Below are 57671 nucleotides of genomic sequence, written 5' to 3'. Positions count from 1 at the left end.
TGCCCACCACCAAGATCCTGCAGACCGCTCGCGACGAGAAGGTCGATATCATCGGCCTATCCGGCCTCATCACCCCGTCGCTCGACGAGATGGTGCATGTCGCCGCCGAAATGGAACGCGAGGGCTTTGACATTCCCTTGCTGATCGGGGGCGCCACCACCAGCCGCGTTCACACGGCCGTCAAAATCCATCCGCGCTACGAACGCGGCCAGGCCGTCCATGTCAACGATGCCAGCCGCGCCGTTGGTGTCGTCGGCAATCTGCTGTCGGCGGACAACAAGGTGTCGTTCATCGCCGATATCCGCGCCGAATACGCCAAGGCCGCCGCCGCCCATGAACGTGCGGAATCGGAGAAGCAGCGCTTGTCGCTGGAAAAAGCCCGGGCCAACCGTTTCGCGCCGGATTGGTCGAGCTACACCCCGCCGGTTCCCGCCTTCCTTGGCACCCGCATCTTTGCCGATTGGGACCTGGCCGAGCTCGCCCGATATATTGATTGGACCCCGTTCTTCCAGACCTGGGAACTCAAGGGCCGCTATCCCGCGATCCTCCAGGATGAGCGCCAAGGGGAAGCGGCGCGCCAGCTTTGGGATGATGCCCAAAAAATGCTGGCCCAGATCATCGATGAAAAGTGGTTCAAGCCCAAGGCCGTGGTCGGCTTCTGGCCCGCAGCTTCCGTCGGCGACGATATCCGCTTGTGGAGCGACGAGAACCGCAGCGAGGAACTCGCCACGCTTTTCACCCTGCGCCAGCAGCTGACCAAGCGCGACGGCAAGCCCAACATGGCGCTCGCCGATTTCGTAGCGCCGGTCGACAGCGGCAAGCCCGATTACATCGGCGCCTTCGTGGTCACGGCCGGGCTCGAGGAAGTGTCGATCGCCCAGCGCTTCGAGCAGCAGAACGATGATTACTCGGCCATTCTGGTCAAGGCGCTGGCCGACCGCTTCGCCGAAGCCATGGCCGAAGCCATGCATGAACGGGTGCGAAAGGAGTTCTGGGGCTATGGCGCGAACGAAACCTACGCCCCCGAAGAGCTGATCGCCGAGCCCTATCGCGGCATCCGCCCGGCCCCTGGTTATCCCGCCCAGCCCGACCATACGGAAAAAACCACGCTGTTCCGCCTGCTCGATGCGGAAAACGCGGCCGGCGTCACCCTCACCGAAAGCTATGCCATGTGGCCGGGCTCATCGGTTTCGGGCGTGTATTTCAGCCATCCCGACGCCTACTATTTCGGCGTAGCCAAGGTGGAACGCGACCAGGTGCTGGATTACTCCAGGCGCAAGAATATGAGCGTGGCGGAAGTGGAGCGCTGGCTCGGCCCGATCCTCAACTACATCCCCGGCCCGGCCATCGTGGCCGCCGAGTGATGCTGAACCCGCGTGCCCCAGCTGGGGCACGCCTCCTTTATTCCGTCCCACCTTCGGCCAGCCGGCCGGGGCCAGCGGCGAGGTCAGCGATGCCCCATAATCGCATTCCGGTGACACTGGTGAGCGCCCCTCGCTTTCTTGCGGCCCTCGACCCGGAAACCGCCCTGCTCCGTCTCCCCGCCAATACCGGGCACGGTCACGCCGATGGTGAGCAGTGCCCCGCCTGCGCCGCCCAGCTCGACATTCGTGCCCAGCTCTTCAATTTGCTGGAAGAAGCCCGCCAGGGCCTGCGCCCGCCCTTTTCCAAGGTCGTCGTGGATGCCAGTGCCGTCCAGGATCAGGCCCGGCTGGTGGCCGCGCTCCAGGGCAAGCTCCCGGCCCAGGCCCTGCGCGACCACGCCGTAGCCCGCGCCTTCTACCTCGCCAGCGAGGCCTGACGCTGAGGCGACTGAAAGCCGGGAGGGCACATCCATGCTATCGGCAGCCGCAGCGACTTCCGGCAGCCGCAAAAACGCTAAAAGAACCGCACCAGTGGCGTATCGAGTCGCAAATACAGCGGATGCTTGGGCGAGCCATCGGCGTTGACCCCAAAGCACCACAACTCCACGCCGTCGGCGCGGAGCGCCTCCACCAGTTCCCGCCCGGCCGGTGCCAGTGCCTTGTTGAGCTTGCCGTGGCAAAGCACCACCCGGTCAGCCCCGGCCGCTGCAGCGCGCAGCGAGGGCAAATTGGCCGGCGAGGACACCACAACGCCCGGCACCAGCAGCGCCTTGGGGTCGGTGGCGCGATAATCGCCCACATTGCCCTTGGCCATGGCCGTGTAGCCCTCGCGGCGGGCGAAAGTCCATTCGCGCGCGCAGGTGGGATCGTTGACAGTGGCATCGGCCGTCGAAGGGTTCATGCCGATGAACATGATGTACTGTTCGGGGAAGCTGTCGCCCAGCCAGCGCCGCATCAGTTGGCGATGTTCATGGTCGCTGAACTGCGCATCCCCGCGTACGCCCGGCGGCAAGGCCAGGCGTACCCGACCGCCCGGATCATGGTCGTCTCCAATCATGCGGTCAGATCGCTTGGGGGCACCAGCCCATTGATCAGCGACGCTGTTGTCACCGTATTGGCCAGCAGGCACGCAATGGTCATTGGCCCGACCCCTCCCGGCACTGGCGTGATGGCGCCTGCAACCTCCGCTGCCGAAGCGAAGTCCACATCGCCCAGCAGCCGTGATTTGCCGGGGCCGCGCTCGGGTGCATCAACCCGGTTGATACCGACATCGATCACGGTCGCGCCGGGCTTGATCCAATCGCCCTTGATCATCTCGGGACGTCCCACGGCGGCAATCACGATATCGGCTTGGCCAACAACACGCGGCAGGTCGCGGGTGCGCGAATGGGCCATGGTGACCGTGCAGTTTTCCCGCAGCAGCAGTTGCGCCATCGGCTTGCCCACCAGATTGGAGCGGCCAACCACCACGGCATGCAGGCCCGAAAGGTCCCCCAGCGTGTCGCGCAGCAGCATGAGGCAGCCCAGCGGCGTGCAGGAAACCGGTCCGGGCAGGCCGATCACGAGCTTGCCGACGCTTTCGGGCGTGAAGCAGTCCACGTCCTTGGCGGGTGAAATGGTTTCGATCACCTTCTTGGCGTCGATCTGGCCAGGCAGTGGCAGTTGCACCAGGATGCCGTGGATGGCCGGATCGGCGTTGAGCCGCTCGACCAGCGCCAGCACCTCGGCTTCATCAGTGGTTTCCGGCAGTTCGTATTTTTCGGAGTGCATGCCCACTTCAACCGTCTGCCGCGCCTTTTGGGCGACATAGACCTGGCTGCCCGGATCACTGCCGACGATGATCACGGCCAATCCGGGCGTGATGCCGTGCTCGGCCTTGAGGCGCGCGACATGAGCGGCAATGCGCCCGCGCAGACCTTCGGCAAAGCCTTTTCCGTCGATTATCCTGGCAGTCATTGGGCACTCTCCTTGACCAAAGCCGATGGGGTTCCCTTAAGCCAAGGATAGCGCCGCCGTCCACTGCGGCACGCCTAAAAAGGCGAGGGCCGCAACAGCGTCAGCCATTGCAGCCCTCGGGGGACCAGCCCCACCGCACTGTTGAGGGCTTGGGGACAAGCAGCGGAACATGGTCCCGATTCACCAGCTGCATGGGTCGCTTGCCTTGCCAGTGAACAGCGACCAAGATGAAGGGCAATTGCGGCGCAAAATCAGCAGCACACGGCCTTGTGAAACCAAGCCGCGTCACCGATGTTTTGTTGGCGTCGCAAGGCTGCCACGACTTGATGGTAGCTGTGCCTCAGCCCGCTCCCCACCGCGCCGGTCAACGAGAAAAACAATGACGACGATCAGCCCGCCTCACATCGCCACCAGGTCCTTCACCGATCCACAGGAAGCCTGGGAGTTTCTGGCCGAGATCTACCACCGCAACACCAGCTTCATCCGCGAGCATCTGGATGGGCTAGCGCATGGGGTGATCCCGGGCGGAAGGGTGCGGGCCTGCTATCCGCAGGTCGAGGTGCGCTCAACCAGCTTCGGGCGCGGGCGCTCCACCCTGCCCTATGGCTATCTGCATACGCCCGGCCTTTACCGCACCACCGTGACCGCGCCGGACCTGTTCCGCACCTATTTCCAGGAACAGTTCTCCGTCATCCTCAACAATCACGGCGGCACTATCGATATCGGGGAATCCGATACCCCGATCCCGCTGCATTTCGCCATGCCGCCCAATTCACGAGTGGATGGTGAAGCGCTCAACGCGCTCGATATTCCGCTGCGTGATGTGTTCGACGCGCCCGATCTGGCCAATGCCGATGACGAAATCGCCAATGGCACCTTCATCCCGCCCAAGGGCGGACCCTACCCCCTCGCCGCGTTTACCGCGCCGCGTGTCGACTATTCGCTGTTCCGCCTCAGCCACTACACCGGCACCGATGCACAGCATTTCCAGAACTTCGTGATTTTCACCAATTACCAGTTCTACATTGATGAGTTTTGCAGGGTCGCCAAGGAGTATATGTCCTCCGGGCATGCCCAATATGATAGCTTCATCGAGCCGGGCAATTTCATCACCAACAATGTCCGGCTGGGTGGGGAAGTCTCAGGCACCCCGGTCGCCCGCGCCCCCCAAATGCCGGCTTATCACCTGACCACCGGCAGCAGCCGGGGCATCACCATGGTCAATATCGGCGTTGGCCCCTCCAACGCCAAAACCATCACCGACCATATCGCGGTGCTGCGCCCCCATGCCTGGATCATGCTCGGGCACTGCGCCGGCCTGCGCAACTCCCAGGAACTGGGCGACTATGTGCTCGCCCATGCCTATGTGCGCGAGGACCACGTCCTTGACGCCGATCTGCCGCTCTCAGTCCCCATTCCGGCCCTTGCCGAAGTGCAGGTGGCGCTCGAACAGGCAGTTGAGGAAATCACGCAGCTCGAGGGCCTCGAAACCAAGCGCATCATGCGCACCGGCACCGTCGCCACCTTTGATAACCGCAATTGGGAATTGCGCGACCAGGCCGAGATCACCCAGCGCCTCAGCCAGTCGCGCGCGGTGGCGCTCGACATGGAATCGGCCACCATCGCTGCCAACGGCTTTCGCTTCCGCGTCCCCTATGGCACGCTGCTTTGCGTGTCCGACAAGCCACTCCATGGCGAGCTGAAACTGCCTGGCATGGCTTCGGACTTCTACCGCACCCAGGTCAACCGCCACCTGCTGATCGGCCTGCGCGCCATGGAAATCCTGCGCGACCAGCCCGCCGAGCGCCTCCACTCCCGCAAACTGCGCAGCTTCGTGGAAACGGCGTTTCAGTAGAAGGACTCTTGCGCCACCAGTGAACACCAGATGCGGGCTTGCGCCTCTCTCCCCCTTGAGGGGAGGGACCGAGGGAGGGGGTCCCCGTGGAACCCACCTGCCCCCCAAAAGCCCGATTGTCACCCCGGCCCTGAGCCGGGGCCCACCTCAGGATGACCCCCGGCTCAACACCGGGGTGACACCTGTGGTAGGACGAGATTCACATTGAACCACCACAACTCGCCCCATCGCCTCCCTCCCCCTTGAGGGGAGGGATCGAGGGTGGGGGTGCAGGCGGTTCCGCAATCGCATAGCGCGGAAGACGCCCGAAACCCTACTGCTTGCCCGTGCCCGGCTCGGCCATCTGCCGGTGCCGTTCGGCCAGCGCACCCTGGGGCAGCACATTGCTCATCAGCGCCTGCATCTTGTTGGCAAAGCCCGACACTTCATGCCCGTCGCCGCGCATCATCGCGTCATAGCCAGCCTTGGCCACCATTGCCGGATCGTCCTTCTTGTCGGTGGCGACCTTGGTGTCCAGCATGTCGGCCACTTCAAAGAAGTTGGTGTCGGTCGGCCCCGGCATCAGGAGGGTGATCGTGACATCGGTGTCCTTGAGTTCGTTGCGCAGCGCATAGGCAAACGAATCCACATAGGCCTTAGTCGCGTTGTACACCGCCTGGAAGCTGCCGGGCAGCAAACCCCCGATCGAGCCGGTGATCAGCACTTTCCCCGCATTGCGGTCGCGCATGTCGCGCACGAACTTGTGCAGCAGATAGGTCGTGCCGATGACATTGACGTCGATCACCTGCTGGATGTCGGCGAAGTCCTGGTCAAGGAATGCCTTGCCGAGCCCCCGGCCGGCATTGGCCATCAGCACATCAACCGGTCGCCCGAGCGCGGCCACAGCGGCATAGAGCTCATCGACCCCTTCATAGGTCGAAAGGTCCGCCTGCACCCCCTCGACGCTGCCACCGAACTGGCGCAGCGTTTCGGCGGCGTCGTCGATGTCGGATCCGTCTGCGGCGATCACAAGATTATAGCCCTGCTCGGCGCAGTGCTTGGCGAGTTCGAAACCGATGCCAGAAGAGGCGCCGGTGACGACGGCGAGTTTGTCAAATTCGGCCATGTTGAACTCCGGTGTTGTTTCGGGGATCAACGATGGCCGAACTCGGCTGTTCCGCATTCTTAACGTTGCGTCAGGACCCGTTCAGGATCCGTTCATCATTGTGGCGATTAGCGGCCCTTGACCACCGAGAAGCCGGCATATTTGGCCGAAGTGCCCAGCTGCTCTTCGATGCGGATCAGCTGGTTGTACTTGGCCAGACGGTCCGAGCGCGACAGCGATCCCGTCTTGATCTGCCCGCAATTGAGCGCCACGGCAAGATCCGCAATAGTCGAATCCTCGGTCTCGCCCGAGCGGTGCGACATCACCGAAGTATAACCCGCGCGATGAGCAGTATCGACCGCGTTGAGCGTCTCGGACAGCGAGCCGATCTGGTTGACCTTGACCAGGATGGAATTGGCCACACCCATCTTGATGCCCGAAACCAGGCGCTCAGTATTGGTGACGAACAGATCATCGCCCACCAGCTGCACCTTCTTGCCGATGGCTTCGGTCAGCGCCTTCCAGCCATCCCAGTCATCCTCGGCCATGCCGTCTTCGATGGAAATGATCGGATAGCGATTGGCCAGATCCTCAAGGAAACGGACATTCTCCTCCGAAGACAAAGTGCGACCTTCGCCTTCCATCGCATATTGACCGTTCTTGAAATACTCGGTGGCAGCGCAATCGAGGCCAAGGAATACATCCTCACCGGGCTTGTAACCCGCCTTTTCGATGGACTTCATAATAAAGCCCAGCGCTTCATCTGCCGATTTGAGGTTCGGCGCGAACCCGCCCTCGTCGCCAACCGCCGTGTTGTGACCCTCGGCCGACAGACCCTTCTTGAGGGTATGGAAGATCTCCGCCCCGATGCGAACGGCATCGGACAGGCTCTCGGCACCCACCGGCAGGATCATGAATTCCTGCATATCGATAGGATTGTCAGCATGTTGGCCGCCATTGATGATGTTCATCATCGGCACTGGCAGCACATGCGCGTTCGGCCCACCAATATAGCGGTAGAACGGAAGCTCGCTCGACTCCGCCGCCGCCTTGGCGACTGCCAGCGACACACCCAGAATGGCATTGGCGCCGAGTCGGCCCTTGTTGTGGGTACCATCCAGCTCGATCATCGCCTGATCAACCGCGATCTGGTCGAGCGCATCCATGCCCTGGATCTCGTCAAAGATCGCGGTGTTGACGTTCTCCACCGCCTGCGTCACGCCCTTGCCCAAGTAGAGCTGCCCGCCGTCGCGCAGCTCGACTGCCTCATGAGCGCCCGTCGAAGCGCCCGAGGGTACCGCTGCACGGCCAAAGGAGCCGTCATCAAGCACCACATCGACCTCTACCGTGGGATTGCCACGGCTATCATAGATCTGGCGGCCGGTTACGTGGATGATCGAAGACATGGAAAGCCCTTCCCTCGGCGGTTTTACTTGCTGGCCCTGTTCCTAGACGTCGGGTGTGACAAGGAAAAGGGCTCAGCGCAAAAAAAGCCGCTAGGCGGTGGCGCTAGGCCGACTTAGCCGGCCCCGCCACATGTTCGGTGCGGTCGCGCTCGGTGGTCGCTGCCATATCCAACACCTTCTGCAGATTGGCCGCGTGGCGGAAGGATGGCTCCTGGTTGGCACCATCGCGCACCGCTTCGGCGAACCGCCTATAGTTGGTGGGTACCGGGTCAACCTCGATCTCGCGCCAGGTGGCGGTTTCGGCGTCGTCACCCAAGCAAGCCATCAGCTTGGGATGGTGATTGAGGTCGGAGATATCGAGCCCACCCTTGTCGCCATAGATGCGCAGCCGCAGATCATTGAGGTGGCCGGTAGCCCAGCGCGTGGCGTGGATCACGCCCATGGCGCCGTCCTGCATTTCAGCCGTCATGACAAAGGTGTCGTTGGCATCGAGCACATATTCGCCGATCTGGTTGTCCTTGGCCTTGCCAAACGTTTGCAGGCGGAAAAACACGTCAGCGAAATCGCTGCCGACGACAAAGCTCGCAAAATCAAGGATGTGGATCCCGATGTCGCCAAGAACGCCGTTGGAGCCGTGCCTGCTTGACAGGCGCCACAGCCAGGTCGGCGAAGTCCGCCAGTCGCCCCAAGCTTTGGACACGAGCCAACTCTGTAGATAGCTCGCTTCAAAGTGCTTGACCTGGCCGATGGCACCGGCCGCCACCATCCGCTGCGCCGCTTGGATCTGGGGTACGTTGCGATAGGTAAGATTGACCATGTTGACGAGGCCCAGCCGCTCGGCTGTCTCCGTCATCTCAAGGGCCTTGGCATAGTTGGTGGACAGCGGCTTTTCGCAGAACACATGCTTGCCCGCGTTCAGCGCCGCCATGGTCGTCGGGTAGTGCACGCTGTCGGGCGTGATATTGGAGATTGCGTCGAACTCGCCCCATTCAAGCGCCGCGTCGAGCGAAGCAAAGCCCCGCGGAATATCGTGCGTTTCCCTGAATGCCTGCAGCCGGTTCGGGTCGGTATCGACCGCGCCTACCAGATCTACCCCCTCGACCTCGCGAAAGCCTTTGACGTGGAGCCTGGCCATGCCGCCGGTTCCGAGAAGCAATAGACGCATGGAAACACCTTTGTTGTGCGCAGATTGTTGCCTTGCCCCAACCCTTCGGCGCCCCGAAGGGTTGCGATCAAACGCAAGCTCAAGGGACGACAACAGCCCGCGCCGGTCAACTGGGTGGAATGACCTTCTCTGCGGCATTTTACGTTTTTGTACCGGGCTCACCGCCCTTGATTTGCCGCGCTTTGGATGAAGGCTCCACCCATGATCCGAACCATGCTTTTTGCGGCCTTTGCCGCCTTCAGTTTTCCCGCGGCGGCGCAGGAATATCTTGCCCAGATACTCACCACGGCCGAGCAGCTGGAACCGCTCGAAACCGTGATCGTCGCCCAGCATGGCGAGGTTCTTGCCGAGCGTGGCTATCGTGGCCACAGCGTGACGGATCCGACCAACATCAAGTCGGCGTCAAAGACGATCCTCGCGACGCTGGTCGGCATTGCCATTGAGCGTGGCGTGCTGGAGGGCGTTGATCAGCCCATCGCCACCATCCTCGATGAAGAGCTGCCCGACGATCCAGATCCTCGCCTCGAGCGGGTCACGATCGGCAATCTGCTGTCCATGCAGGCGGGGCTGCAACCCACATCGGGGCCGAACTACGGTCGCTGGATCGCGAGCCGCAACTGGGTGCGCGCAGCGCTTGATCAACCTTTTGCCGACGAGCCCGGCGGCCGCATGCTCTACTCCACCGGCTCGAGCCATCTTCTATCAGCGGCGCTAACCGAGGCCACGGGAGAAACGACACTCGCGCTGGCCCGCGACTGGCTCGGCGGGATCGAGGGTTTCTCGATCGCCGGGTGGGAACGTGACCCGCAAGGCATCTATCTCGGCGGCAATGAGATGGCGATGAGCCCGCGCTCCTTGCTGGCCTTTGGCGAAATGTTCCGCTCTGGGGGGCTGGCCGCCAATGGCGAGCGCGTACTACCACAGAGCTGGATCGATCAGTCCTGGACCCGGCGCACCACGTCTCGGTTCAATGCGGATGGCTATGGCTATGGCTGGTTCCTCACCAGCATCGGCGGCGAGGAGGTGCGCTATGCCTGGGGCTATGGCGGGCAGATGCTTTATCTGGTGCCGGCGCTGGACCTCACCGTGGTCATGACCTCGGATGCGAGCCTGCCTGCCGCGAGCACCGGGCACCGGGATGATCTCAAAGCGCTGCTAGCCCAGATTATCGCCGCCGTACGCCCGGCTTCGCCAGGCACGCCCTAGTCCTCGAGCTTGTGACCTTCGAGGCGCCGGGCGGCGAGTTCCGCTTCGGCCTTGCTCTGGTTCTTTTCGGCCTTGGTGCGGCCGAAAAGAATTCGGTTCTGCTCAGCCTTGACGGCCTCATCCTCGCGCGCCTTGCGTTTGCGGGCGGTACGAAGATTGACGATCTCGGCCATCCGCTAGGCTCCTAAACCAGCCGGCTTTGATCGATGGCTGCCGCGATGAAGCTGGCGAACAGCGGGTGAGGCTCGAAGGGCTTGCTCTTGAGCTCGGGGTGGAACTGCACGCCGATAAACCAGGGGTGATCGGTGCGCTCCACGATTTCTGGCAGCTTGCCATCGGGCGATACGCCCGAGAACAAGAGGCCGTTCTTTTCCAGCAGCTTGCGGTAGTCCATGTTCACTTCATAACGGTGACGGTGCCGCTCGGAAATGTGCGTGGTGCCATAGATATCGGCAACGCGGCTGCCGCGGGTCAGCTGCGCGGGATAGGCACCCAGCCGCATCGTGCCGCCCAAGTCGGTGTCGCTGCCGCGCACTTCCTTGTTATTCTCGCGCGTCCATTCGGTCATCATCCCAACGATCGGCTCCTTGGTCGGGCCGAATTCGGTCGAGGACGCATTCTTGATGCCGGCGGTGTTGCGCGCCGCCTCGACGCAGGCCATCTGCATGCCAAAGCAGATGCCGAAATAGGGCACATCCTTGACCCGGGCAAAGCGGGCCGCCTCGATCTTGCCGGCCGAGCCGCGCTCACCAAAGCCACCCGGCACCAAGATGCCGTGGACATGCTCAAGATAGGGCGCCGGATCGTCGCGCTCGAACACTTCCGAATCGATCCACTGCAGGTTGACCTTGACCCGGTTGGCGATGCCGCCATGGTTGAGGGCTTCGGACAGCGACTTATAGGCGTCCTTGAGGCCAGTATATTTGCCCACAATGGCGATGTTGACCTCGCCTTCAGGATTGTGGAGGCGCTTGGAAACCTCTTCCCAGGCTTTGAGGTCCGGCGCGGGCGCATCGGCGATGCCGAAGGCAGCGAGCACTTCGCGGTCCAGACCCTCGTGATGATAGGCCAGCGGCACATCATAGATCGAGCCAACGTCCAAGCCCTGGATCACCGCCGATTCGCGAACATTGCAGAACAGCGCGAGCTTGCGCTTGTCGCTATCCGGAATCGGCCGGTCGCAGCGCACCAGGAGCACATCGGGCATGATGCCGATGGAGCGCAGTTCGGCCACCGAGTGCTGGGTCGGTTTGGTTTTGAGCTCTCCCGCCGAGGGGATATAGGGCATCAAGGTCAGGTGCAGATAGCAGGTATCGCCCCGTGGCAGGTCGTTGCCGAGCTGGCGGATCGCCTCGAAGAATGGCAGCCCCTCGATATCGCCCACGGTGCCGCCGATCTCGACGAGGACGAAGTCGAAGTCCTCATTGCCATCGAGGACGAATTCCTTGATGGCGTCGGTAACATGGGGGATGACCTGGACGGTGGCGCCCAGGTAATCGCCGCGCCGCTCCTTGGCCAGAATGTCCGAATAAATCCGGCCGGTGGTGATGTTGTCGCGCTTGTTGGCCGAACGGCCAGTGAAGCGCTCATAGTGCCCCAGATCGAGGTCGGTTTCCGCCCCGTCATCGGTCACGAACACTTCGCCATGCTGGGTGGGCGACATCGTGCCCGGGTCCACATTGAGGTAAGGGTCGAGCTTGCGCAGCCGCACCTTGTAGCCACGCGCCTGCAGCACAGCGCCCAAAGCCGCTGATGCCAGACCTTTACCCAAAGAGGAGACCACGCCTCCGGTGATGAATACGTACCGAGCCATGGGCGTTCACCTTACTCAAACAGCGATTCGAATCAAAGAGCGCCTTTGCGCTCTCCACAAAAGAAGAAGGGGATGTTGCCATCCCCTTTTCGGTTCTGCCTTGCGGCTTAGTTGGCGGGCGGCGCCGCGGGTGCTGTTGCCGGTGCCTCGGGCACTGGCAGGTCAGTCGCGGGGGCCGCCGGGGCCGAATTGTTCTGGGGCGCTGCCGGAGCGGGCGCGGTGGGCTCGGTCACCGGATCGGAGCCAGCCGGCGCAACCGGATCGGCTGCAGGTGCTGCGGGCACGGGCAGGTCGGATGGGGTCGAGCTTTGCAGGGAATTGAGCGCATCCAGCACGCTGGTGGGCGCGGTGCCCTCCGGAGTCTGCGCCGCACGCTCGAGAATGCCCGAGCTGCCGCGATCCACTTCGTTGAGAATGGTCAGGCCAATGGCGGTGGCGAAAAACAGTGCGGCGAGAATCGCCGTGGTGCGGGTCAGCAGATTGGCCGAGCCGCGGGCCGTCATGAAGCCGCCGCCACTGCCCCCGCCGATTCCGAGCGCGCCCCCCTCGGAGCGCTGCAGCAGGATCACCGCAATAAGCGCCAGCACGATCAGGAGGTAAGCAACAATGAGGACGTTCGCCATCGATCTCAGTTTCGGTCAAGCAAAAGATGGGGCGTTCTACACGCCCCCTCGCGCAAATGCCAGACGCTTGCGCCGCTTTTCAGCGCAGCATCCGGATCGGCTCATACCGCCGAGATAATGGTGTAGAAGTCCTTTGCCAAGAGGCTCGCGCCACCGACCAGCCCTCCATTCACATTCTCGATGGCCAAAATCTCGCGCGCATTCTGCGGCTTCATCGATCCACCATAGAGAATCCGGACGGTCTGGCCGTCTTCACCGAACCTCTCCACCAGCAGTTGGCGAATGCGGTTGTGCATGGCAGCGATCTCTTCATTGCGCGGTGTGCGGCCCGTCCCGATGGCCCAGACCGGCTCATAGGCGATAACCACGCCGTGCTCTGCGCCAGCATCGGGCACCGAGGCGGCCAGCTGCGCTGCAACCACACTTTCGGCCTCGCCGCTGTCGCGCTGGGCTTCGGTCTCGCCGACACAGATGATGGGCTTGAGGCCCGCCGCGATCGCCGCCTCGGCCTTGGCGCGAACCAGGTCGTCGCTTTCCCCGTGATCGGCCCGCCGCTCGGAATGCCCAACAATCACATATTGCGCGCCGGCATCGGCGAGCATCGCGGCCGACAAATCCCCCGTATGCGCGCCCGACGCGGCCTGGTGGCAATCCTGCCCGCCGGCCATGATGCCGCTGGTCGCGCCCCGGTTGGCAACGGCGTGAAGAATGGTCGCAGGCGGGCAAATCACCACCATGGCACGGGGGGCATCGCCCGAGGTCATCAGACTGGCCAGCTCTCCCAACTGGTCGATCGCGGAGCGAAGCCCGTTCATTTTCCAGTTGCCGGCGATCAGGGGGGTGATGGTGCGGGTCACTCTTGTATACTCCTGCCTCTTGCACCGGAGCGGGCTTTGCCCTAACCCCGGCAGTCACTAACTCTAGTAGTACCCCGCCTTGCCAGCGGTAAAGCCCTGTATCTCGTGTAGCGGAACGCCCCACATGCTCGATAGTTTGCGTTTGTTTGCAAAATCCTGGATGGGCAAGATCCTGGGGGCCTTCCTCCTGGTGGGGCTTGCGGGCTTTGGCATCAACAATGTCATCACCGACCTGGGCGGCAGCACCGTTGCTCGCGTTGGCGATGAAGAGGTCAGCTCGCGCGACTTCCTGCGAGCTTATCGCGGCCAGCTTAACCAGATCGCCCAGCAGATCGGCTCCATGCCCACACTCGAACAAGCCGAGAGCTTCGGCGTTCCGAGCCTGGTGCTGCAGTCCCTTGCGCAAGAGGCGGCCCTTGATGGTCTTGCCCACCGCATGGGGCTTGGTGTTTCCGAGCAGAAGCTGAGCGAATTCTTGCGGGAAGACCCCAATTTCAGCGGCACGCTGGGCACCTTCGATCCCGCGGTCTTCCAGCAGGTGCTGCAGCAAAATGGCATGTCGGAGTCCGAGTATTTCGAGGACCAGGCCGATTCTGCGCGCCGCCAGCAGCTGGCGCTGTCGCTATTCGGCGACACCAGCCTGCCCCCGACCGCCGCCCAGATGCTCAACCGCTACATTGCCGATCAGCGCACCGTCGATTTCTTCGTGATCAGCGACACCAATGTTCCAATGCCCCCGGTGCCAACCGAGGAAGAATTGGCCGCCTATCTCGCCGAACACCAGGCCGAGTACCGCACCGTTGAAACGCGCCAGGTGCAGCTCCTTGCGCTGTCGCCTGCCTCGCTCGCCGCAACCAAGACGATTTCAGACGAGGCGGTTGCCGCTGAATATGAGCGCACCAAGGATAGCCTGACCACGATCGAGCGCCGCAACATTCAGCAGGCCGTTCTGGCTTCGCCCGAACAAGCCGCGCTGTTTGAAGCGGGTGCCGCCTCGGGCCGCCCCTTTGCCGATGTGGTGGCGGAAGCCGGCCTCACCGTCACCGATCTTGGCACTCGAGGGCAGGCCGAAATCACTGACGCCACGCTGGCCGAAGCCGCCTTTAGCCTGCCGGCCGGCGGTTACCGAGTGATCAGTGGCGTGGCGGGCCCGCGTGTCGTGCATGTGCAGACCATCGAAGCGGGCGGTCAGACCAGCCTGGAAGAAGCACGTGAACAGATTCGCGAGAATCTCGCCCTGGCCGAAGCACGCAAGGAAATCGCCGAAGTGCTCGACCAGGTCGAGGAACTGCGCGCCGCCTTCCGGCCGCTCAGCGAAATCGCCGAGCGCTTTGGTCTTGAGCTCTATGAGGTAGGCGTTACCCAAAGCGGGGCAGAACTCGCCGTTATCGCGAGCTTGCCCGAAAGCGAGCGTCCGCGCGTGGTCCAGTCGATCTTTGCCGCCCAGGAAGGCAATCTCACGCCGGCCATCTCGCTGGGCGCCAACAACAATATATGGTTCGACCTGGAAGCCATCGAGCCAGCGCGCGACCAGACCCTTGATGAAGTGCGCGATGCGGTCGTCGCCGCGATCACCGCCGAGCGGATCAACGCGGCGATCGCCACCGAAGCCCAGGCTGCGGTTGATCGCCTCAAGGCCGGCGAGCCCCTGGCCGATGTTGCCGCTTCGCTCTCCGTGTTCCCGCAGTTGAGCCCGCCCTTTAACCGCGGTGGCGCCGAGGGCACGTCCGTGGATGGCCTCGTTGCGGCGGCCGCCTTTGACGGCGGCCCCGATCATCATGGCATGGCCATCAATCAGGCTGGTGAGACCGTGGTGTTCCAGGTGGTTGAAGCAGTTCCTGCCGAAGGCCCGCTCAATCCGCAAACCAGCGCCAGCCTCGAGAACGAAGTGCGCGTCGGCTTGTTCGGTGATTTCGTCTCCGCCGTGCGAGATGAAGCGGGGCTGCGGGTCAATGAGCAGGCGCTCCAGCAGGCGCTGACCCTCTCCACGGCGCAGTAAGCTCTTTCGGGAAACACGATAGTGGCCAGCGACTTCACCCAGCAGTTTGCAGATCGCTATGACGGGGGTGAGTCCCAGATCGTCTGGCGCCGCATCGTGGCCGATCTCGAAACGCCGATCGGCACCTATCTCAAGCTGGCGCAGGATCGCCGCAATACGTTCCTGCTGGAATCGGTGCAGGATGGTTCGACCCGGGGTCGTTATTCCATCATCGGCCTGCTGCCCGATGTGATCCTCAAGGTTGAACAAGGCACCGCCTCGATCAACCGGCAGGCCCAGCTTGACGCCACAGCCTTCGAGCCCCTGCCCGACCAGCCGCTCGACGCCCTGCGGCACCTCGTGGCCGACTCCCAGATCTCGGTGCCCGAAGGCCTGCCACCCCAGTCGGCCGGCATCTATGGCTTTCTGGGCTATGAGATGGTCCGCTATATGGAAGTGCTGCCCGACAGCAACCCGGACGAACTGCAACTGCCCGAAGCCATGCTGATGCGCCCTTCTCTGTTGGCCGTGTTCGACACGGTCAAGGACGAGCTCTATCTCACCGCGCCCGTTTACGTCCGCCAGGGGGTGACGGCCCGCCAGGCGCATGAAGCCGCGACGGCCCGTATCGATGACGCCATCGCCCGCCTGGGGCGCGCCCTGCCAACGACCCCGGCCGTACCCGACCTGCAGCACATCGCCGTCCAGAGCAACACCACGCGCGACGAGTATTTCGCCATGGTCGCCCGGGCGCAGGACTACATCGCCGCGGGCGACATCTTCCAGGTCGTGCTCAGCCAGCGCTTCGAGGCCGAGTTCACCCTGCCCCCGACCGCCTTGTATCGGGCGCTGCGTCGCACCAATCCCAGCCCCTATATGTATTTCCTCGATTTCGGGGATTTCGCCGTGGCGGGCTCGAGCCCCGAGATCCTGGTGCGCGTCCGCGAAGGCGAGGTCACCATCCGGCCCATCGCCGGCACCCGCAAGCGCGGTTCGACCCCCACCCGCGACCAGGAACTGGCGGCCGAACTACTGGCCGACCCCAAGGAGCGCTCCGAGCATCTGATGCTGCTCGACCTCGGGCGCAACGATGTGGGCCGTGTCGCCAAGACCGGGACTGTGCGCGTCACCGACAAGTTCTTTCTGGAATACTACAGCCACGTCATGCACATCGTCTCCAATGTGGTTGGCGTGCTCGATCCGCAATACGACTTTGTCGATGCGCTCGCCGCCGGCTTTCCGGCCGGGACGGTCTCAGGTGCCCCAAAGGTGCGCGCCATGGAGATCATCGACGAGCTCGAAAAGTCGCGCCGCGGCATCTATGGCGGCTGCGTCGGCTATTTCGGAGCCGATGGCACCATGGACACCTGCATTGTCTTGCGCACCGCCGTGCACAAGGACGGCAAGCTTTATGTGCAGTCCGGCGCCGGCATTGTGGCCGATAGCCAGCCCGCGCTCGAGCAGATGGAATGCGAAAACAAGGCACGCGCCCTTTTCAGCGCTGCCGAGGAAGCGCTACGCTATGCCGGCGAGGCGAGGATCGGGCAATGAGCGGCAGCAAGACCAGCGTGGACCTCACGATGAGGTCGAACAATTATCGATGGCGGGGCTGGTTCTGATCTCTGAACCCTCATTCCCTATAGCTGCGCTGGAGCAGACCCATGACCCGCACGCTCGTTATCGATAACTACGACAGCTTCACCTACAACCTCGTCCACTATCTGGGCGAACTTGGCGCCGAACTCACCGTGGTGCGCAACGACAAGATCACCCCCGACGAGATCGAAACCATGGCCCCCCAGGCTATCGTCCTGTCTCCCGGGCCCTGCACCCCCAACGAAGCCGGCGTGTGCCTGGCGGTAATCGACCGCTTCAAGGCGCAGATCCCCATCCTGGGCGTATGCCTTGGTCATCAGGCCATCGGGCAGGCCATGGGCGGCGACGTCGTGCGTGCGCCCGAACTGGTGCATGGCAAGACCAGCGCCATCAACCACACCGGCGAAGGCCTCTTCCGCGGTCTCAACTCGCGCTTTGAAGCCACGCGCTACCACTCGCTGGTGGTTGAACCGACCACCCTGCCCGCTACCCTCAAGGTCACCGCCACCACCGATGATGGTCTGATCATGGGCATGCAGCACGAAAGCCTGCCGGTACACGGCGTGCAGTTTCACCCGGAAAGCATCGCCTCCGAGAACGGGCACGCGCTGTTGCAGAACTTCCTCAACCTCGCTCGCGACTTCAACGGAAAGACCGCCTGATGGACATCAAGCAGGCACTGGCCAAGATTGCTGATCGCCGCAATCTCACTGGCGAGGAAATGCGCTCGGTGATGCGCACCATCATGGCCGGCGAAGCCACGCCCTCTCAACTCGGCGCTTTCCTCATGGGCATGCGCCTCAAGGGCGAGTCGGTGGGTGAGATCGCCGCCGCCGTGTCGATCCTGCGCGAGCAGATGGTGACGGTCGACGCCCCCGAACACGCCATCGACATTGTCGGCACCGGCGGTGATGGTGTTGGCACGCTCAACATCTCGACAGCCAGCGCCATCGTTGTTGCCGCCGCCGGCGTTCCCGTCGCCAAGCACGGCAACCGCGCATTGTCTTCCAAATCGGGCTCCTCCCAGGCCCTTGAAGCCCTTGGGGTCAAGCTCGACCTCACCCCCGCCGAAATTTCGCGCTGCATCAACGAGGCCGGGATCGGCTTCATGTTCGCGCCGGCCCATCATCCAGCCATGCGCCATGTCGGCCCTTCGCGCGCCGAAATGGGCGTGCGCACCATGTTCAACCTGCTCGGGCCCCAATCCAATCCTGCCGGGGTGCGCCGCTATATGCTCGGCGTTTATTCCCCCGAATGGGTGGAGCCGGTCGCTGCAGCGCTCCTTGCCAACCGCGCCATCAAGGCCTGGGTGGTCCATGGCAGCGACGGGCTCGATGAGATCACCGTCACCGGGCCCTCCTATGTCGCCGAGATCGCGAACGGCAATCTGCGCAGCTTCGAGATTACCCCCGAAGACGCCGGCCTGTCGCGCCATGATCCCAATGACCTCCTGGGTGGCGAGCCCGAATATAATGCCCTCGCCATCCACGCGCTCTTTGACGGCGCGCCCGGCGCCTATCGCGACATCGTTCTCCTCAATGCCGCCGCCTCGCTGATCGTGGCCGATGTGGTGAGTGACCTGCGCAGCGGCGCCGCCATGGCCGCCGAAATGATCGACAGCGGCAAGGCCCGGGAAACCCTCGAGCGCCTTGTCGCCATCTCCAATGGAACACCCCCATGAGCGATATTCTCAAGCAGATCGAAGCCTATAAGCGCGAGGAAATCGCCGCGGCCAAGGCCCTGCGCCCTTGGGACGAAGTGGTTGCTGCCGCCCATGACCAGCCCCCGCCACGCGGCTTTCTCGCCGCCATCAAGGCCAAGCGCGCCCGCGGCGAATACGCCTTGATCGCCGAGGTCAAGAAAGCCAGCCCCTCCAAGGGCCTGATCAGGCCCGATTTCAACCCGGCAGAGATCGCCCGCGCCTATGAAGAGGCCGGCGCGACGTGCCTTTCGGTCCTCACCGATCAGCCCTCGTTCCAGGGCTCGCCGGCGTTCTTGCGCGAGGCGCGCGACGCCACCGCCTTGCCGGTCCTGCGCAAGGATTTCCTCTTCGAAACCTACCAGGTCGCCGAAGCGCGCGCTTGGGGCGCCGATTGCATCCTCATTATCCTCGCCGCTGTCGGTGACGACGTCGCGCGCTACCTGCTCGATTCCGCCCGCGAATGGGGCATGGATGCCCTGGTCGAGGTGCATGACCAGCTCGAGCTCGACCGGGCGCTGGCGCTCGATGCCGAGTTCATTGGCATCAACAACCGCAATCTGCGCACCTTCGAAACCCGGCTCGATACCTCGGTCAACCTCGCGGGCGGCGTTCCAGCCGGCAAGGTGCTGGTCAGCGAAAGCGGCATCAACGGCCATGAACACCTGCAGCATCTCGACCGCACAGCCGGCATCGGCACCTTCCTTGTCGGCGAATCGCTGATGCGCCAGGCCGATGTGGTCGCCGCCACCCGCGCCCTCCTGCAGGGTGTGCGCCAGGCCGCCCATCCATGAGCGAGCCGCAGCTGACCCATCTCAACGAGCGCGGGGAGGCCCGGATCGTTGATATCGGCGACAAGGCAGTCACCCGCCGCCGCGCCCTCGCCCAGGCGGTGATCAGCGGTCGGCCCGAAACCATTGCCGCCATCATGGGTGGCGCCCTCAAGAAGGGCGACGCCCTGGCCGTCGCGCGCGTCGCGGGCATCATGGCAGCCAAAAAGACCGCCGAGCTCATCCCTCTTTGCCACCCCATCCCGCTCACCAAGGTCAGCGTCGAGCTGGAGGCGCGCGAGCCCGGCGCCATCACCATTCTTGCGACTGCCGAAACCACCGGCCAGACCGGGGTGGAAATGGAAGCCCTCGTGGCGGCTTCCACCGCCGCCCTTACGCTTTACGACATGGCCAAGGGCATCGACCGCGAGATGGTTATCTCCGCGATCTGTCTGCTCGAAAAATCGGGCGGCAAGTCCGGCGATTTCCAGCGCGCGCCATGAGCCTGCTCCCGGTTGAAGACGCCCTCGCGGCCATTTTCGCCCGCGTGCCCCCCGCCCGCACCGAGTCGGTGCCGCTGGAAGCTGCCGCCGGCCGGGTGTTGACCGAGCCCCTGCTCGCCCGTCATGACCAGCCGCCTTTCCCCGCCAGCGCCATGGATGGCTATGCCGTGCGCGCCGCCGATATCGTGCCAGGCGCGAGCCTTGAAGTCGTGGGCACCGCACAGGCCGGCGCCGGCTTTGGCGCGGATATCGCCCCGGGCACCTGCGTGCGCATCTTCACCGGCGCGCCCGTGCCCCCCGGCGCGGATGCCGTGATCATGCAGGAGGAAGCGACCCGCACCGGCGATCGCGTCAGCTTTGCCGCCCAGCCTCCCGTGGGGCGCAGCATTCGCCCGCTTGGCCACGACTTCCGGCAGGGACAGGAGCTGATTCCGAGAGGCTCTCGCCTCACCCCCATGCAACTGGCCGTCGCAGCCGCCGCCAATTGCCCGACGCTGCCCGTTGCCGTGCAGCCGCGCATCGCGCTCCTTGCCACCGGGGACGAACTGGTGCTGCCCGGCACCGCTCTCGGACCGGGCCAGATCGTTGCCTCCAACAGCTTCGGCTTGCGGCCGCTCCTTGCGCCTTACGCCGCAGAGATCCGCGACTACGGGATCGCTCCCGACAACCGGGCGGCGCTTGCCGAGCGCCTTGCCGGCATCTTTGCCGAAGCGCCCGACTTCGTCATCACCACGGGCGGCGCGAGTGTTGGCGACCATGATATCGTGCAGGAAATCCTGCTGAGTCTCGGCGTGCAGCTTGATTTCTGGCGCATCAATATGCGCCCGGGCAAGCCACTGATGTTCGGCACTCTGGGCAAAACCCTGGTGTTTGGCCTGCCTGGCAATCCGGTTTCGGCCATGGTGACCGCCGCCGTCTTCATCAAGCCGGCGCTGCGGCGCTGGCTCGGCGTCGCCGAACCCGCCCCCTGGCACCTGCCGCTCCTTGCGCCCACGCCGCCCAATACCGCCCGGCGCCACTTCATGCGTGCCCAAAGCGTGCATTCAAGCCGAGGTGCGGGCGTGCTCCCCATCAGCGAAACCGATAGCGGTCATACCTCCTCGCTGGCCCGCGCCGATATGCTGCTGGTGCAGCCTGAATACGATCCCGGCCAGCCGGCTGGCGCTCTCGTTCCAGCCATTCCGCTGGACGGGTTCTAGGCAGAGCCAAAGAATTTTCGCCTCCACCCATGAGCGTTATTGCAGAACATAACTGGAACACCTATGCTCGTTCAGTCTTTGTTCCGATTCTGCGATTGAAGGGCTCCGATGCTGACGCGAAAGCAACATGAACTGCTGATGTTCATCCATGAGCGGATGAAGGAAAGCGGCATTCCCCCTTCGTTTGACGAAATGAAGGACGCGTTGGATCTGGCCTCCAAGTCGGGCATTCACCGCCTGATCACGGCGCTTGAGGAGCGCGGCTTCATCCGCCGCCTCCCCAATCGCGCGCGGGCGCTGGAAGTGCTCAAACTCCCCGATTCGATGAACCCCGCGCTCGGCGGCCGCAAGGCCCGCTTCGAGCCCAGCGTCATCGAAGGCAATCTGGGCCGTGTTGCCGCTCCGCCGCCGCGCTCGGGCTGGAGCGATGATTATGTGCGCCCCGTGGCCGTGCCGGTCATGGGTCGGATCGCCGCCGGTACGCCCATCGAGGCCATCCAGAGCCACTCCCACACCATCTCGGTGCCACCCGAAATGCTTGGCCCGGGCGAGCACTATGCGCTGGAAGTGCGCGGCGATTCGATGATCGATGCGGGCATTTTCGATGGCGACACCGTGCTGATCCGTCGCCAGGATGTTGCCGGGACCGGCGAGATCATCGTTGCCCTGGTGGATGACGAGGAAGCCACCCTCAAGCGGCTGCGTCGCAAGGGCAACACCATCGCGCTTGAAGCGGCCAATCCCGCCTACGAAACCCGCATCTTCCCGCCCGACCGCGTCAAGGTTCAGGGCCGCCTGGTGGGCCTGCTGCGTAAATATTGACGCCCAGGGTCGAAAAACTCTGTCCTGTCCTGCTGCGAGTGGTGGCGCAAGAACGCCAGTGCTTGGCGTTCAGGCATCCTTTGGCTGGCTTTCAGCTGGTGAAAGGAACACGGGAAGGCCCCGAGCCGATTGAAATCGGTGCCCTGCGTGAACTCGCAGAGGAGTCTGGCCTGCAGGCAGAAGTTTCGCGCACCCTGCCTTCCAGTAGTGCCATTGCAGATAAACAGCTTTGGCACTTTGTTGTGGTGATCGCCTTGGCTCCCCTGGCCGAACACTGGCGCCACTTCACCCATGATGATGGCGGTCATTGGTTCGAGTTCTTCTGGTGGCCACTCGAGCGCCAACCGGGCCCCGAATGGCACCCCATGTTCCAGCGGGCCCTCGCCCACATCGCTCGCCACGCCTAAAGCCGGAATCGGCCAAGAAACAATCTCTTCGACGGAACTCGATTGCCGCCCTAGGGTCCTCATCAGCCGCACCAGACCAGCGCCTGTGTGCCCCCTCCTTCACCCTCCCCCTTGAGGGGAGGACCGGGGTGGGGGTTTAGTCCCCTCCTCCGCGAGTGACGTTAGACCCAGCTGGCCACCTCCAGCGCGCAATCCGCTCAAGCCCCATACCCCCCGACAATAACTTATCCCCGCCCGCGCCGATCACCCGCATAGTCTCCTCATCCGCGCACCCAAGCGAGATCATGACGAGTGGTTGGTGCGCGGAGGCTGGGGGATCGTGGGTCGCCGCGATCCGGCCGGTGTCCGCAAGAGCCGTGGACCTCTATCGTCCGGTGGTCTTGGGTGAAGAATCGCGATGGCAGCTGCACTGGCCATCGGAACCCTGATGTGGCGCAGGCAGCGGTGCCCGCCAGGGTTTAGTTCGACATCCGCGGAATCTGGCATGCGCCGCAGGAGGGCGCGGGCGTCGGCACCCAGTCGCTGTTGGCGGGGCGGAGCTTCCGTTTTGCGCAACGTTTTTTGAGGCAATGCCTCGCCAACGCCGCTCCCAACCGGAGGCCTCGCGCCGACCGGAGTTTCGCCGTGCCTTGGAAACAGAAATCCCCGCCGAAGCGGGGATTTCGAAGTCGTTGGGCCTTATGCCCTAGTGGTTGTCGCGCGGCACGCCATAGGTCTGGGCAATGCGCTGGTAAGCCACTGCTGGCTTGAGTACGGCGCCATTGCCGAGCTGGTCGACCAGCCCGCGCTGGATCTCCTGCCAGGGCGTCTGGTGCGCGGGGTACTTGTAGCCGCCCGCTTCCGCCAGTTCCTGCCGGCGCGTCGCGATCTCGGCGTCCGAAATCAGGATATCGGCGGTGCCATTGTTGAGGTCGATCCGCACCCGGTCACCCGTGCGCAGGATGGCAAGGTTGCCGCCCGCTGCCGCTTCGGGCGAGGCGTTGAGGATCGAGGGCGAGCCCGACGTGCCGGATTGGCGCCCGTCGCCAATACAGGCCAGCGCGTGGATACCCTTCTTGATGAGGTAGGCAGGGGGCCGCATATTGACGACTTCGGCCGCCCCCGGGTAGCCGATCGGGCCCGCGCCGCGCATGAACAGCAGCGTGTGCTCGTCGATATCGAGCGAGGGATCATCGATCCGGTGATGATAGTCCTCCGGACCATCGAACACCACGGCCTTGCCCTCGAACATGCCGGGATGCTCGGGATTGGCAAGGTAGCGCTCGCGGAACTCGGGCGAGATCACGCTGGTCTTCATGATCGCGTTATCGAAGAGATTGCCGCGCAGCACCAGGAACCCGGCTTCTTCCTTGAGCGGCTGCTCGAAGGGGCGGATCACCTTCTCGTCCTGGATGGGGGTGTTGCGGCAGTTCTCGCCGATGGTCTTGCCGTTGACGGTGGGTGCATTCTCACGGATCAGCCCCTGCTTCATCAGCTCGTTGACCACCGCCGGCACGCCGCCCGCATGGTAGTAATCCTCGCCGAGATATTCGCCGGCCGGCTGCAGGTTCACCAGCAGCGGCACCTTGTGCCCATAGGTCTGGAAGTCCTGCAGGTCGAGCTCGACACCGATATGCTTGGCGATCGCCTGGATGTGGATCGGGGCGTTGGTCGACCCGCCAATCGCGGAATTGACCACGATGGTGTTGATGAAATTGTCCTTGGTCATGATGTCGGAGGGCTTGAGGTCCTCATGCACCATGTCGACGATGCGCTTGCCCGTGCGATAGGCCATTTCCTGGCGATCGCGATAAGGCGCGGGAATTGCCGCCGAACCCGGCAGCTGCATGCCCAGCGACTCAGCCAGCGAGTTCATCGTGGTTGCCGTGCCCATCGTGTTGCAGAAGCCGGTGGACGGCGCCGAAGACGCCACCAGCTCGATGAACTGCGCATAATCGATCTCGCCGGCCGCCATCATCTGGCGCGCCTTCCACACAATGGTGCCCGAGCCGGTGCGCTCGCCCTTGTGCCAGCCATTGAGCATCGGCCCGACCGAGAGCGCAATCGCCGGGATGTTGACCGTGGCCGCACCCATCAGCATGGCCGGGGTGGTCTTGTCGCAGCCAATGGTCAGCACCACGCCATCGAGCGGATAGCCATAAAGCACTTCCACGAGCCCAAGATAGGCCAGGTTCCGGTCGAGGCCGGCGGTGGGGCGCTTGCCGGTTTCCTGGATCGGATGCACGGGAAATTCGATGGCAATGCCACCGGCTTCCCGGATGCCTTCGCGCACGCGCTCGGCCAGCACGATATGGTGGCGGTTGCAGGGGCTGAGGTCCGAGCCAGTCTGGGCGATGCCGATGATGGGCTTGTTGCCCTGCAATTCCTCGCGCGATACGCCGAAATTCATGTAGCGCTCAAGATAAAGCGCGGTCATGTCCGGGTTCTCGGGATTGTCGAACCAGGCGCGCGAGCGCAGCTTCTTGGGCGCGCTGCCCTGCCCATTGGGGGAAGAGAAGCTGTTGTCTGCCGTCATTACCTTATTCCTCAATAGTTCCGCCGAGGCGAATACAGGCTGCTGTTTGCTACAGTTCTAGCATGTTAGTTGCAGGAGTGAACGCCAATCCTGTTGGATTTCGTCGCCCCTTGCGCTCGCAGGGCAACCGGGCGGCGTCGAATCGGCTAGGCGCAGGCCAGCGCAGCGACTAGGTTTGCCCGAAAGTGCGGGGCGGACTGCAAGAGGGGCAAGCATGAGTGAATTTGTTGATTGGGTCGGGGTTGATTGGGGCACCTCCAACCTGCGGGCTTGGGGCCTGAGTGCCGATGGCACGGTGATCGTTTCGCGCAAATCCGACCAAGGCATGGGCAAGCTGACGCGCGACCAGTATCCGGGCGTCCTCGAAACCTTGCTCGATGGTCTAGTCGGCAGCAACGGTGGCGCGCTCGACGTATTGATCTGCGGCATGGCCGGCGCGCGCCAGGGCTGGTTCGAAGCGCCTTATTTGGAAGCACCAACCGATTTGCGCGGCCTGCTTGACGGCGCAGTGCGCCCGCCCATGCCCAACAATCACCTGGCCCCGGCAATTCTGCCCGGTGTGTGCCAGAAGGCCGGCGGCGACAATGTGATGCGCGGCGAGGAAACCCAGCTACTGGGCCTCGCGACCCTGCGCCCCAATGCCCATGGCGTGGTATGCATGCCCGGCACCCATTCCAAATGGGTCAGCATGAATGGCACCCGCATTGAGCATTTCTCCACCGCAATGACGGGCGAGCTCTTCGATCTGCTGCGCCATCATTCGGTGCTGCGCTATTCGCTGACTGAAGACAGCAATGGGCCCGAGCGCGCCGAAGGCTTTGCCGCGGGTGCAGAGGTCGGCCTCGAGCGGCCCGAACAGCTCACCAGCGAGCTCTTTGCGGTCCGCGCCAGTTCGCTCCTGTCCGGCCGTCAGCCCGGTTGGTGCACCGGCTATCTTTCGGGCCTCCTGATCGGCACCGAAATTGGCAGCCGCCGTGCGCTGATCGGCGAACAAACCGTTCCCTTGATCGGCGCCCCCGCGCTCTGCGCCCTTTATGCCGAGGTGCTCGGCATGATCGGGGCACAAGGCGAAGCCGTGGATGGAACCGAAGTGGTGCTCGCCGGCCTTAAAGCTGCACGTGCCTTTATCGTCTGATTGGAGACCCCATGACCCACCGCCACCTGATCGCGATTCTGCGCGGCATTACCCCGCCCGAAACGCTTGATGTGTGCCACGCCCTTGTTGCGGCCGGCATTACCATGATCGAAGTGCCGCTCAATTCCCCCGATGCCCTGGCCAGCATTGCGCTGGCGGCCGAGGCGCTCGGGGATGACGTGATGGTGGGCGCGGGCACCGTTCTGAACAAAAAGCAGGTTTGGGCCGTCGCCGATGCCGGCGGCACCTTTATTGTATCCCCGGATACCAACCGGTCGGTTATAGAAGAAACGGTGCGCATTCAGCTGGGCTCCTATCCCGGCGTGTTCACTCCCAGTGATGCGTTCAAGGCGATCAAGGCGGGCGCCACCGGGCTCAAGTTTTTCCCCGCTGAAGTTCTGGGCCCGCGCGGCATCAAGGCGATGAAGGCGGTCTTGCCGCCCGAGCTGCCGCTTTACGCGGTGGGCGGCGCCAAGCCGGACAACTTCGGCGAATATTTCGCCGCCGGTTGCAGCGGTTTTGGCCTGGGCACCTTTTTATACAAGCCCGGCAGCACCCCCGCCGAAGTCGGCCAGCGCGCCGCCGAGGCGGTATTGGCTTATGATGGAAGGACTACAGCGTGACGCAAACGGCGAGCCTGCTGATCGACAGCAAATGCGCATTGGGCGAGGGCCCATTCTGGCACCCGGACCGCCAGCAGCTGTTTTTCCTTGATATCAATAATCAAAAGCTCTTCGCCACCTCAGCTCGGGGCAATGTCGAAGTGAGCTGGAGCTTTGACGAGAACGTCGCCGCGGCTGGCATCATCGATGCCGACAATCTGGCACTGGTCACCGAAACCGGGCTCAAGCGCTTCAATCTACAGACGGATGAGCAAAGCCTCATTATCCCGCTCGAAGCAGACGATCCGCTGACGCGCGGCAATGACAGTCGGGTGCATCCCTCGGGCGCCTTCTGGATTGGCACCATGCGCAAGGAGGAAGAAGCGCCGGGCGGCAAGCTCTATCATTACCGCGCCGGTCAACTGAGCGTGCTGCGGTCCAACGCCTCGATCCCCAACGCCACCTGCTTCACGGCCGATGGGCGCACCGCTTACTGGACCGATACCCCCACCAAAAAGATTCTCAGGGTACAGACCGATCCGGCCACCGGCATGCCGGTCGGGGAATGGTCGCTCTTCGCCGATGTCTCGGACGGCCGCGGCTTCCCCGACGGCGCGGTGGTTGATAGCGAAGGCTATCTGTGGAATGCGAAATGGGGCGGCGGCTGCGTCGTGCGGCATGCGCCGGATGGCTCGATCGACCGGATCATCGAAGTGCCGGTCTCGCAGGTCACCTGTCCTGCCTTCGGCGGCCCCGATCTCAAGACCCTCTTCATCACCACCGCCGCCAAGAATCTAAGCGCTGAACAGCTGGCTGCCGAAAAGGTGGCCGGCGGGGTCTTCTCGATCCAGGTGGATGTGCCCGGCATCCCGGAGGCGCGCATCGTCCTCTAGCCTGCCCCTTATTGTGACCTCACGCGCCAGGGGCGCGTGAGGTTGGGCACGGCAGTCCGCACGACAAAGCGCTGCTCTCCATCCTGCCATTTGAACCAGTGCACGCCGCCCCTTGCGAGATCGTCGCGGTCAATCACCTGGGCCTGCGCCCGGCAGGCAATCGGCGCCCGCAACCGCGTCACCACCAGATCGTGGCGGGCGCAATCTTCGGCGAAGGCGCCGACATCACGCACCACCGCCACCCCAAATTGCTCCGTCGCGACCACGCAACCGAGGCTGTCGCAGCGAGCCGCGTCGATGACGGGCGCAATTTCTTCCTGGTAATGTTGACCCCAGACGTCAACGGCAAAGCTGCCTGCCCGGCCGGTAAGCAGCCCCAGCCCGGTCTCGCTGCGCACCGCGACGGCTTGGGTCGTATCGGCAACCAGCACATCGGGGCGCTGATCGAGACCAAACAGCAAGATTAATGGGATCGCCGCCACCGGAGCAAGGAAGCGCCACCGGCTGGGAAAGAACGCAAACCAGGCGAGCGCCGCTAGCCCCAGCAGCAAGGCGGTTGAGGTCAGCAGCGGATTGCCGGTGAGCCCCTCGCTCCAACCCGCCACGAGGACCGCGCCGTGCACCATCCGATCGATGCCCCAGCCCATCACCGCAACAAACGGTGCTTCCAGCCCGAGCGGCATCAGCAATACCGAGAGGACGCCAAAGGGCATGATGACGAGGCTGACCACTGGCAACACCAGCACATTGCCGATCACCCCCAGGGGTGCGGTCTGCTGGAAATGATAGGCAGAGAACAGCAAGGTGGCGGTGCCGGCGATGAAGCTGGTCAGGGCGGCGGTCCCCACCGAGACGATGAGACGGGCAATACCCGCCCGGTGCACCGAGGGGGTTCTTCGGGGCAACTCATAAATGCCGATCAGCGCCACCACGGCTGCAAAGGACAGCTGGAAACTGGCCCGAAACACACTGGCGGGATCGAGCAGGATCACCACCAGCGCCGCAATGGCAACATTGCGCATGGTCAACGCCCGCCGCCCCGCCAGCACCGCGCCAAAGATCAGGGCCAGCATGATAGTCGAGCGGAGTGCCGGCACATTGGCCAGCCCGCCCGCCAGCAGCAAATAGCTGAAAGCCGCAGCAATTCCGGCCACCGCCGCGAGCTTCTTGACCGGCCAGCGCACGGCCAAACCGGGAAGGCTCGCCAGCAACAGCCGCACCAACCAGAACACGCCGCCCGCGACGATCGACAGGTGCAGCCCGGAAATCGAATAGATATGCGCAAGGCCCGAAGCTGCCATCACGTCACGCGTTTCGTCGGTAATGGCGCTCTGATCCCCCACCACCATAGCGCGGGCAATGGCGGCCGAGGCGCCTTCCATCTGTTCGTCCAGCCGGGCGCCGATCGCACGTCGCAGATCCTCGACCGAACGGCCCAGATTGAAGTCCGTCGCCTCAGCGACACGCGTAATCGCACCAGTTGCATTGCCATAGGCGCCGATCCCCGCAAAATAGGCGTGAAACTGCCCGTCAAATGCGCCGGGCAGCACTGGCCCCGGCACTGGCGCCAACCGCAACTGCCCCCGAACGGTGTCACCCGGTTGCAGCGGCGGCTCGGCCGGGATCAGCAATCGCGCCTTGTTGATCGGCGCCGATGGCGCTTCTCCCAACGGCCGCAAGGCTGAAACCACGACGCGGCGATCCTCTTGCGTCGCCGAAAGGATCTCGTCGATGACTGCCTCGTATTGCCCGTAAAGCGGGAACGGCAGCATGCCTGTTCCCCACAGCGCGCCATGAACCGGGAGAAGGCAAAAACCGCCCCAGAAGGCCGCAAACAACACCGCCAGCCGCAAGGCCGCCAGATTGCGCAGCGCCAGGCACGCCCCTAGGCAAACGGCCGCGCCGACCGCCCCGAGTGCCGAGCCCGCCGGTTCAAACGGCAGGCCCGCATAGCTGACCAGCCCGGCAATGGCAGCAAAAGGCAGGAGCACAAACACCCGTCGACCCGCCAGGGCCGCCTCCAGGGCGCGGACAAATAACAGACGTTTGGTTGCTACGACGGCGGGCAATAGCTTGGGCGAGGGAAGGATCGGGCCAGCCTGCACCGGCACCGGCGCAAGCTCCCGCGTCTGCTCCAGCGCCCCCGTGCCCTGCACCGCGGCGTCCCCTCTACTTGCGCTCGTGCTACCCTATGCTACACACGCTACCAAACCTCGTCCAACCGTTCCGGTATTCATGTCTAAAGTCGTTACCCGCTTCGCGCCTTCCCCCACGGGCTTCCTCCATATTGGCGGTGCGCGCACGGCGCTGTTCAACTGGGCCTATGCCCGCAAGCACGGCGGCACCATGCTGCTGCGCATCGAGGACACCGACCGCGAACGCTCCACCCAGGCCGCCGTCGAGGCGATCAAGGATGGGCTGTCCTGGCTTGGGCTGCACTGGGATGGCGAAGCCATTTCCCAGTTCGAGCGCGCTGGCCGCCACGCCGAGATCGCTCATGAGCTGATCGCCAAGGGTCATGCCTATAAGTGCTATTGCTCCCCCGCCGAACTTGACCAGATGCGCGAGGAAGCCCGCGCTGCCGGCAAGCCGCCGCGCTATAACGGCTATTGGCGCGACCGGGACCCGAGCGAAGCCCCTGAAGGCATTGCCCCCGTGGTGCGCATCAAGGCGCCGCTCTCGGGCGACATCGTGGTCAATGACCATGTGCAGGGCAAGGTCGTGTTCAAGACCGAGAACCTCGATGACTTCATCATCCTGCGCTCGGATGGCACGCCGACCTATATGCATGCCGTGGTGGTGGACGATCACGACATGGGCGTCACCCACATCATCCGTGGCGACGATCACCTCACCAATGCCGCCCGCCAGATCATCATCTACAATGCGATGGGCTGGACCGTGCCGGAGATGGCCCACATCCCGCTGATCCACGGCCCGGATGGGGCCAAGCTCAGCAAGCGCCATGGCGCCCTCGGCGTCGACGCCTATCGGCAGCTGGGCTACCTACCCGAAGCTTTGCGCAACTATCTCGCTCGCCTCGGCTGGAGCCATGAGGACGACGAGATCTTCTCGACCGAGCAGATGATCGAGTGGTTCAGCCTTGAAGGGCTCAACAAGGGCGCCGCGCGCTTTGACTTCGTCAAACTCGAAAACATCAACGGCCACTATATTCGCGAGGCCGCGCCCGACTATCTTTATGATGTCATGATCGCCACGGCCAAGGAAGTTGGTCGCACCGTCGACCTTGAGGGCCTCACCGCTAACAAGGACACGGTGCTCGCCGCACTGCCCGAACTGCAGCCGCGCGCCAAGACGGTCCTTGAGCTGATCGACCTGGCGCAGTTCATCTATGCCACCCGCCCGCTCGCCATCGACGCTGCAGCTTCGGCGCTGCTCACCCCCGACTCACGTGCGGTGCTGGCCGATATGGCGAGCACGCTCGAAGGTCTTGATGACTGGTCGGTGCCGGCCATCGACGCCGCCATGCGTGCTCTGGCTGAAACAAAGGGGCTCAAGCTCGGCAAGCTCGCGCAGCCCTTGCGCGCAGCGCTCACCGGCCGCACAGTTTCCCCGGGAATCTTCGAGGTGATGGTGCTGATCGGGCGCGAAGAAACCATGGCGCGGCTGGGCGACCAGGCTGCTCAAAGATAACAAACCAATCGGGTAAGTACTGCTTACCCTTAGTTGCGGCGACCGGGGCGAACTGCTACCCCACACTACAACTGAACAGGCAATAGCCGGCCCCCTCTGCGGTGTTTTCTGCACTCCAGGCCGCGGGCCATCGAGGAGAGTTAAATGACCGATCCAGTCGCCAAGCTCACTATCGGGGACCAGACTTTCGAGTTCCCGGTACTGTCAGGAACCGTCGGCCCCGATGTGATCGATATCCGGTCGCTGTATTCCAAGACGGGCATGTTCACCTACGATCCCGGCTTCACCTCCACGGCCGCCTGTGACAGCGCCATCACCTATATCGATGGCGACAAGGGCCAGTTGCTCTATCGCGGCTACCCGATCGACCAGCTTGCCGAAGGCAGCAACTATCTCGAGGTCTGCTACCTCCTGCTCTACGGCGAACTGCCGAGCAAGACCGAACTCAAGGACTTCGAAACGCTGGTGACCCGCCACACCATGGTGCATGAGCAGATGCACTATTTCTATCGCGGCTTCCGCCGCGATGCCCACCCGATGGCGATCATGACCGGCGTCGTTGGCGCCATGGCGGCGTTCTATCACGACTCGACCGACATCAATGATCCGCAGCAGCGCGAGATCGCCTCGATCCGCATGATTGCCAAGATGCCGACCATTGCGGCCATGGCCTACAAGTATTCGGTCGGCCAGCCCTTCGTTTATCCGCGCAACGATCTCGATTACGCGTCCAACTTCCTGCATATGTGCTTCTCCGTGCCGGCCGAGGAATACAAGGTCGATCCCGAGATCGCCCGCGCCATGGACCTGATCTTCACGCTCCATGCCGACCACGAGCAGAACGCCTCGACCTCGACCGTGCGCCTGTCGGGTTCGTCAGACGCCAATCCATTCGCCTGTATCGCTGCCGGCGTTGCTTGCCTTTGGGGCCCCGCTCACGGCGGCGCCAATGAAGCGGCGCTCAACATGCTGCGCGAAATCGGCACCGTCGACCGCATCCCGGAATATATCGCGCGCGCCAAGGACAAGAGCGATCCGTTCCGCCTGATGGGCTTTGGCCATCGCGTCTACAAGAACTTCGATCCGCGCGCCACCGTGATGCAGGAAACTGCCAAGCGCGTGCTCGCCATCCTCGGAGTCGAGAATAACCCGACCTTGCAGGTCGCCCAGGAGCTGGAGCGCATTGCGCTCGAGGACCCCTATTTCGTTGATCGCAAGCTCTACCCCAATGTCGACTTCTACTCGGGCGTAATCCTCGACGCGATCGGCTTCCCCACCTCCATGTTCACCGTGCTCTTTGCCGTGGCTCGCACCGTCGGCTGGATTGCGCAGTGGAAGGAAATGATCGGCGATCCGCAGAAAAAGATCGGCCGTCCACGCCAGCTCTATGATGGCGCCCCTATGCGGGACTATGTCTCGATCGAAGGCCGCTAACCGGCGCTGAGATGAGCCAGGATCCGGTCAGCTGGATCCTGGCGCGCTATGCCGGGGACGCCCTGGGTCATCAGCTTGCGAAGCTCGCCGAAAGCCACTTGCTGGGCCTGGCGGGCTTCTTTGCTGTCGAGCAGCGCTGTGGCGTGATTTACCAGCATTTGGGGTGATGGTTCGGTCATCACCAGCTCGTCGAGCACCGCACGCCCAAGGATGATATTGGGCAGCGAGATCATTGGTCGGCCCAGCTTGCCGAACACCCGCGACTGATGCTTGTCCATCACATAGGTAACGACCATGGGCACGTTCGAGAGCGCCAGCTCCAGCGTCGCCGTACCCGCCACCGACAGCGCCAGCACCGAGCGGCCATAAAGCTCCACCCGCTCCGCCCGGTCGCTCGTCACCGTTACCGGCACCGGCCAGTCGGCGACTTCATCAACGAGGCGCGGCTTGAGCGTAGCCAGCGTAGGAATTGTTATCCCCGTCACCGCCGGATGCTGCGATAATTGCTCCACTGCCGTTTTGAACAAGGGCAAGTGCCGGCGCAGTTCACCCTCGCGGCTACCGGGCAGCAGGATAAGTTCGCCGCGCTCCGCAGGAGCGCTAACCGGCCGACCTTCGGCCAGTGCGGGGTGCCCCACATAAGCGGTAGGTGGGCCACCGAGCCGCGCCATCACTTCGGGCTCGAAGGGCAGAACCGCCAGCACTTCATCGAACAAGGGCTTGAGCTTGGCGGCGCGATGCGGCGCGCGGGCCCAGACCGAGGGGGCAACATAAAGGATCAGCGGTTTGCCATACCCCATTGCGCGCAGCCGCCGCGCCACAAGAGCCGAAAAGTCCTGCGCGTCCACCAGAACAGTCACATCAGGCGCCGCAGCCCGAATGGCCCGCGCTGTCTGCTCCACCCGCCACAGCAGCAGCGGCAGCCGCTTGAGCACATCGGTAATGCCCATCACCGCCAGATCGCTCATCGGGAACAGCGAGCGCAACCCAAGCGCCGTCAGTTCGTCGCCCCCGACGCCACTGAGGTCGAGCGGCCCGCGAGCCTGCAGCCGCCGCACCAGATCGGCGGCAATGCGGTCTCCTGAAGGCTCGCCGGCCAGCATGAAGAGCTTGAGCGGCTTACGCATCGGCCAGCTTGATGCCGATAACGCTGACCCCGTGGCGCGCCGCCGCCTCGACAAGCGCCGCCCGCTGCAGGACAAGACTGCGGCCCGCTTCCACGGCAATCACCGAGATGCCCGCCGCTGCACAATTGGTCACCGTATCGGGCCCGATTGCCGGCAGATCGGCAAAGGCCGGCTGCTGCGGCTTCATCGCCTTGGCCAGCACCATGGGCGTGCTGCCGTCCCCCGCCAGCCCAGTGCGCCGCAGTTCGCCAATTCGAGCGATAAGCGCATCGGTGCCGCCGATATCCTCTACCGCAATAACCCGACGCCCCGAGGCCACGGCCGCTTGCCCGATATCGAGGCCGCCGATCGCGCGTGCGACGCCCAGCGTGTAACTTGCGGCCAGAACGGCCTCATCTGCAATCCCTGGCCCGGCAATACTGCCTTCCGGGGCCAACAGGTCGGGGGCCAGTTCATGCACACCGATCAAATCGGCACCTGTCATCTTCTTGAGTACGGATCCAATCGCCGCCAGTTCGGCGTCGCCGACCGGCCCCGCCTCACCACTTGGCGAGGGCGCACCATTGCCATTGGCAAAGCGGATCAGGCCTTCCCGTGCCTTGTCGGGCAAGTGAAGCCCGCCGGCAAAGGCGATATGGGTCGTACGAAATACCTTGAGCGACCAGATGATGCCAAGGGGATTGTCGAGCTTGGCCTCGACCATCTTGATCTTGGCCAGATCCGGCCGCGGCGTCAGCGCCAGCAGCTGCACCTTGTATCCGACCTCAAGTGCGGCCTGCACGACATGGGGCACCAGATCTCCGGAACCCGCAAAGATCGACAATCGCCGAGCCGAACGCCACATCACTCGGCCGAGTGGCCGTTCCGCGGCATCAGGATCGGCCGATCCGAGGCTGCGCCGATAAAGGTCACGACGTCCTGCACCAGCTTGTCGTCCTTGAACAACTCGGCGGCGTCCTCGACGCGCTCGCGCAACGTACCCTCGTTGGAAAAGATCATGCGGTAAGCCGCGCGCAAGCGGTGGATCGCCTCCCGATCGAACTTGCGGCGCTTCAGGCCCACGAGGTTGAGCCCCGCCAGCGAAGCGCGGTTGCCGACCGCCATGCCATAGGGGATCACATCACCATCGATCATCGACTGGGCGCCGATAAAGGCATGGTTGCCGATGCGGGTGAACTGATGCACCACGCAGATGCCACCAAAGATCACATTGTCTCCGACATGGCAGTGCCCGGCGATACCGACATAGTTGGCCATGATGACATTGTTGCCGATGATGCAGTCATGCGCGACATGGGCATTGGCCATGATCAGGCAGTCATTGCCGATCTGTGTCAGCATGCCGCCATTCTCGGTGCCCGGGTTCAGCGTCACGGCCTCGCGGATGGTGCAGCGCTCGCCGATGACGAGGCGCGATGCCTCGCCGTGATATTTCAGATCCTGGGGCACGTGCCCCACGGAAGCGAAGGGGAAAATGCGCGTGGCCGCACCGATCTCGGTATGGCCGTCTACGGACACATGGGAAATCAGCTCGACACCGTCGTGCAGCACCGCGTGTTCGCCCACGATGCAGTAGGGACCGATCTTGACCCCCTGCCCCAGTTGCGCGCCGGGTGCGACGATGGCGGTGGGATGCACAAAGGCTTGAGTCACGAAGTGGCCTCGACAATCATTGCAGTAATCTCGGCTTCGGCGATGACCGTGCCATCGACAATCGCCCGCGCCTCGTAGCGGCCGACATTGCGGCGGCGCTGGATCTTGGCGATGTGAAACTCGATCTTGTCGCCTGGAATCGCCGGCTTGCGGAACTTGGCCTTGTCCACGCCCAGCATCAGCACGATGTTCTTCCGGCCCGTGCCGGAGTCATGCTTGATCACGATGGCGCCGGCGGTCTGCGCCATGCCTTCGATGATGAGCACGCCCGGGAAAATCGGGTTCTCAGGAAAATGACCCTGGAAGATGGGCTCGTTGAAGGTGACGTTCTTGATGCCGACAGCCGTTTCGTCGCCGTCGATGTCGATGATCCGGTCGATCATCAGCATGGGGTAGCGATGCGGCAGGCTCTTGAGGATTTCAGCCAAGCTCATGGCCCCGAGCTCGGTTGCAGTAGTCACGTCCTCAGTCATGCCGTCTGTCCCCCTTGGTCAATTTACGCATGGTGGCGATCTCGCGCCAAAAGTCTCGAATGTCCTGCGCCGGTGCCCCGGCGAGCTTGGAGCCTGCGGGCCAGTCCTTGGTGACCGCAGCGCGGCCATGTACGACCGAGCCGGCGCCAATGGTCAAGTGACCCGAAGTGCCTACCCCGCCGCCCATCAGCACGCCATCCTCGACAATGGTCGAGCCGGACAGGCCCGACATTGCCGCGATCAAGCAGTTGCGGCCGATCCGGCAGTTATGGCCAATCTGCACCAAATTATCGATCTTGGTGCCCTCGCCTAGGCAGGTGTCGCCCAGCGCGCCACGGTCGACGGTGGAATTGGCGCCGACCTCGACGCGATCCTGGATCAGCACGCGCCCGAGTTGTGGCAATTTGCGGTTCGTCTGGCCGAAGTCAAGCCAGCCAAAACCTTCGGTGCCGATGCGTACGCCCGAATGCAGCACCACCTCATTGCCGATATGGGCGCAATCAATAGTGCAGTTGGCCGCGATGGCACAATTGCGCCCGATCGTCACCCCGGCCCCGATAACGGTGTTGGCACCAATCGTCGTGCCCCGCCCGATCTCGACCCCGTAGCCGATTACGACATTGGAGCCAATCGACACCTCGAGCTCGAACACCGGCGCCCCCAGATCGGCCCGTTCCGCGGCCATCACGCCCCGTGTGCTTGCGGGATAGAGGTAATCCAGGAAATCGGCAAAGAGGTGGTGCGGCTTGGGGGCCGTTATCGCTATGAGCCCCTCCGGTACGGCGTCACGCAGTTCGGCCGAAACAATGACCGCCCCGGCGCTAGTGCCGCGTAGCTGCTCCAGATACGAGCTGTGCGCCGCCAGTGCAACATCCCCGGGGCCGGCGAGCTCCAGCTCGCTTGCACCGGTTACGATATGACCGGCGGCGTCTTCGGATAGACCGGCAAGCAGGTCGGTTCGGCCAAGGCTAGACAGAATGGTGCCGATGGAGGCGGGACCGGAAAAACGGTGAAAGCGGGTGTCGACCATTGTGTCACTTAAAAAAGCAAAGAGCCGCGGCGCTACCGCCCCGCGGCTCTTAGAACTGTTTCACGCCCGGGCGACTAGAGCAAGGTCGACAGGGTCAGCTGGAACACCTGGGTGCGATCGGCTTCCGACTTGCTGAGCACGTGGGAGAAATCGCCACGCAGCGGACCAAACGGCGAGTCCCAGATGAGCGACGCACCGATGGAGGTCCGTAGCGGCTCGTTCTCGCTGCCAGGGTCCACAGGGTTGCCCTGCGCATCGGGAATACCATCCACCCATGCAGCGTCAGCCCAGACGGCGCCGCTCACACCATAGCTCTCCGGCAGAACCGGGATCGGGAACTGAACTTCGGCAGAAAGACCGGCATACATGGTCGCACCGAGATATTCGCCGCTTTCCAGGCGCGGCCCAAGGCCACGACCCTCGAACCCACGGATCAGCTGCGAACCGGGCATGAACGCCTCAAGCGGGCTGACTTCGCCATCGCCCAGAGCGTGGACGATACCGGCCTGGCCCTTGACGCTGGCCACGATCCCGCTGTCATCGAGCAGCGGCACAAAGTAGCGCCCACGAGCCTCGGTCTTCACCAGGTTGTAGTCCCAGCCGATATATTGCTGGGTGAAGGTCGCATAAAGGCCCTCGGTCGGCTTCTTGACGCTATCAACACCGTTCCAGGTGAGGGTGTAGCCGATAAAGGCCTTGTAGAATTCCTCACCATCATCGAACAGCGCCGAGTTGTCGGGATCTTCGTCCACGACGACCTTCTGTTCGATACCGGTAAACACTGTACCCGAGAGGTTGCCAAGGATCGGGGCGCCGAAACGCACCTGGCCGCCGGTAGAGGTAAAGCCGTAGAAGTTCCGATCGGTCTCATCGACGATGCGGTGATAGGCATCAACGCCCGCCGACACCTGCAGACCCATGAAACGGGGCTCGGTGAAGGAGAAGTCGAAGGTCTTGCCCGATTCCGAGGCACCAACAGCGGCACGCAGATACTGGCCACGACCAAGGAAGTTACGCTCGGTCAGCGAGACCTCGCCCAGGATACCTTCGGTGGTGGAGTAACCGGCCGTGGCACCGTACTCACCCGTGGAGCTCTCGGTCACAGCGATATTGACGATGACCTTGTCGGCGGAAGAGCCGGGCTGGGTCGTCACTTCAACAGTTGAGAAGTAACCCAGATCCTGGATTTCCTTGCGACCGCGAACCAGCAGTGCACGGTTGAAGGGGTCGCCTTCAGCGAACTCCAACTCGCGACGGATCACGAAATCACGCGTCTTCTCGTTGCCCGTGATGTTGACGCGCTCGACATAGACGCGGGCACCCTCATCAACCAGGTAGGTAACGTTGAACCGGCCATTGGTGACGTCACGATCCATACGGGCGCGAACATCAGCAAAGGAATAGCCCTGCGCCGTGGCTTCATATGCCATGTCTTCGATGGTGCGCTGCAGGTCCGTAATGGAGTAGCGACCACCTTCGTTCGTACGCACAGTGCTGGTCAAAGCCTGCGTATTGAGCCCCTCGATGCTGGTCTCGATGCCAACATTGGCGAACTCGTAGCGCTGACCTTCATTGACGGTAAAGTTGATGAAGTAGGCATTGCGGGCAGCATCATACTCGCCGACCGAGGTAACCTGCGCATCGGGATAACCGCGATTGGCGTAGTACAGGCGGATCAACTCACGGTCGACGGCAATCCGGCGATCATCGTAGGAGTCATCCTTGAGCAACCAGCTCAGGAAGCCCGTTTCCTTGGTCGTGATGGCGCCCTTGAGGTTGCCCGTGCTAAATGCATTGTTGCCAGTGAAGTTGATGGCGGCGATGCCAGCACGCTCCCCTTCATTGATCACGAAGGTAACCCGCACCCGGCCATCGGCGATGGTTTCAGTCCGCGCTGTCACACCGACCGACATGAAGCCGTCGGCGTCATAAGCCTGACGGATGCTTTCAATGTCGGAAGCAAGACGCTGCTGGGTGAAAACACCGGAGGCGGACACATCCACCATGGCCAGCAACTGAGCGTCCGAGAAGCGGCGATTGCCTTCGAACAACACCGAGCCGACCAGTTGCTCCTGAGCCTGCGCCGCGACTGCGCCGATAAGCGGAACACCAGACCCGATAACAGGAGCTGCAGCACTCAGGATTGCGAGCGCCACGCCGCGCATAAGCTTCGATTGAGTCATATTAATTTGCCTTCTGCGACCGGCTCGGGGACTCGCCATGCACAGCAATCCCCCCAGCCCACTCCATTGAACCGTTTTACCGGTTATTTAACCAAGGACAAGGCTAAAGCCGCGACGCGGTTAGCAAATGCTTGGATGCCTTGTATTCGTGCAACACCTTGAGAACCAAGGTTAAGAAGCATTAACCCAGCGTCCGCAAATAGGCGAAGAGCGTATCGTTAAACAGCGTGAAGACCATTAACGCCACCACCAGTGCGAAGCCGAATCGGAAGCCTATTTCCTGAACTTTAATGCTTAGTGGTCGTCCCCGCACTGCCTCAACGAGGTAATATAACAGGTGTCCACCATCGAGCATGGGGATCGGCAGCAGGTTGAAGACGCCGATGTTTAGCGACAGTAGCGCCATAAGGTTGATCAAAGGGATGATGCCGAGTGTGGCCACCTCCCCCGAAACCTTGGCGACCTTTACGGGTCCGCCGAGTTGCTCGACATCGCCCCGCCCGACAAAGAAGTCCCCCAGAAACGCGCCCGTGCGCTGGATGATGAAGCGGATTTCCTCAAAGGTCATCCCGATCGCTTCCACCGGACCGGGCCGGTAAAGCGTCACCTCGGTTTGCTCGACATCACGGCTGACGCCGATGCGGCCGATGCGCTGGTTGTTGCCGAAGCGGTCCTGCACATCCACGGCCTCGGGAACGAGGACAAGGCTTTGCGGCGCGCCGTTGCGTTCGATCTCGAGGGTCACCTGACGTTCGGGGCTGGTGGCGACGAAGCGTTGGAAATCCTCGAAACCGCGCACGGCATAGCCATCAACACCGGTGATCACATCGCCAGCCTGCAGTCCTGCCGACTCGGCGACCGACCCGGCAATCACCTCGGTGATCACCGGCGGAATGGTATAGCGTCCATAGCCCAGCAGAAGGGCATAAAGGATCAGGAAGGTCAGCAATATATTGGCGACCGGCCCCGCAGCGACCACGGCAATGCGTTGCCAAACATTCTTGTTCTGAAACAAATGAGGCGCCAGCGCCGGGTCAACCTGTGCGAGGGCCTCCGGATCCGGAACGCTCGCAACGTTCATGTCGCCGGTGAACTTCACATAGCCGCCCAACGGAATGGCCGAGATCCGCCAGCGTGTCCCCGCCCGGTCGTTCCAGCCGATCAGCTCCGGGCCAAAGCCGATGGAAAACGCATCCACGGCCACACCATTCCAGCGCGCGACCAGGTAGTGGCCCATCTCATGAACGAACACGATCACGGTCAGAACGACCAAAAATGGAATCACATAGGACAAAGGCCAGGCGACAAAATCGAGCATTGAATACCTTGTTCCGGCGGCGGCGTCTGGTTCAACCTACCAGTAGAGGAGCCCTTCGGCTACCGCGCCCCAACCCGCATGCATTGCGCCAATCGCAACAACCAGCAGCACACTCAATGTCAGGCTGTCCAGGCGATCCATCAAGCCCCCGTGCCCGGGAATGATGTCGCCGCTGTCCTTTACTCGGAAGTGCCGCTTGACGGCGCTTTCGCACAGATCGCCCAATTGCCCAAGAACGCTGATTGCGGCTGATAGCAGCAGGCCGATCCACCATGGTGAGTCCGAGACCAAAATCCAGACCACGAGCCCGGCTGTTGTGCCGAGTGCCAGGCCGCCCAGAGCGCCGGACCAGGTCTTGGACGGCGAAATATCGGGCGCAAGCTTCTCGCCACCGATCTGGCGACCGGTGAAAAATGCGGCGGAATCGGTCATCCACACAACGGTGCCGAGGTAAAGGCCAGCCCAGACACCAGAGAAACTCGTCCCCCTGAGTGCCTGGGCGGCAATGATGACGGCGCCAAACAGCACCAGCCCTGCAACTCGCCACCACATGCCCTCACCTCGGGCCAGCAAGGCAAGCACGCAGGCAATGGCAATGATAGCAATCGAGGCCGAAATTCCAGCGAAGGGATAAACCAGACCGGACAACGCCACGGCCGCAATGAGCATCCAGCCGAAGGGCGTCAGCGGCGCCCGGGAAACCATGGTTTCCCATTCGCGATAGGCTCCGGCAAACACCAGGCTAACAACAAGGGCAAAGAAGGCGCCCCCGATGTAAAGGGCAGATGCCGTCAAGGCGATCAACACCACGGCAGACCCAATGCGGGGCCCCAGATCAGCCCAGACCCGACGGCGCGGCGGCGAAGGCTGTCCCAAAGGGGCGTCCGGCATAGTCATGGCCCAGCAGATCCGATCCCACCGAAACGCCGATCGCGCAGCGAGAAAGTTTGGAGAACTTTCAGGAAACTCTCTTCCCCAAAGTCGGGCCAGTATTCGTCCACAAAGACGAACTCCGAGTAGGCCGCCTGCCACAACAGGAAGTTGGAAATGCGCTGCTCGCCGCTGGTTCGGATGATCAAGTCAGGGTCCGGAATGCCGGCGGTGTAAAGTGCACCGGCAATGGTTTCCTCGGTAATGTCGTCCGGCGACAAGCGTCCCGCGGCGACTTCCCTGGCGATCCGGCGCGTCGCATTGGCGATCTCTGCCTTGCCGCCATAGTTGAACGCCACAATCAGGACGAGGCCAGTGTTGTCGCGCGTCTTGGCTTCGGCATCGTCAATCAGCCGAACCAGCGATGGCTCCAGCCCTGCCCGGTCGCCAATGATGCGTACCTGCACATTGTTGCGGATCAGGCGCTGCAAGTCAGAGGCAACGAAGCGCCGGAGCAGGTTGAAGATAAATGCGACTTCTTCCTTGGGGCGGGTCCAGTTCTCGGACGAAAAGCTGAACACCGTCAGGTGCGGCACGCCATAGTTGATGCATAGCTCAACCAGGTTGCGCAGCGACTTGACGCCTTCGATATGCCCCTCGGTGCGCAGCTTGCCACGCGCCTTGGCCCAACGGCCATTGCCATCCATGATGACGCCGAGATGCACAGGGATGCGCAGGCGCGTTCGAGGCGCGAGTTCGGCGGTGATAGCGGGTTCGCTGGACATCTACGCCCTCCCGGCGCAGTGCAAGACCGTCAGACCTGCATGATTTCCTGTTCTTTGGTCGCGACGACGGCATCGATCTCCGCCACGGCGGCATCGGTAGCCTTCTGCACCAGGTCGGATTGCGTGCGAGCATCGTCCTGGCTCATGTCACCGTCCTTTTCGGCCTTCTTGAGAATGTCCATGCCATCACGACGGATGTGACGCACGGCCACGCGGGCCTGTTCGGCATAATTGTGGGCAACCTTGGTCAGCTCGCGCCGACGCTCTTCATTGAGCTCTGGTAGCGGAACGCGGATCACCTGGCCTTCCCCGATGGGGTTCAGGCCCAGGCCGCTGTCCCGGATCGCCTTCTCGACGGCGTTAGCCATCGAGCGATCCCAGACCTGGACGCTCAGCATGCGGGGCTCGGGCACGGTCACGGTGGCAACCTGGTTCAGCGGCATCCGCGAGCCATAGGCTTCCACCGACACCGGCTCCAACAAACTGGCGCTAGCGCGACCCGTGCGCAATCCGGCAAGTTCCTCACGCAGGGACGTGATGGACTTCTGCATCCGGTTCTTGAGATCACTGAGGGAGTAAGTGGCCATGATGTGCGTCCTTATAGGCTATTTAGCTTTACCGACTCGTGTACTGCGAGCCGTGCCAGCTAGAACGCCGGACAGACCTTCCTGGTCGTCCAGCGCATAAACGATTATTGGCAATGCATTGTCACGCGCAAGCGCGAAGGCGGCGGTGTCCATGACTTTGAGGTTGCGGCTGATCACTTCGTCATAGCTCACGCTTTCATAGCGCGTGGCCAGGGGATTCTTCTTGGGGTCCTCGGAATAAACCCCATCAACCTTGGTACCCTTGAGCAGCACGTCGCAATCAAGCTCGATCGCCTTGAGCGCAGCAGCGGTGTCCGTGGTAAAGAACGGATTGCCGGTGCCACCGGCGCACACCACCACATAACCCTCATCCAAAGCAGCCTTGGCGGCGCGTGCGGTGAAGTTATCGGCGACCGATGGCATGGTGAGGGCCGAAAACACCTTTGACTTCACGCCCTGGCGGGAAATGGCATTGGAGAGCGCGAGGGAATTGATCACCGTGCCGAGCATGCCCATCAGGTCAGCGGTGACGCGATCCGTCCCATCGGCAGCCACGGCCATGCCACGGAAGATGTTACCGGCGCCAATGACAATGGCGATCTCCGTCCCGCCCTTGGCGGCATCGGCAATCTGGCTGGCCACGGAATGGAGAAATTCAGGCTCGATGCCGAAGGACTGATCGCCAGCTAACACTTCGCCCGAGACCTTGAGCAAAATGCGTTTGTAGCCGGTCATCGGCAATTCCTTCTGCAAAAAACAAGGGAGCCGAAGCAGCCTGCTACCCTATTGCACAGCTGTGAGCGGCGGGGAAGCGGGCGTGATGCGGATTTGAGCGTGTCGGCATACGCGAAAGAACGGAGGCAGGCCCCTACGGGGACCCGCCTTCGCCCGGTTATTACTGAGCAGGCTGCTCGTTCTTGATGCCAGCGGTAGCGGCAACTTCGGCAGCGAAGTCGGACTCGACCTTCTCGATACCTTCACCCAAAGCGTAGCGGATGAACTTGGTCAGCTTGATCGGCGCGCCGACAGCCTTTTCGGCGTTCTTGATCGCATCGCCAACCTTGGTTTCGCCGTCGATCACGAAGGTCTGCGCCAGCAGCGTGACTTCCTCGTAGTACTTGCGTACGCGGCCTTCGACCATCTTCTCGATGATCTCGGCTGGCTTGCCGCTTTCGCGGGCCTGCTCGGCGAAAATCGTGCGCTCGCGCGCCACGACATCCTGATCAAGGTCGTCGGGCGAGATCGAGAGCGGGTTGGTGGCGGCAATATGCATGGCGAGCTGCTTGCCCAGCGTTGCCAACGCAGCCTTGTCACCGGTGGACTCAAGGCCAACCAGAATGCCGATCTTGCCCATGCCGGGCTTAACGGCGGAGTGCACATAGCTTTCCACCACGCCATCGGAGACCGCCAGGGTTTCCGTGCGGCGCAGATTCATGTTCTCGCCGATCTTGGAGATCGCTTCGGTCAGTTCAGCCGAAACCGAATGACCCGAGCCGGGGAACGGCATTTCGCCAAGCTTGACCACGTCGCCGTCTGCATCGAGTGCGAGCTTGGCGATATTGCCAACGATGTTCTGGAACTGCTCGTTGCGTGCCACAAAGTCGGTCTCGGAATTGACTTCGACCACAGCGGCCTTGTTGCCGCTGGTGGCAACGCCGACGAGACCTTCAGCGGCGACCCGATCAGCCTTCTTGGCAGCCTTGGCGAGGCCGCGCGTGCGCAGCCAATCGATCGCAGCTTCCATGTCGCCATTGGTCTCGGCCAATGCCTTTTTACAGTCCATCATGCCCACGCCAGTCGCCTCGCGGAGCTGCTTGACCATGCCTGCAGTGATTTCCATAGGGTTCACCCTTTGGCGGCCTCACTGGGAGGCCGCGTTCTTTGGTTCAAGATGAAATCCAGCGCGCTGGATCAGTTGGCGGCGGCGGTCTCTTCAGGGAGATCTTCGGCCGGAGCCTGGTCGGCTGCGCCAAGATCCGCACCCAGAGCGCTTGAAGAGCGGCCGATGCCGTCGATCGCAGCCTTGGACACGAGCGACACATAAAGCTCCAGCGCACGGCTGGCGTCGTCATTGCCCGGAATCGGGAAATCTACGGTGTCGGGATCACTGTTGGTGTCGACAATAGCGATCACCGGGATGCCCAAGCGGCGAGCTTCCTTGATGGCGTTCGCTTCCTTGTTGGTGTCGATCACAAACAGCAGGCTGGGAACATTGCCCATGTCCTTGATGCCGCCAAGGTCACGCTCCAGGCGCTCCTTTTCGCGGCTCATCATCAGGCGCTCTTTCTTGGTGCGCAGCGCAAGCTCGTCTTCGCTCATCGCCTCAAGTTCGCGCAGACGCGAGATCGAGTTCGAAATGGTCTGCCAGTTGGTCAGGGTACCACCGAGCCAACGCGAGTTGACGTAGTACTGCGCCGACTGCTTGGCCGCATCGGCGACCAGGGGGGCAGCCTGACGCTTGGTGCCCACGAACAGAACACGGCCGCCGTCAGCAACGGTGTCGCTGATCAGCTGCAGGGCGCGGCTGAGAGCCGGAACAGTCTGGCTCAGGTCGAGAATGTGGATGTCGTTGCGAACACCAAAGATGAAGCGCTCCATCTTGGGGTTCCAGCGGTGCTTCTGGTGGCCGAAGTGGACGCCTGCTTCGAGCAATTGGCGCATGGAGAAATCGGGCAAAGCCATGATGGCTGCTCCTTGTTTACCGGTTGATGCCGCCACGAGATCTTGCGGCGGGTTGCCCCGCCACCGGATGGCCTTCCAGAGGAAAGCCGGCCTCGTGTGTGAAATCGCGCTGGCCGCAGCCAGACACATGGGCGGATATAGGGGAGGATAGCCGCAAAGGCAAGCACCAGTCTGTGCCGTGGTCCCCATGCGGCACCATGGCTCGGGCCTAATGCAGCCTTACATCCGCGACCCCCTCGAGCGCCTTGATGCCAATGGCGATCTCGGCGTTGAGGCGGTAGCCCCCTGGCAGTTCGATCTCGTATTCGCGCTCGCCCCCACCGCGGACGACGACAAAGTTGACCGACCCTTCCCCGCCCCGCTTGAGCTGGGCGCTGATTGGCCCGAGGCATCTCGCGTCGTCAGCAAAGACCGTGAGGCGCCGATCCACTTTTTCCGCCACCCCTTCGATCGCCTCGGCGGACAACAACCTGAGGCTTACGCCGTCGGCTCGCTCGTCGGCGCCGACCTGCAGGATCACGGACTTGCCGGGCTGCAGCACGCCGCCAAACTCGTTGATCTGTTCGGAAAAAGCGATGCACTCAAAGGTGCCGGTCTGGTCCGACAGGGTCAGGATCATCATCGGCGTGCCCTTGCGGGTTCGGCGATCCTGGCGGCTCGCGATAGTACCCGCGAGGCGCCCCGCCGACGCCCCATCCTTGACTGCACGCTCGAAATCGCTCCAGCGCTGCACACGAAGCTTTTCGAACAGGTCGGAATAGGCGTCCAGCGGGTGAGCCGAAAGGTGAAATCCGATCGCGGATAGTTCACGGTCGGCGCGCTCGGTGGAGTTCCATGCCGGGATCCCCGTGGGCAGGCGGAACGGTTCGGGTCCCGCGGAATCGAACATGTTCCACTGCCCTTCATTGCGCTCACTCGCCAGCGCCTGGGCGGTGCCGATGACAGCATCCATGGCGGCGAAGGCAACTTCGCGGCGCGGCACCAATTCGTCGAAGGCGCCGGCATTGACCAGCGTTTCCAGCGTGCGCTTGTTGAGCACCCGCGGGTCGACCCGCCGGGCAAAGTCGCCCAAGTCCTTGAAGGGCTGGTCGCCGCGAACTTCCACAATGTGCTCGGCCATGGCCCTGCCGACGCCCTTGACGGCGGACAGACCATAATGGATGCGATCGTCCTTCACCGCGAAGACCACTTCCGACTTGTTCACGCAAGGTGCCACGACTTCTATGCGCTTCTTGCCCGCCTCGCGGCGGAAGTCGGACAGCTTGTCGGTCTGCGCCATGTCGAGGGTCATGGAGGCGGCATAGAACTCGTGCGGATAATGCTCCTTGAGGTAAGCCGTCTGGTAGGACACCCAGGCGTAAGCGGCGGCGTGGCTCTTGTTGAAGCCGTAATTGGCGAACTTGGCCAACAGATCAAAGATCTGATCGGCGAGCGCTTCGCTGACGCCCTGCGGGCCCGAGCCTTCGCGGAAGCGGATGCGCTGGTTATCCATCTCCGCCTTGATCTTCTTGCCCATGGCCCGGCGCAGCATGTCTGCTTCGCCCAGCGAATAGCCCGACAAGAGCTGGGCGATCTGCATCACCTGCTCCTGGTAGACGATGATGCCATAGGTTTCGTCGAGCACTTCGCTCAGCTTGGGATGGGGATATTCCACCTCCTCGCGCCCATGCTTGCGGTCGATGAAGCTCGGGATGTTGTCCATCGGGCCCGGTCGATAAAGCGCGTTCATCGCGATCAGGTCTTCAATGCGGTCGGGCTTGAGGTCCATCAAGGCGCGGCGCATGCCGGGCGATTCAAACTGGAAGATGCCGTAGGTGTCGCCGCGGGAATAAAGCTTATAGGTCGCCTTGTCGTCGATCGGGATGGCGTCGATGTCGAGTTCGACCCCGCGCTTCTTGACCATGTCGACGGCATAACGGATCGTGGTCAGGGTCTTGAGACCCAGGAAGTCGAACTTCACCAAACCCGCCGGTTCAACCCATTTGAGGTTGTATTGCGTCACCGGCATCGCCGAGCGCGGATCGCGGTAAAGCGGCAGCAGTTCCTGCAGCGGCCGATCCCCGATTACGATGCCGGCGGCGTGGGTCGAGGCATGGCGGAACAGACCCTCGAGCGACTTGGCGATCTCGACGAGTTGGCCAACCGTCTCGTCGTCCTCAGCCATCTGCTTGAACTGCGGCACCTCATTCATGGTGCGCTCGATGGACCACGGGTCGGCCGGATTAGCTGGCACGAGCTTGCAGATGCGGTCCACCTGGCCATAGGGCATCTGCAGCACGCGACCGACATCGCGCAGCACGGCGCGGGCCTGGAGCGTACCGAAGGTAATGATCTGAGCGACCTGGCTGGCGCCATACTTGCGCTGCACGTAGTCGATGACCTCTTCGCGCCGATCCTGGCAGAAATCGATATCGAAGTCGGGCATAGAAACGCGTTCCGGATTGAGGAAGCGTTCAAACAGCAGATTGTAGCGAAGCGGATCGAGATCGGTGATGGTGGTGGCATAGGCAACCAAGGAACCGGCGCCCGAGCCGCGGCCTGGGCCGACGGGGATGTCGTGGGCTTTCGACCATTGGATGAAGTCGGCCACGATCAGGAAGTAGCCGGGGAACTTCATCTTCTCGATGATGCTGAGCTCGAAATCGAGCCGCTCGCGATATTCAGTTTCGCTCTTGCCAGGGGCAATGCCGGTAGTCGCAATGCGCTTGTCCAGCCCCTCAACGGCGATGCGGCGCAACTCCGCCGCTTCCGCTGCCACAACTTCGTCTTCGGTGGCGTGCGAACCGGCCGCAAATTTCGGCAGGATGGGCCCACGCGTGCGCGGCCGATAGGCGACCCGACGAGCGATCTCGACGGTGGAATCGAGTGCTTCGGGCAGATCGGCAAACAGCTCCGCCATTTCGGCGCGGGTCTTGAAATAATATTGGTCGTTGAGCTTGCGGCGCTCGGTTTGCGCCAGCACCGTGCCGCCGGCAATCGCCAGCAGCGCGTCATGGGCCTCATACTCCTTGGCCGATTTGAAGAAGGGCTCGTTGGTTGCAACCAGTGGTATGCCATGACGGTAGGCATAATCGATCAGTCGCGGCTCGACCGACGCCTCCACCGCCCTGCCATGGCGCTGCAGCTCGATATAGAACCGATCACCGAATAGGTTGGAAAGCCGATCTAGTCGAGCGAGCGCATTGTTGTCCTGGCCCATGGCGAAGGGCATGTCGATGGCACCTTCGGGCCCGCCTGATAGGCAGATCACCCCTTCGAGCCCTTCGCGGCTGAGCCAGTCGAGGCGCGCGCTGGCATTGCCCCCCTCCCCTTCCAGATAGGCACGTGACACCAGTCGCGACAGATTGGCATAGCCCGTTTCGCTGGTGGCCATCAGCACAACGCTGGATTTGCCGGCCCAAGCCACATGGCCGCGTTCGCTCACGCGCTCTTCGGCCGCTGCGAAATCGAATGGGAGCTCCACCCCGATCAGGGGCTGAATGCCCTTCTTGCTAGCCTTCTCGGAGAATTCCAGGGCACCGAACAGATTGCTGGTATCAGCAATCCCCAATGCGGGCTGGTGGTCCTCCTTGGCCAGCTTGAGAATGGTCTCAAGCTGCAGCGCGCCTTCCAGCAGCGAAAAGGCAGAATGGACGTGAAGGTGAATGAAACCGGGGCCGCTCATGCTCGTCTCCTAGGCCGTCTTTGTGACAGCCTGCGGGCAGCGGCGGAACCCATTGCGGTGCCGTTGCCCACAACAAGCCTCACACGAGTCGGCTGACGATATCCATCCAGGTGAGCGAGCCAATGGTGAAGGCGCCGAGGGTGACGAACGCGGCCAAATCCTTGATGAAGGTGATCATGTCGGTGTCTCCGTTGAATGCTCTCCTTGTATGTTCTCGTTTTGTTCTTGTCGAGATTGAACTCCGTGAACAGCGTGGATTGCCGCTGATTGGTTAGCTGATCGTTAAGGGATGAACGGTGCGAGCGAGGTCCCTGCCGGTTGTTAAGGCGGGGAGAAGAAGCTGCGCGTGACCATTCAGGCGGCCGCCAAATGGCAGAGGTACAGAAGGCAAACGCCCCTTCCCCGGCCTGGCCGAGGAGAAGGAGCATCAAGCGTCAGCGGCCGAGGCTAAAGCGTGTGTTCGACGACCAGACCGCCACGCAAGGTGACAATGCGGTCGGCCCTGCGAGCAAGGTCATGATTGTGGGTGGCGATCAAGGCCGCGGCGCCTTCGTTGCGGATCAGGGAGCGCAACGCTTCGAACACCAGGTCGCTGGTGTCCGGATCGAGATTGCCAGTCGGCTCATCGGCAAGGATGACCTTGGGGTGGTTGGCCGCGGCTCGGGCAATCGCGATGCGCTGCTGTTCACCGCCCGAGAGTTCGGCCGGCCGATGGGTCGCCCGTGGCTTTACGCCAAGCAAGTCGAGCAGTTCCATCGAGCGTGCTTGTGCCTCCGCGCTCGTCTTGCCCGCGATCAGCTGGGGCATGGAGACATTTTCCAGCGCCGTGAACTCGGGCAGCAGGTGGTGGAACTGGTAGACATAGCCAACTGTCGATCGCCGCAATTGCGTGCGGCCACGATCACCAAGCTTGCTGGTGCGGATGCCGGTGATCTCCACCTCGCCGCTTTGCGGCGACTCCAGCAGCCCGGACAAGTGCAGCAATGTGGATTTACCCGCACCCGAGGGCGCGACGAGGGCAACCAGCTCGCCGCTCTCCACCGTCAGATTGGCGGCTTCGAGCACGCGAACAGTCGCGTCGCCCTGGCCATAATGGCGGTGAACATCGGTCAGGACGAGGTGCGGTCTACTCATAGCGAAGCGCCTCTACCGGATCGTATTGGGCTGCCCGCCAAGCGGGATAAAGGGTGGCCAAAAAGCTCAGCGCGAGCGCAAGGCTTACCACGATGGTGACTTCCAGCGGATCGGTCTTGGACGGCAAGGACGACAGAAAGAACACCTCAGGTGGGAAAATCGCCACTCCGAGCGTATTGGAAATGAACGCTCGCAGCGGCTCGGCATTGGCAGCAACGATAAGCCCCAGAACGGTTCCGACCACCGTTCCGATCACCCCGATCGTCGTGCCTGTGATGGAAAAGACCCGCATGATGGCGCCGCGCGTCGCGCCCATGGTGCGCAGCACCGCAATGTCGGCGCTCTTGTCCTTCACCAGCATGATCAGGCTCGAGATAATGTTGAAGGCCGCAACCACGATGATCATCGATAGGATGGTGAACATCACCACCCGTTCGACCTGAAGGGCCGAGAAAAAGGTCTCGTTGCGCTGCTGCCAGTCGGTCAACACCAATGGACGACGGTCCGGATCAGAAAGCCGCTCGCGCATCAGCGTGACGTCATCGGGATTATCGATGAAGATCTCGGCGGCCGTTACGCGCGGCACCCGCTCATAGGCGGCATCGATTTCCGCATCAGTGGCCATGGGTCCGAGCGGGGGCTGTCCGGGCTTGAGCACCTCGTCTACGAGCTTGAAGTAATCCTGCGCGGGCTCCAGCGGCATATACATGAACAGCGAGTCGAACTCGATCATGCCCAGATCAAAGATGACGCTCACCGGGTAGGAGCGGATCTGGGGCGTGCTGCCAAATGGCGTCATCGCCCCATCCGGATTGATGATGGTTACCTGGTCTCCCAACGACAGGCCAAGCGTTTGGGCCAGGCGGTAGCCAATGGCAACGCCACGGCCTTCATCCCAGCCATCCCAGCCGCCTTGCTCGGCGGCCTGGTACAACAGGTCCAGCTTCTGGATGTTCTCCAGGTCCATGCCGCGAACGCTGACCCCGGTTGAATTGCCGCGCCCGGATGCCAGCACCTGCCCTTCCACGAAGTAAACCGCGAAGTTCACGCCTTCGACCTCTTCAAGATCCGCGATGGCAGATTTGTAGTCGGTGAACTCACGCTCGATCGGGAAAGCCGTGAAGTGGCCATTCAGCCCCAGGATCTTTGTCAGCAATTCCTCGCGAAAGCCGTTCATCACCGACATAACGACGATCAGGGTCGCAACGCCGATGGCGACGCCAACCATGGTCAGGCTGGCAATCACGGAGATGAATGCTTCCTTGCGGCGGGCGCGAAGATAGCGGCCGGCAATCATCCATTCGAAGCGGGAGAACGGGCGCGTGCCAGCGCTCGCGGCGGGCTGGACCTGATCGGTCAAATGTCGGTCTTTCTTTGCGGTTCAATCAGCGAGCGGAGCCGCTCGACGGCGGCGGCGATGGGCAGCGTCTCGCGCTCGCCGGTCTTGCGATGCTTGATCTCGGCCTCACCCGATTTGAGCCCACGTGGCCCAAGGATGATCTGGTAGGGAATGCCGACCAGATCGGCGGTAGCAAACTTGCCGCCCGCTGGCTGATCGCGATCGTCATAGAGCATGTCGAGACCCGCTGCCTGCAGCTCGCCATAAAGGGCGTCACACGCCGCATCGCAGGCGGCATCGCCGGCCTTGAGATTGATCAGCACCGCTTCGAATGGGGCGACGCTGACGGGCCAGATGATGCCGGCATCGTCATGGCTGGCTTCGATGATCGCCGGCAGCAGCCGGGTCAGGCCAATGCCATACGAACCCATATGCACGATGGTTTCCTTGCCGTCCGGACCGGTGACGCTCGCCTTCATGGGCTCGGAATACTTGGTCCCGAAGTAGAAAATATGGCCGACCTCGATGCCGCGCGCGGAAATGCGCTTGTCCTCGGGCACCTGGGCCTCGTAATCGCCCATGTCCACCATCTCCTCGGTGGCAGCGTAGAGCGAAGTCCAGTCGTCGACGATGGGGTTGAGGTCGCCGCGGAAGTCGGTGTCCTTGGCCGGAATCGGCTTGTCCAGCAGGTCGCGGTGGCAGAACACCTGGCTTTCGCCGGTTTCGGCCAGGATGATGAACTCATGGCTGAGATCGCCGCCAATCGGGCCGGTATCGGCGCGCATCGGGATGGCGGTGAGCCCCATACGGGCATAGGTGCGCAGATAGGCGACGAACATGCGCTGGTAAGCGCGAACGGCGTCTTCCTTGGTCAGATCGAAGCTATAAGCGTCCTTCATCAGGAATTCGCGCGAGCGCATCGTGCCGAAGCGCGGGCGCACCTCGTCGCGGAACTTCCACTGAATGTGGTAGAGGTTGAGCGGCAGATCCTTGTAGGATTTCACGTAGGCCCGAAAGATGTCGGTGATCATCTCCTCGTTGGTGGGGCCATACAGGAATTCGCGCTCGTGCCGGTCCTGGATGCGCAGCATTTCCTTGCCGTAAGCATCATAGCGGCCGGATTCCCGCCACAGATCGGCGGACTGGATCGTGGGCATGAGTAGCTCCACGGCGCCGGAGCGGTTCTGCTCCTCTTCGATGATGCGCTGCACCTTCATCAGTGCCTTATAGCCAAAGGGCAACCAGCTATAGAGGCCCGAAGCCTGCTGGCGGATCATGCCGGCGCGCAGCATCAAACGATGCGAGACGATCTCGGCTTCCTTGGGAACGTCACGGAGCACTGGCAGGAAATAGCGAGACAGGCGCATAGCGACTCCGAAAACATTAAAGCGAGGCAAGGGCTTGCTTGATGCCTATTGAAGGGCCGCGCGTCCATCCAATTCAAGCATAGAAGGCATGCAGAATCTGCGTGACAGTCCTACAACAACTTGTTAGGTTCCGTGTCAATAAAGCAAAGGCGGTTCACACCGCTAGACGTCGGCAGCGTCAGGGAGGAGCGTTGGCAGCCGCTTTCGAGCGAGCCTAAGACCAGCGTATGTCGTCAAACTCAAACAAGCAGGGCCATGTGCCCTGCTTTTTTGATTCAGTACCCTAGTCGCGCTACCCGCAAGACTAGGGGAGAGCGACTGCTTCCCGGTCATCGGCGCATCTGATCACCGTTCAGTATTGATGTCCCTCGATCGAACCGGCGCACTCAGCGGTTCCAGTAGTCGTGCAAGATACCGTTGTTGACACCCCAGAGCAGCAAGGGCGTCACAACTGCAGCAAGGAGAGTCGCCACAATGACCTTGCGCAACAAGCGCGGCACTGCCGGCGCACCCGGCTCGGTGCCAGGCGTCACATTGCCAATCTCATGCTGGCTTTGTGTGCCGATGGGCAGCACCGCGACAAAGCAGAGCCACCAGACGACAAAGAAGACAGCGAGGATCGAGCCGATCGGCATGGCAATGCTTCTTTCCTATTTGCCAACGAGACATGCGCGCGGCCGATACTAAAGTCGAGGGGGCAGAATGCCGCCCTCAAGCTTCAGTTCGGACGATCATACCCGGTGCACGAACACCGAAACATTGGGCTTGCGGCCCCAATAAAGGTTCACCTCGTTGCGGATCGCCTTGAATATCGCCGAGTTGAGCACTTCGGCATCGCTGCGCCGCTTGGGGGGCATGCTTTTCAACACGCCGGCAATCGTGTCCTCGACCAGGTCGGTCAGGGATTCGTCCTCGGTCTCAGGCAAACCTTCAACAACCAGGTCGGGACCCGAAACGATCTGGCCATTGCTGCCGACGCAGAGGCTGACCACCACATGGCCGCCAAAGGACAGGCGGCGCCGACCCTTGACGCCGGATTCCTCAGGCGTGCACAGCACCAGACCGTCGAGATAAAGCTCGCCGGTGCGCACTTCGGCCGGAAAGGCCAGCGGCTCTGGGAACAAGCGCACCATGTCGCCATTGCGCGCATCGATCACATTGGGAATACCTGACTCCCGACCAAGCTTGGCATGCGCCTGCAGATGCGCCGCCTCGCCATGCACTGGCACCAGCACCTCGGGCTTTACCCAGGAATATAGCTTTTGCAGCTCGCCACGGCGCGGGTGGCCCGTCACATGGACCAGGCCATTGTTCTGGGTGATCAGCTCCACGCCCTTGTCGATGAGGAGGTTTTGGATATCGATCACTTCGCGCTCGTTGCCAGGAATGGCCCAGGACGAGAAGATCATGCGATCGCCCGCATTGAGCTCAATGACCGGGTGCTCGCCCCGGGCAATGCGAGCAATGGCCGCGCGCGCTTCGCCCTGCGAGCCGGTGCAGATCAAAACGACCTTGTCGCGCGGTAGGCCCCGATAAGCATCCTGGTCCAGCAAGGGCGGCAGACCTTCGAGCATGCCCAGCTCGCGGGCAATGCCCATGATCCGGTGCAGCGAACGACCCGACAGCACGACCTGACGCCCCGCCTTTTCAGCGGCGCGTACGATTGAAACAACCCGGCCGACATTGGACGCAAAAGTCGTGACCGCGACGCGATTTGGTGCATTGGCGATCAGCGCTTCGAGGTTGATCGCGACCTCGGCTTCGCTCGGGCTTTCGCCCTCCTTCATTGCGTTGGTCGAATCGCAGACCAAAGCAAGCGGCGTCGAGGTATCCTCGCCAATAGCCTGCAGGCGGGCAAAATCGGTCGGCTTGTTGATCACCGGCGTAGGGTCGAGCTTCCAGTCACCCGTGTGCAGCACGCGACCGATGGGAGTCGAGATCAGCAGCGCATTGCTTTCGGGGATCGAGTGCGCGACGTTGATCGCCTCTATGGTGAACGGGCCGACATTGAACGGCTTGCCCGGCTGCATGATGGTGACATCGACATTCTCGACAATGCCATCCCCTGCCCGCTTGGCGGCCAGCATGGCGGCCGTAAAGGGCGTGCAGTAAACCGGCTTTTCAAAACCCGGCCACAGATCCAGTACAGCGCCGTAGTGATCTTCGTGGCTGTGCGTCAGGATCAGTCCAAGCACGTCATCAGCGCGTTCTTCGAGAAATTCGGGATTGGCCATGATCAGCTCGATCCCGGGCAGATCGGGACCGCCGAAGCTGACGCCGCAATCAACAACGATCCACTTGCGCGAGCGCTCAGGGCCAAAGCCATAGGCGCCCATATTCATCCCGATTTCGCCGACGCCGCCGAGCGGCACAAAAACGAGTTCGTCCCTTTGGTTTTGAGCCATGGGTTATTCAGTCCTTTCTTGGCGCGGCGCGCGGCGAACTTTGGCCACCGGTCGTCAACGCATATATTTGCGGTCAGCTCTGGGCGCTGGCCGTTGCCCCAAAATGTACGTCGCCAGCCGTGATGGCGATGCGACGATCGTCAGGCGCGCGCACAATCAGGCGTCCGCTGCCATCGATGGTTTCGAAGACGCCCCGCAGGACCTCTCCGTTCTGATTTATTGCCACCGGAGCCCCAATCCCGGCAGCGGCGGAACGCCACTCCTCAAGGATTGCTTCAACGCCGCGGCCGTCATCCCACAGCCTGAACGCTTCAACCCATGAATCGCTCAAGGACGCAAAGACTCGCTCAGCCGACTCGGACGCGCCAAGTTCCACGAGGCTCGTTGCGGGATAAGGCAGCCCGGTCGGCGCGGCAACCACATTGACGCCGAAGCCGATCACGACCGCCTGCCGCCCGTCAGGCGCCTTACGACCCTCCAGCAAAATGCCGGCGAGCTTAGCACCATCGGCCAGCACGTCATTGGGCCATTTCAGTGCTATCCGCGCGGGCGCACCACTTGCAGTGCCATCGGCACCATCGAGGCCGATCCGCAATCTGCCGGCCGACAGCAATTGAGCAAGTGCGCGGTTCATTGCCACCCCGGCTACGAAGCCGAGTGTTGCAGCCAAAGTGGGGTCGGCTTCGGGCACGATCAAGAGCGTGGCGGCCAGATTACCAGCCGGGGACTCCCAAAGCCGTCCACGGCGCCCCCTGCCTGCTGTTTGCTGACGGGCAGCGAACCATAACCCACCGGGATCGCCCGCCCCCGCGGCGGCGAGCGCCTCAGTATTGGTTGAGCCGATCGAGTCAAATCCGCGCAGGCGATACCCTGCCGCCCGCGCGGAGCCACCAAGAACGAACGACGTCACCTAGAACAAGCTTCCAGCCGCGGCATTAGCGGCAGAGGCAAGCGAATTGCCCAGGGTGAAGTAGTAAGTCACGACAAGGAAACCGCTGGCCGCCATGATCACGGTCAGCTCACGCGGCGCCGCTACAAACTGGCGCGTCGGTTCGTCGAAATACATGGTCTTGATCACGCGCAGGTAATAATAGGCGCTCACAGCTGAAGCCAGCACGCCGATCACGGCCAGCACGAAGAGCTGCGCTTCGATGGCCGCAAGGAACACGTACCACTTGGCGAAGAACCCGGCCAACGGTGGTAGGCCGATCAGCGAGAACATCAGGATCGCAAAAATGGCCGCCACAAAGGGCCGAGACTGTGCCGCACCGGCAAGGTCATCGATGTTCTCGACGTAACCGGCTTCGGTGCGCAGCGACAACAGGCAAGCGAACAGCCCTACAGTCATGGCCAAATAGATTGCCATGTAGATCGCGACGCCTTCCACCCCAACCTGCGTGCCGGAGGAAAGCCCCACAAGCGCAAAGCCGACATGGCCAATGGATGAATAGGCCATCAGGCGCTTCAGCGACTTCTGGCCAATGGCGGCAAAGGATGCCAGCACCATGGAGGCAATCGACAAAAAGATCACGATCTGCTGCCAGTCGCGGGTGATGGGCTCAAAGCTGTCCATCACCAAGCGAACCATCAGTGCCATGGCGGCGACCTTGGGCGCCCCGGCCATGAAGGCGGTAACGGGCGTTGGCGCACCTTCATAAACGTCGGGCGTCCACATATGGAACGGCACGGCAGACATCTTGAACGCGACGCCCGCAAGCAGGAACACCAGGCCAAAGATCAGCCCGATCGAGCGACCTTCGTTGGCGATCGCGGCAACAATACCCTGCAGATTGGTTTGGCCGGTGAAGCCATAGATCAGCGAGGCGCCGTAGAGCAGCATGCCCGAGGAGAGAGCACCCAGCACGAAGTACTTGATGCCCGCCTCGGTGGCGCGGCTATCGTCGCGCTTGATCGCGGCGAGCACATAAACCGCCAGCGACTGCAGCTCGATGCCAATATACAGGCTCATCAGGTCGTTGGCCGACACCATCACCATCATGCCCAAAGTCGCGAGCAGGATCAGAATGGAATACTCGAACCTGTGCGTGCCGTTCTCGTCAGCGTGCGGCCACGACATCATCAGCGCGAATGCCGAACCAACCAGCACCAGTGCCTTCATGAAGCGGGCAAAACCGTCCTGGATGAAGACGCCATTGAACAGCACGCCTTCAGCAGGCTGGAACACGACGAGCGCTGCCGTTGCCACCAGCAATACCACGCCCAGCATGCTGACCAGTGAAGAACGTTCTTTGTTGAGGATGACACCGACAAGCAGCAGCACAATTACGCCGACTGCCATCAGCATCTCAGGATAAGCGGGAGCCAGGCTCGCGAAATCGATGACGTCTGAGTTCACGGGGTTCCCCTCCTAGTGGGCAACAGCCACTTCGGCCGGCGCAGCAGCGCCGATCGAGGCGGAATAGTGGGCAACCAGATTGTCGACCGCGGCCGCGGTAGTATCGAGAATGGGTGCCGGATAGAAGCCGAAGAAGATGATCAGCGCGATCAATGGGTAAAG

The 57671-nt window shown here is 62.5% G+C and carries 51 protein-coding genes (2 of these 51 running past the window's edge); 18 read left to right on the top strand and 33 right to left on the bottom strand.

Annotation, left to right across the window (positions count from 1 at the left end):
* Both metH and HRU92_RS06000 read left to right on the top strand, forming a co-directional pair.
* Positions 1-1364: the final stretch of a methionine synthase gene (gene metH, locus HRU92_RS06005; RefSeq protein ID WP_172123340.1), read on the top strand. It extends 2407 nt beyond the left edge of the window; 1364 of the gene's 3771 nt are visible here — the last part of the coding sequence; the start codon falls outside the window, past its left edge; its stop codon occupies positions 1362-1364.
* 89 nt (positions 1365-1453) lie between these two features.
* On the top strand, positions 1454-1801 hold the full coding sequence (locus tag HRU92_RS06000; RefSeq protein WP_172123339.1) for a hypothetical protein: 348 nt from the start codon (positions 1454-1456) through the stop codon (positions 1799-1801).
* A 77-nt stretch (positions 1802-1878) separates the two neighbouring features.
* On the opposite strand, the gene HRU92_RS05995 is transcribed toward HRU92_RS06000, so the two are convergent.
* Together HRU92_RS05995 and folD are read right to left on the bottom strand one after the other, a co-directional pair.
* On the bottom strand, positions 1879-2421 hold the full coding sequence (locus HRU92_RS05995; protein WP_172123338.1) for a DUF1643 domain-containing protein: 543 nt from the start codon (positions 2419-2421) through the stop codon (positions 1879-1881).
* Complete coding sequence (folD, locus tag HRU92_RS05990) at positions 2418-3320, bottom strand: bifunctional methylenetetrahydrofolate dehydrogenase/methenyltetrahydrofolate cyclohydrolase FolD (protein WP_172123337.1); 903 nt, start codon at positions 3318-3320, stop codon at positions 2418-2420. The genes HRU92_RS05995 and folD overlap by 4 nt, the downstream gene beginning before the upstream one ends.
* Before the next feature lie 379 nt (positions 3321-3699).
* On the opposite strand from folD, the gene HRU92_RS05985 reads away from it, so the two are divergent.
* A complete protein-coding gene (locus tag HRU92_RS05985; protein ID WP_172123336.1) occupies positions 3700-5175 on the top strand; it encodes an AMP nucleosidase in 1476 nt (491 codons plus the stop codon).
* A 313-nt stretch (positions 5176-5488) separates the two neighbouring features.
* Here the strand turns inward: HRU92_RS05985 and HRU92_RS05980 are convergent, their stop codons facing one another.
* The 3 genes from HRU92_RS05980 to HRU92_RS05970 all read right to left on the bottom strand — a co-directional run bounded on the left by HRU92_RS05980 (position 5489) and on the right by HRU92_RS05970 (position 8830).
* Positions 5489-6280, bottom strand: coding sequence for an SDR family NAD(P)-dependent oxidoreductase (locus HRU92_RS05980; RefSeq protein ID WP_172123335.1), 792 nt, complete (start codon positions 6278-6280; stop codon positions 5489-5491).
* Positions 6281-6387: 107 nt separating this feature from the next.
* Positions 6388-7665 carry a phosphopyruvate hydratase gene (gene eno, locus HRU92_RS05975; protein ID WP_127753093.1) on the bottom strand — a complete coding sequence of 426 codons (1278 nt, stop codon included), beginning with the start codon at positions 7663-7665 and terminating at the stop codon, positions 6388-6390.
* Between the two features lie 103 nt (positions 7666-7768).
* Positions 7769-8830 (bottom strand): Gfo/Idh/MocA family oxidoreductase, encoded by a 1062-nt coding sequence (locus HRU92_RS05970; RefSeq protein WP_172123334.1) that lies wholly within the window; start codon positions 8828-8830, stop codon positions 7769-7771.
* Positions 8831-9031: 201 nt separating this feature from the next.
* Between HRU92_RS05970 and HRU92_RS05965 the strand changes: the two genes are divergently transcribed.
* A complete protein-coding gene (locus HRU92_RS05965) occupies positions 9032-10036 on the top strand; it encodes a serine hydrolase (RefSeq protein WP_172123333.1) in 1005 nt (334 codons plus the stop codon).
* Here HRU92_RS05965 and HRU92_RS05960 read toward each other — a convergent pair.
* The 4 genes from HRU92_RS05960 to tpiA form a co-directional block, all read right to left on the bottom strand.
* Positions 10033-10209, bottom strand: coding sequence for a DUF4169 family protein (locus HRU92_RS05960; RefSeq protein WP_127753090.1), 177 nt, complete (start codon positions 10207-10209; stop codon positions 10033-10035). The two genes, HRU92_RS05965 and HRU92_RS05960, sit on opposite strands and share 4 nt — an antisense overlap.
* Before the next feature lie 11 nt (positions 10210-10220).
* On the bottom strand, positions 10221-11849 hold the full coding sequence (locus HRU92_RS05955; RefSeq protein WP_172123332.1) for a CTP synthase: 1629 nt from the start codon (positions 11847-11849) through the stop codon (positions 10221-10223).
* Positions 11850-11956: 107 nt separating this feature from the next.
* A complete protein-coding gene (secG, locus tag HRU92_RS05950; protein ID WP_172123331.1) occupies positions 11957-12472 on the bottom strand; it encodes a preprotein translocase subunit SecG in 516 nt (171 codons plus the stop codon).
* Between the two features lie 101 nt (positions 12473-12573).
* A complete protein-coding gene (gene tpiA, locus HRU92_RS05945; RefSeq protein ID WP_349236696.1) occupies positions 12574-13329 on the bottom strand; it encodes a triose-phosphate isomerase in 756 nt (251 codons plus the stop codon).
* Between the two features lie 124 nt (positions 13330-13453).
* On the opposite strand from tpiA, the gene HRU92_RS05940 reads away from it, so the two are divergent.
* From HRU92_RS05940 to HRU92_RS05900, 9 genes are all read left to right on the top strand, one after another.
* Positions 13454-15328, top strand: a complete 1875-nt coding sequence (locus HRU92_RS05940; protein WP_173087790.1) for a peptidylprolyl isomerase — start codon at positions 13454-13456, stop codon at positions 15326-15328.
* A 21-nt stretch (positions 15329-15349) separates the two neighbouring features.
* The gene (gene trpE, locus HRU92_RS05935) at positions 15350-16858 is read left to right on the top strand and encodes an anthranilate synthase component I (protein WP_349236695.1); all 1509 of its coding nucleotides are present in this window, start codon (positions 15350-15352) and stop codon (positions 16856-16858) included.
* 110 nt (positions 16859-16968) lie between these two features.
* Positions 16969-17565 carry an aminodeoxychorismate/anthranilate synthase component II gene (locus HRU92_RS05930; protein WP_127753084.1) on the top strand — a complete coding sequence of 199 codons (597 nt, stop codon included), beginning with the start codon at positions 16969-16971 and terminating at the stop codon, positions 17563-17565.
* Positions 17562-18584: an anthranilate phosphoribosyltransferase gene (gene trpD / locus HRU92_RS05925; RefSeq protein ID WP_172124980.1), complete on the top strand. Its 1023-nt coding sequence runs from the start codon at positions 17562-17564 to the stop codon at positions 18582-18584. Before HRU92_RS05930 ends, trpD begins: the two co-directional genes overlap by 4 nt.
* Positions 18581-19396 (top strand): indole-3-glycerol phosphate synthase TrpC, encoded by an 816-nt coding sequence (gene trpC, locus HRU92_RS05920; protein ID WP_173087788.1) that lies wholly within the window; start codon positions 18581-18583, stop codon positions 19394-19396. Before trpD ends, trpC begins: the two co-directional genes overlap by 4 nt.
* Positions 19393-19875 carry a cyclic pyranopterin monophosphate synthase MoaC gene (gene moaC / locus HRU92_RS05915; RefSeq protein ID WP_172123328.1) on the top strand — a complete coding sequence of 161 codons (483 nt, stop codon included), beginning with the start codon at positions 19393-19395 and terminating at the stop codon, positions 19873-19875. Before trpC ends, moaC begins: the two co-directional genes overlap by 4 nt.
* Positions 19872-21074, top strand: coding sequence for a gephyrin-like molybdotransferase Glp (gene glp, locus HRU92_RS05910; RefSeq protein WP_172123327.1), 1203 nt, complete (start codon positions 19872-19874; stop codon positions 21072-21074). The genes moaC and glp overlap by 4 nt, the downstream gene beginning before the upstream one ends.
* A gap of 108 nt (positions 21075-21182) precedes the next feature.
* Complete coding sequence (gene lexA, locus HRU92_RS05905; protein WP_127753079.1) at positions 21183-21896, top strand: transcriptional repressor LexA; 714 nt, start codon at positions 21183-21185, stop codon at positions 21894-21896.
* A gap of 41 nt (positions 21897-21937) precedes the next feature.
* A complete protein-coding gene (locus HRU92_RS05900; RefSeq protein ID WP_210258541.1) occupies positions 21938-22303 on the top strand; it encodes an NUDIX domain-containing protein in 366 nt (121 codons plus the stop codon).
* 685 nt (positions 22304-22988) lie between these two features.
* Here HRU92_RS05900 and HRU92_RS05895 read toward each other — a convergent pair.
* On the bottom strand, positions 22989-24818 hold the full coding sequence (locus tag HRU92_RS05895; RefSeq protein ID WP_172123325.1) for an IlvD/Edd family dehydratase: 1830 nt from the start codon (positions 24816-24818) through the stop codon (positions 22989-22991).
* A gap of 214 nt (positions 24819-25032) precedes the next feature.
* Between HRU92_RS05895 and HRU92_RS05890 the strand changes: the two genes are divergently transcribed.
* Genes HRU92_RS05890 through HRU92_RS05880 form a run of 3 tightly spaced genes read left to right on the top strand, consistent with a single transcriptional unit; the run spans position 25033 to position 27448 of the window.
* Complete coding sequence (locus HRU92_RS05890; RefSeq protein ID WP_172123324.1) at positions 25033-25953, top strand: 2-dehydro-3-deoxygalactonokinase; 921 nt, start codon at positions 25033-25035, stop codon at positions 25951-25953.
* 11 nt (positions 25954-25964) lie between these two features.
* Positions 25965-26576, top strand: a complete 612-nt coding sequence (locus HRU92_RS05885; protein ID WP_172123323.1) for a 2-dehydro-3-deoxy-6-phosphogalactonate aldolase — start codon at positions 25965-25967, stop codon at positions 26574-26576.
* The gene (locus tag HRU92_RS05880; protein WP_210258540.1) at positions 26573-27448 is read left to right on the top strand and encodes an SMP-30/gluconolactonase/LRE family protein; all 876 of its coding nucleotides are present in this window, start codon (positions 26573-26575) and stop codon (positions 27446-27448) included. The genes HRU92_RS05885 and HRU92_RS05880 overlap by 4 nt, the downstream gene beginning before the upstream one ends.
* 8 nt (positions 27449-27456) lie before the next feature.
* On the opposite strand, the gene HRU92_RS05875 is transcribed toward HRU92_RS05880, so the two are convergent.
* On the bottom strand, positions 27457-29604 hold the full coding sequence (locus HRU92_RS05875; protein ID WP_173087786.1) for a ComEC/Rec2 family competence protein: 2148 nt from the start codon (positions 29602-29604) through the stop codon (positions 27457-27459).
* Between the two features lie 79 nt (positions 29605-29683).
* Here HRU92_RS05875 and gltX point away from each other — a divergent pair, with 79 nt between their 5' ends.
* Together gltX and gltA are read left to right on the top strand one after the other, a co-directional pair.
* Entirely contained in the window at positions 29684-31102 is a 1419-nt protein-coding gene (gltX, locus tag HRU92_RS05870) for a glutamate--tRNA ligase (RefSeq protein WP_172123321.1), read from the top strand.
* Between the two features lie 144 nt (positions 31103-31246).
* Entirely contained in the window at positions 31247-32536 is a 1290-nt protein-coding gene (gene gltA, locus HRU92_RS05865; protein WP_127753071.1) for a citrate synthase, read from the top strand.
* Here the strand turns inward: gltA and HRU92_RS05860 are convergent.
* The 22 genes from HRU92_RS05860 to HRU92_RS05755 form a co-directional block, all read right to left on the bottom strand.
* Positions 32533-33663: a lipid-A-disaccharide synthase gene (locus HRU92_RS05860; RefSeq protein ID WP_172123320.1), complete on the bottom strand. Its 1131-nt coding sequence runs from the start codon at positions 33661-33663 to the stop codon at positions 32533-32535. The two genes, gltA and HRU92_RS05860, sit on opposite strands and share 4 nt — an antisense overlap.
* Positions 33656-34456 (bottom strand): LpxI family protein, encoded by an 801-nt coding sequence (locus HRU92_RS20840; protein WP_172123319.1) that lies wholly within the window; start codon positions 34454-34456, stop codon positions 33656-33658. The genes HRU92_RS05860 and HRU92_RS20840 overlap by 8 nt, the downstream gene beginning before the upstream one ends.
* A 50-nt stretch (positions 34457-34506) precedes the next feature.
* On the bottom strand, positions 34507-35316 hold the full coding sequence (gene lpxA / locus HRU92_RS05850) for an acyl-ACP--UDP-N-acetylglucosamine O-acyltransferase (RefSeq protein ID WP_172123318.1): 810 nt from the start codon (positions 35314-35316) through the stop codon (positions 34507-34509).
* Entirely contained in the window at positions 35313-35789 is a 477-nt protein-coding gene (fabZ, locus tag HRU92_RS05845; protein ID WP_172123317.1) for a 3-hydroxyacyl-ACP dehydratase FabZ, read from the bottom strand. The genes lpxA and fabZ overlap by 4 nt, the downstream gene beginning before the upstream one ends.
* Positions 35782-36819 (bottom strand): UDP-3-O-(3-hydroxymyristoyl)glucosamine N-acyltransferase, encoded by a 1038-nt coding sequence (lpxD, locus tag HRU92_RS05840; protein WP_172123316.1) that lies wholly within the window; start codon positions 36817-36819, stop codon positions 35782-35784. Before lpxD ends, fabZ begins: the two co-directional genes overlap by 8 nt.
* A 74-nt stretch (positions 36820-36893) precedes the next feature.
* Complete coding sequence (gene bamA, locus HRU92_RS05835; RefSeq protein WP_172123315.1) at positions 36894-39002, bottom strand: outer membrane protein assembly factor BamA; 2109 nt, start codon at positions 39000-39002, stop codon at positions 36894-36896.
* A gap of 181 nt (positions 39003-39183) precedes the next feature.
* On the bottom strand, positions 39184-40320 hold the full coding sequence (gene rseP / locus HRU92_RS05830; protein ID WP_127753064.1) for an RIP metalloprotease RseP: 1137 nt from the start codon (positions 40318-40320) through the stop codon (positions 39184-39186).
* A 36-nt stretch (positions 40321-40356) separates the two neighbouring features.
* Positions 40357-41217 carry a phosphatidate cytidylyltransferase gene (locus HRU92_RS05825; RefSeq protein WP_172123314.1) on the bottom strand — a complete coding sequence of 287 codons (861 nt, stop codon included), beginning with the start codon at positions 41215-41217 and terminating at the stop codon, positions 40357-40359.
* Positions 41214-41975, bottom strand: a complete 762-nt coding sequence (locus HRU92_RS05820) for an isoprenyl transferase (RefSeq protein ID WP_127753062.1) — start codon at positions 41973-41975, stop codon at positions 41214-41216. Before HRU92_RS05820 ends, HRU92_RS05825 begins: the two co-directional genes overlap by 4 nt.
* Before the next feature lie 29 nt (positions 41976-42004).
* The gene (gene frr / locus HRU92_RS05815; RefSeq protein WP_127753061.1) at positions 42005-42562 is read right to left on the bottom strand and encodes a ribosome recycling factor; all 558 of its coding nucleotides are present in this window, start codon (positions 42560-42562) and stop codon (positions 42005-42007) included.
* Positions 42563-42580: 18 nt separating this feature from the next.
* On the bottom strand, positions 42581-43297 hold the full coding sequence (pyrH, locus tag HRU92_RS05810; protein ID WP_127753060.1) for a UMP kinase: 717 nt from the start codon (positions 43295-43297) through the stop codon (positions 42581-42583).
* Between the two features lie 160 nt (positions 43298-43457).
* Positions 43458-44402 carry a translation elongation factor Ts gene (gene tsf / locus HRU92_RS05805; RefSeq protein WP_127753059.1) on the bottom strand — a complete coding sequence of 315 codons (945 nt, stop codon included), beginning with the start codon at positions 44400-44402 and terminating at the stop codon, positions 43458-43460.
* A 71-nt stretch (positions 44403-44473) separates the two neighbouring features.
* Positions 44474-45244 carry a 30S ribosomal protein S2 gene (gene rpsB, locus HRU92_RS05800; protein WP_127753058.1) on the bottom strand — a complete coding sequence of 257 codons (771 nt, stop codon included), beginning with the start codon at positions 45242-45244 and terminating at the stop codon, positions 44474-44476.
* Positions 45245-45452: 208 nt separating this feature from the next.
* Positions 45453-48908: a DNA polymerase III subunit alpha gene (gene dnaE, locus HRU92_RS05795; RefSeq protein WP_172123313.1), complete on the bottom strand. Its 3456-nt coding sequence runs from the start codon at positions 48906-48908 to the stop codon at positions 45453-45455.
* Positions 48909-49355: 447 nt separating this feature from the next.
* Positions 49356-50042: an ABC transporter ATP-binding protein gene (locus tag HRU92_RS05790; RefSeq protein ID WP_172123312.1), complete on the bottom strand. Its 687-nt coding sequence runs from the start codon at positions 50040-50042 to the stop codon at positions 49356-49358.
* Positions 50035-51339, bottom strand: coding sequence for an ABC transporter permease (locus tag HRU92_RS05785; RefSeq protein ID WP_172124976.1), 1305 nt, complete (start codon positions 51337-51339; stop codon positions 50035-50037). Before HRU92_RS05785 ends, HRU92_RS05790 begins: the two co-directional genes overlap by 8 nt.
* Before the next feature lie 59 nt (positions 51340-51398).
* Positions 51399-52748 carry a proline--tRNA ligase gene (proS, locus tag HRU92_RS05780; protein WP_172123311.1) on the bottom strand — a complete coding sequence of 450 codons (1350 nt, stop codon included), beginning with the start codon at positions 52746-52748 and terminating at the stop codon, positions 51399-51401.
* Positions 52749-53134: 386 nt separating this feature from the next.
* Complete coding sequence (locus tag HRU92_RS05775; protein WP_172123310.1) at positions 53135-53383, bottom strand: DUF1467 family protein; 249 nt, start codon at positions 53381-53383, stop codon at positions 53135-53137.
* 96 nt (positions 53384-53479) lie between these two features.
* Positions 53480-55153 (bottom strand): ribonuclease J, encoded by a 1674-nt coding sequence (locus tag HRU92_RS05770; RefSeq protein WP_172123309.1) that lies wholly within the window; start codon positions 55151-55153, stop codon positions 53480-53482.
* 73 nt (positions 55154-55226) lie between these two features.
* Entirely contained in the window at positions 55227-56063 is an 837-nt protein-coding gene (locus tag HRU92_RS05765; protein WP_172123308.1) for a biotin--[acetyl-CoA-carboxylase] ligase, read from the bottom strand.
* Positions 56064-57509 carry an NADH-quinone oxidoreductase subunit NuoN gene (gene nuoN / locus HRU92_RS05760; protein ID WP_172123307.1) on the bottom strand — a complete coding sequence of 482 codons (1446 nt, stop codon included), beginning with the start codon at positions 57507-57509 and terminating at the stop codon, positions 56064-56066. It lies immediately after the preceding gene.
* A 12-nt stretch (positions 57510-57521) separates the two neighbouring features.
* On the bottom strand, positions 57522-57671 hold the 3' end of the coding sequence (locus tag HRU92_RS05755; protein ID WP_172123306.1) for an NADH-quinone oxidoreductase subunit M. It continues 1359 nt past the right edge of the window; 150 of the gene's 1509 nt are visible here — the last part of the coding sequence; the start codon falls outside the window, past its right edge; its stop codon occupies positions 57522-57524.

Origin of the sequence: Devosia sp. 1635, assembly GCF_013185955.1 — a bacterium.
Taxonomy (GTDB): domain Bacteria; phylum Pseudomonadota; class Alphaproteobacteria; order Rhizobiales; family Devosiaceae; genus Devosia.
This window is presented reverse-complemented; position numbering and strand designations above follow the sequence as displayed.

Bases quoted from the DNA above. Each gene is read 5' to 3' on its own strand.
- HRU92_RS06000 (WP_172123339.1), top strand. From the start codon at position 1,454: ATGCCCCATAATCGCATTCCGGTGACACTGGTGAGCGCCCCTCGCTTT.
- HRU92_RS05995 (WP_172123338.1), bottom strand. From the start codon at position 2,421: ATGATTGGAGACGACCATGATCCGGGCGGTCGGGTACGCCTGGCCTTG.
- folD (WP_172123337.1), bottom strand. From the start codon at position 3,320: ATGACTGCCAGGATAATCGACGGAAAAGGCTTTGCCGAAGGTCTGCGC.
- HRU92_RS05985 (WP_172123336.1), top strand. From the start codon at position 3,700: ATGACGACGATCAGCCCGCCTCACATCGCCACCAGGTCCTTCACCGAT.
- HRU92_RS05980 (WP_172123335.1), bottom strand. From the start codon at position 6,280: ATGGCCGAATTTGACAAACTCGCCGTCGTCACCGGCGCCTCTTCTGGC.
- eno (WP_127753093.1), bottom strand. From the start codon at position 7,665: ATGTCTTCGATCATCCACGTAACCGGCCGCCAGATCTATGATAGCCGT.
- HRU92_RS05970 (WP_172123334.1), bottom strand. From the start codon at position 8,830: ATGCGTCTATTGCTTCTCGGAACCGGCGGCATGGCCAGGCTCCACGTC.
- HRU92_RS05965 (WP_172123333.1), top strand. From the start codon at position 9,032: ATGATCCGAACCATGCTTTTTGCGGCCTTTGCCGCCTTCAGTTTTCCC.
- HRU92_RS05960 (WP_127753090.1), bottom strand. From the start codon at position 10,209: ATGGCCGAGATCGTCAATCTTCGTACCGCCCGCAAACGCAAGGCGCGC.
- HRU92_RS05955 (WP_172123332.1), bottom strand. From the start codon at position 11,849: ATGGCTCGGTACGTATTCATCACCGGAGGCGTGGTCTCCTCTTTGGGT.
- secG (WP_172123331.1), bottom strand. From the start codon at position 12,472: ATGGCGAACGTCCTCATTGTTGCTTACCTCCTGATCGTGCTGGCGCTT.
- HRU92_RS05940 (WP_173087790.1), top strand. From the start codon at position 13,454: ATGCTCGATAGTTTGCGTTTGTTTGCAAAATCCTGGATGGGCAAGATC.
- HRU92_RS05930 (WP_127753084.1), top strand. From the start codon at position 16,969: ATGACCCGCACGCTCGTTATCGATAACTACGACAGCTTCACCTACAAC.
- trpC (WP_173087788.1), top strand. From the start codon at position 18,581: ATGAGCGATATTCTCAAGCAGATCGAAGCCTATAAGCGCGAGGAAATC.
- moaC (WP_172123328.1), top strand. From the start codon at position 19,393: ATGAGCGAGCCGCAGCTGACCCATCTCAACGAGCGCGGGGAGGCCCGG.
- glp (WP_172123327.1), top strand. From the start codon at position 19,872: ATGAGCCTGCTCCCGGTTGAAGACGCCCTCGCGGCCATTTTCGCCCGC.
- lexA (WP_127753079.1), top strand. From the start codon at position 21,183: ATGCTGACGCGAAAGCAACATGAACTGCTGATGTTCATCCATGAGCGG.
- HRU92_RS05895 (WP_172123325.1), bottom strand. From the start codon at position 24,818: ATGACGGCAGACAACAGCTTCTCTTCCCCCAATGGGCAGGGCAGCGCG.
- HRU92_RS05890 (WP_172123324.1), top strand. From the start codon at position 25,033: ATGAGTGAATTTGTTGATTGGGTCGGGGTTGATTGGGGCACCTCCAAC.
- HRU92_RS05885 (WP_172123323.1), top strand. From the start codon at position 25,965: ATGACCCACCGCCACCTGATCGCGATTCTGCGCGGCATTACCCCGCCC.
- gltX (WP_172123321.1), top strand. From the start codon at position 29,684: ATGTCTAAAGTCGTTACCCGCTTCGCGCCTTCCCCCACGGGCTTCCTC.
- gltA (WP_127753071.1), top strand. From the start codon at position 31,247: ATGACCGATCCAGTCGCCAAGCTCACTATCGGGGACCAGACTTTCGAG.
- HRU92_RS05860 (WP_172123320.1), bottom strand. From the start codon at position 33,663: ATGCGTAAGCCGCTCAAGCTCTTCATGCTGGCCGGCGAGCCTTCAGGA.
- fabZ (WP_172123317.1), bottom strand. From the start codon at position 35,789: ATGACTGAGGACGTGACTACTGCAACCGAGCTCGGGGCCATGAGCTTG.
- lpxD (WP_172123316.1), bottom strand. From the start codon at position 36,819: ATGGTCGACACCCGCTTTCACCGTTTTTCCGGTCCCGCCTCCATCGGC.
- bamA (WP_172123315.1), bottom strand. From the start codon at position 39,002: ATGACTCAATCGAAGCTTATGCGCGGCGTGGCGCTCGCAATCCTGAGT.
- rseP (WP_127753064.1), bottom strand. From the start codon at position 40,320: ATGCTCGATTTTGTCGCCTGGCCTTTGTCCTATGTGATTCCATTTTTG.
- HRU92_RS05825 (WP_172123314.1), bottom strand. From the start codon at position 41,217: ATGACTATGCCGGACGCCCCTTTGGGACAGCCTTCGCCGCCGCGCCGT.
- HRU92_RS05820 (WP_127753062.1), bottom strand. From the start codon at position 41,975: ATGTCCAGCGAACCCGCTATCACCGCCGAACTCGCGCCTCGAACGCGC.
- frr (WP_127753061.1), bottom strand. From the start codon at position 42,562: ATGGCCACTTACTCCCTCAGTGATCTCAAGAACCGGATGCAGAAGTCC.
- pyrH (WP_127753060.1), bottom strand. From the start codon at position 43,297: ATGACCGGCTACAAACGCATTTTGCTCAAGGTCTCGGGCGAAGTGTTA.
- tsf (WP_127753059.1), bottom strand. From the start codon at position 44,402: ATGGAAATCACTGCAGGCATGGTCAAGCAGCTCCGCGAGGCGACTGGC.
- rpsB (WP_127753058.1), bottom strand. From the start codon at position 45,244: ATGGCTTTGCCCGATTTCTCCATGCGCCAATTGCTCGAAGCAGGCGTC.
- dnaE (WP_172123313.1), bottom strand. From the start codon at position 48,908: ATGAGCGGCCCCGGTTTCATTCACCTTCACGTCCATTCTGCCTTTTCG.
- HRU92_RS05790 (WP_172123312.1), bottom strand. From the start codon at position 50,042: ATGAGTAGACCGCACCTCGTCCTGACCGATGTTCACCGCCATTATGGC.
- HRU92_RS05785 (WP_172124976.1), bottom strand. From the start codon at position 51,339: ATGATTGCCGGCCGCTATCTTCGCGCCCGCCGCAAGGAAGCATTCATC.
- proS (WP_172123311.1), bottom strand. From the start codon at position 52,748: ATGCGCCTGTCTCGCTATTTCCTGCCAGTGCTCCGTGACGTTCCCAAG.
- HRU92_RS05775 (WP_172123310.1), bottom strand. From the start codon at position 53,383: ATGCCGATCGGCTCGATCCTCGCTGTCTTCTTTGTCGTCTGGTGGCTC.
- HRU92_RS05770 (WP_172123309.1), bottom strand. From the start codon at position 55,153: ATGGCTCAAAACCAAAGGGACGAACTCGTTTTTGTGCCGCTCGGCGGC.